Genomic DNA, 57671 nt, shown 5'->3' on the forward strand with positions numbered 1-57671 from the left:
GAGCTCTCGAGCAACGTGTACCACTCTTCGCGCGTCAGGTTCTCCGAGACGCGCACGGCATCCCGGCATGCGAGCACGCGCTCCACGGAGGAAGTGCCGATAACCGGCTGAATACGAGCCGGATGCTTCATCAACCAGCCGAGGACGATGGCCTCCGGCGTCGTTTCTTGCTCGGCGGCCAGCTTCTGCACGAGGGCCGCCGTCTTGACGATATTGTCCGGCGCATCGGGGATGGCGCGCCCGGAGAATTTGCCTTGAGCCAGAGGGCCCCAAGCTTGGATCTGAATGTCCGCCATCTGGCAGTGCTCCAGGATGCCGTCTGCAAAGTTAACGCCTACGCCTGCCTTTTGATTGACCAGGATGCCCTGTTCGATCCAATCGAGGCGGGCCAGACTCATCTCCAGCTGGTTCACGACGAGCGGCTCCGGCAAGGAATTCTGAATGAAGCGCATTTGAGCGGCGGTCATGTTGGATACGCCGAAGTGGCGCACTTTGCCGGCCGAACGCAAAATGTTGAAAGCTTCAGCAATTTCCTCCGGCTCCATAAGCGGGTCCGGGCGGTGAAGCAGCAGAACGTCCAGGTGCTCGACACCGAGACGGCTAAGGATACCGTCGACAGACGGGATGATATGGCTTTTGCTGAAATCGAAACGCTGCGGGTTCACATCGTCCTGGAAGCGGATGCCCACTTTGGATTGCAGGATGATCTGGTCGCGCAGATCCGGTCTTTTTTTGAGGATATCGCCAAAAACGGTCTCGGCCTTGCCTCTTTTATAAATGTCCGCATGGTCGAACATCGTGATGCCGATGGAAAGAGCTGCTTCGACGGCCTTCTCGGCGATGACAGCGTCTTCTTTGGTAATTGGCGCAGCGGTCCAATCTCCGCCTAGTCCCATGCATCCGAAAACGACGCGGCTGTTCGATATTCCACGTTTCTCCAGTGGCATAATTCTCATGTATGATTGCCTCCCAGCATTTGGTCTATGTCCAGTATACCCCTTGTTCGGACCAGGCAGAAGAGCTGAAAATAGGGTAACTTACTTACCTGGAAGTAAGCGAAGGCAAGCGAGCTCGCTTGACCGTAACCTCCGAATCGTGTACATTGAACGCAAAATGCTCAAGAGAAGCGGGGCTGGCAAACGACGATGATTATTGGTGTTGGAACGGACTTGGTGGAGATTGCGCGACTGCGCAAGATGCTCGAAGGGTCAACGAGCGAGCGGTTTCTGGAGCGGATCTTGACGCCCCGTGAGCGGGAGTTGGCGCAGCAGCGCCGGGGGAGGCTGGCGGAATTCGCAGCCGGGCGTTTTGCGGCGAAGGAAGCGATTGTCAAAGCGATCGGCTGCGGGATCGGCAAGCAGATCGGCTTTCAGGATGTGGAGGTGCTGCCGGACGCATGGGGCAAGCCGGTGTGCACGGTGCGCGAAGAAGCGCTGCAGCGGGCAGGCTTAACAGGCAGCCCCCGCATCCATATCTCTATCACGCATACGGAATCGATGGCTGCTGCTTATGCCATTGTAGAGCAGCTGTAGGCTGCTCATTTCTTGGAGCTGAGCCAGTTGCTCAACAGTCCGATGTCTTCTTCGGACAGCTTGGTTCCATACGCGGGCATGCCGCCTCCGCCGTCTCGGATCTGTTTGGCAATCTGCTCTTCGGTCATTTTGGCGCCGACCTTCTGCAAGTTCGTCTTGGAGCCAACTTTACCGGACAGATCTACACCGTGGCAGGAGATGCACTTGTTCGCTGTGAAAAGCTCCTGCGCCTTCACGTAAGCAGGCGCGGTCTCGGCAGCCGCAGTAGCAGCCGGAGGCTTCGAGGCGGTTCCGCCGCTGGATGCCCCGCCGCACGCCGCGAGTGCGAGCACCGCCGGCGCTGCGATGAGCGCGCAGATCGTTCTTCGCCATGCTGGACGCAGCATGGCTTGTGGTTGTGGCCTCATAACGTGTTTCCTCCTCCTCTAGAAAGTACATCCAACACTATGCACTTGCGTCGTGTTTTGTTTCATTGCCGATTATTCGGCCAATTCCCTATTCGAGCTATTGCGGGGCTGATTCTTGGAGAGCCCTCAGCCCTCTCGTCCCCAAACCCGCAGCATATACCCGCCGGCCATAAGGCTAAGCCCACCCATGCCTTCCAGCACGACGCCGGAGTACCCCAGGTACCATACGCTCATAATGGCAGTAAATACGAACAGCCAGAGCCCTAAGTACATCATAGGGCGGCCAAGCAGCAGCCCGACCTGCACGAAGCCGACCGCAAGGAGGAACGCTCGCAGCACAGGGATGAACAAAGGCCCGATGGCGCCGATAGCCTCGAGCGTGGCGACGGCGGCAATGAGCATCATGCCCGGCAGCAGCAGAAGCGCCGGATGCCCCCAGCCGCTGCGGTCCGCCAAGCCCCGGCCCGCGTTCTCATCCGCAGCGCTGAAACCCTTCCGCAGGCTCCAGAGCTGAATCAAGCTCGCCACGACGGCGGTGATAAGCGCGGCTTGTTTCAGCCATTCCAAATCGCGCCAATAGACGGCGACATCGACCAACGCGCTGAAGATCCACTCCGCGCCCCATATGAAGAGCAGGGGAAGGAGCGGGCGGGCCTGGTCGATCCACATTTTTCTTTTATGAGCGAGCTCCGTATTCTTGGAATTCAGCAATTCTCTATTATCCCTATTGCCTTTTTGCATACTTTCACCTCTAGTTTTATGTTCCATACTTCTCGTATAATGGAGGATGTCCATTCATTCATTATAACTGGAACCTGCCCCGTAGAGAAGGAGAGCTCATGTACAGCCAAGAACAAATGCTATATTTTTCCCGAAATTTGCTGGATTGGTATCATACGCATAAGAGAGACCTGCCCTGGCGCAGGAGCAAAAACCCTTATTATATATGGATTTCCGAAGTTATGCTGCAGCAAACCCGCGTGGATACGGTGATTCCGTATTTCCACCGGTTCATCGAGCAGTTCCCGACGGTCGAGGCGCTGGCGACGGCTCCGGAGGAGAACGTCCTGAAGGCATGGGAAGGACTCGGTTATTATTCGCGTGCGAGGAATCTCCAAAGCGCCGTAAGAGAAGTGCACGAGCGTTATGGCGGCATTGTTCCGCAGACGAAGGAAGAGATCTCGTCGTTGAAGGGTGTCGGACCTTATACGTCCGGAGCTGTGCTCAGCATCGCCTATAATAAGCCCGAACCGGCGGTAGACGGCAATGTTATGCGGGTGCTATCGCGTTATTTCCTCATCGAAGAGGATATTATGAAGCCCGCAACCCGGACTCGCATGGAGAAGCTCGCGCGCGAGCTCATTCTGGAAGGGACGGCGAGCGATTTCAATCAGGCGCTCATGGAGCTTGGCGCTATGGTGTGCACGCCACGGTCTCCGCACTGCTTGACGTGCCCGGTGATGGCACATTGCTCCGCACGGGAAGCCGGCATGGAGGAAGCGCTGCCCGTCAAGAAGAAAGCGAAGCCGCCTCGTCCCGAGCTGCGGGCCGTCGCTTTGATCGAGGGCACGGGCGAACAAGAGGGGAAATGGCTCATCCGGCAGCGTCCGCAGGAAGGCTTGCTCGCCCGGATGTGGGAGCTGCCGCATGTCGCGTATGAAGCAGCGGAGTGGCCCGCCGACGAGGACGGCAAGGCGCTCTTGCGCCGGGCGCTCGCCGAACAGGAGCAGATCGCGATCCGGCCCGGCGAGTGGTTCATGGATACGGAGCACGTTTTCAGCCATATCGTGTGGAAAATGAAGGTGTTTCGCGCCAAGCTGGGCGATATGAACCGTCCGGACGGCGGAGGCGAATGGGTTCCGTTTCATTATCGCTGGGTTGGGCCGGAGGAGCTTGGGCAGTATGCTTTCCCGAATGTGTTCATTCGGATTATGAACGAGTGGCAGGACCAGCTGCCGCAATAAAATAAGCTGCCGGCCTGTATGGGGGACATACATGGCCGGCAGCTTTTCGTGTTTTCACCGAATTTCGCCTTTAATAGCTTCTATGTTGCGTAGTGTAATCAGCTTTTTCTCAATTTGAATATATTCATCGTCGAGCAGCTCCTGCAGAACCTTGGTGACAGATTCGCGCACGGTGCCGACCATATTAGCGATTTGTTGATGGGTCAATTTGACGTTGATCAGCAGGCCGTCCTGCGTAGGAATACCGTGCTGCTCGGACAACCGGATGATCGTCTTGATGATCCGGGAGCGGACGCCCAGGAACGTCAGGTCATAGATTTGCTCGTTCGCCTGGCGGAGCCGATCCATCGTCGTTTCCAGCAGCTTGAGCAGCAGCTTCGGGCTCTTCTCCAAGTACTGGCTGAACACGGATCGCTTCAACACATACAGCGTACAGGGATCCAGCGTCTCTGCGGTTGCCGAACGGGTCTGACTGTTACCGATCAGAGACATTTCGCCGAAGAAATCGCCGTCGCGGAATAAGGCCAGGATGATTTCTTTGGACTCGTCCAATCTGTATATTTTGACCACACCGGATTTGATCAGGAAGAACTCGCCGCCTTCATCGCCTTCGAGGAACAATATGCTGCCTTTCTTCACTCGTTTCTCCGTAAATAAAGGGGCGATGCCCTGCAAATCTTCTTCGGTGAGCTGTTGAAATAAGGGGACATTGTGGAGTAAAGAAATGATGGTTTTCATCGTTGTTCATCTCGTTTCGGTCATAATTAAACGACCAGCTGTTCGCCGATTTCTTCGATCATCACGTTCAAAGTGCGCGACAGATCGACTTCGTAGGGGTCTTTGAGCTCGATGCCTGATGCGGTTCTAAGTATGCGGACAATGGGGCGCTGCATACTGTGGGTGTTTAAGCGGGAGACGATTCCGGATTCTCCTGTGCTGAGGGAAACGCCTAGACCTAGAGGATAAATGGCGACGTTATTGCGAAACAGCTTGACCATATCTATATCGTACAGTTTTCCAGCGTTGGCGTAAAGAACTTCTAACGCATGATGCGGTGGAATGGCTTTGCGGTAATTGCGGGTATGAACCATAGCGTCGTAGGAATCGAGAATGCCGATCAACCTGGCATAGGGATGAATTTGGTCGCCTTTCAAATTGAATGGATAACCACTGCCGTCGAGGCGTTCGTGGTGCTGCAGGGCGCACCTTGCGGACAGAAGAGGGATTCCGGCTTCATCCTTCAGCATCTGAAAGCCGTATAGCGCATGCTTCTGAATTTCCAAGAATTCGTTCGGCGTAAGCCGGGCTTGTTTCTGTAATAATTGCAGCGGAATTTGCACGCTTCCGACATCGTGAAGGAGGGCGCCAAGTCCGATCGTCATCAGATCATCGTAGGTGTAAGTGCCTTGCTGGATCGCCAGTTTCGTGGCGTAGATGCAGACATTCATCGCGTTCTGGCAGAAGTGCTGCTCCATGTTCGCCGCCGGCATCGTGTTCAGGGTCGTCAGCATGACGGCATCCTTCCTGCGGTACTGAAGATCATGGATGACCCGGGACATCGCCTCCAGAAACAGCTTGCTGAGCGGGAGGAGGTTATCGGTTCCGAGCTTAACGGTCGGACTGAATCTCTCGAACACTTTGCCGAGCGAGCTGCGCAGCAGCAGCCTTGTTTCTTCTTGAATCGGGTCTTCAATGTGAATGTCATCGGTCCTCGGATCTTCAATATATAAATGGTCGATGCCCAGCCCACTGAGCTTCTTCAGCATGGTTGAGGTAAGCTCCACCCGGTATCCGACCAGCACTTGCCCGTCATTGTTAAAAATGGCTTTGCCCAGTCTCATCCCGGGCTGACATTTCATTGTTGGAATCATTCGCATCGTATAACGACCTGCCTTTTTCTTTAACTTGCACATATAAAATGAGTCTAGAGACTCATGAAATCATGTCATTGGACGGATGATTTAGTGCTACGTCGATCATTATGGCATACTATGGTCGCTAATTTCTGTGAAAAAGGTAACAGTTGGAAGTAAAATTTCGGCAAAGATTTGATAAAAAGGAGATGAAGTTCGGGTCTGGGCCGGCAGTCCCGGAAATAAGAAAAAGACATCCAAACTGCATGGCAGTGTGGATGTCTTGCTATACAAGGAAGCTTATTTCGCAGCGTCGTAACGCTTTCCGACTTCCGCCCAGTTCACAACGTTCCAGAACGCTGCGATGTAGTCAGGGCGTTTGTTTTGGTAGTTCAGGTAGTAAGCATGCTCCCAAACGTCAAGACCAAGGATCGGCGTTTCGCCTTCCATGATCGGGCTGTCTTGGTTAGGCAAGCTGTATACTTTCAATTTGCCCGCTTTGTCAACAGCCAGGAAGGCCCAGCCGGAACCGAAGCGTGTTGTTGCTGCAGCGGAGAAGTCAGCTTTGAATTTCTCGAAGCCGCCAAGCTCGCTCTCGATAGCTGCTGCAAGAGCGCCTGTAGGTGCTCCGCCGCCGTTTGGCCCGATAACTTCCCAGAACAGGGAGTGGTTCGCGTGTCCGCCGCCGTTGTTGCGAACAGCTGTACGGATGTCTTCCGGAAGGCTGTTCAGGTCAGCGATCAGGTCGTTCAAGGATTTATCGTGCAGAGCTGGATGTTTGTCCAAAGCTGCGTTCAAGTTCGTCACATAAGCGTTGTGGTGACGGTCGTGGTGGATTTCCATTGTTTTTGCGTCGATGTGCGGCTCAAGCGCGTCGTTAGCGTACGGCAGAGCTGGTAGTTGATGTGCCATGGATAAATACCTCCTAAAATTATGTAGTTTCAACCTCTTCATTATGAAGGAATTGCCGTAATAAAGCAACATGTATGTTTACTAAGTCAGACGCCGCGCCGTTCGATTTCCTGAATGATCTGATTGTGAATGTGAGTGCCTTGCTCGTTCAGCCAAGGAGCTAAATCGCTCATTTGCCTGTGACTCGCCTGGAGCTCGATTTCCGTCCATTCACTGGGCTTCATGGTGCTCAGCACTTGGAAATCGCGAATTTGCCGCGGATAGTCTTTGTAGAGTTTCTCTTGATCGGACAATAGTTTCACCTCGCAGTTGGGATAAGCATTCCTCTATACAATCCGATAAATGGCTGGATTTTATACATGGATGACATTATTTGGGGTTCAAAACAAAAAAACGCCCTACCAAATGGTAGAGCGACCGGTAACTCCTGCATTTACCCCACAGTAGGCAGGTAAACATCTATCGTAGTCCCTTCATTTTCTTTGCTGAACACGCTTACGGCGCCATTGTGATTTTCAATAATTTTTTTGCTGACCATGAATCCGAGCCCGGTCCCTTTCTCCTTCGTGGTATAGAAAGGCTGTCCAAGCCTGCTCAGAATATGCTCAGGGATGCCGCAGCCATGGTCGATGAATCGCAGAAGCAGCTGCTGGCTATTGACGCACTTGGCTTGGATGACGAGTGTTCCCCCTTGCGGCATAGCCTCGATGGCGTTCTTGATGAAATTGATACACACTTGCTTCAATTGGTTCTCATCGCACACGATAGGGGAGAGGTCAGGCTCATACTCCGTAACAATCTCCACATTGTTCAAGATCGCTTGAGATTCCAGCAAAGGCATAACCTGAGCGAGCAAGTGGCGAATATCTTGGCGGTCGGTGTGGACCATCTGAGGCTTGGCCAGAATGAGCAGCTCGCTCAGAATCATTTCGATACGTTCGATCTCGGATGCCATGATATCGTAATACAGCTTTTTCTCGGAGGCGCCTGAGCGCATGAGCTGTGTGAAGCCTTTGATCGCTGTGATCGGATTGCGGATCTCGTGTGCGATGCCTGCAGCCAATTGACCGGCCACCGTTAATTTCTCCGAATTGATCAGCAATTGCTCGGCTTGCTTGTAGGCGGTGAGATCCCGCATTGTCAATGCCCAGCCTGAACGCTGCCCCGCCTCGTCCCGGAGCGTGAATAGCGAGAGGATGACCGGCATCTCCATGCCGCCCTTGTGCATGCCGATTGCTTCTACGGAATAGGGTTCCATTTTCTCCAGCGCCGTAATGCTGCTCAGTTTATCGCTGCCCGGGATGAGCGAAAGCTCGAACACGGGGGTTCCGACGATCTCCGCAGATTTCCAACCGAATGTTTCTTCGAACGCGTGGTTGATCCGAACGACCCGGTAATCGGTATCGATGATAAGGACGGGATCGATATGATGCACGATGAACGATTCCAGCTGTTCCTTGCTCGCCTTCAACTTCCGCTGAGCCTGCTTCTTCTCGGTGATGTCGTGGCACGTACCGGCGATGCCGATGATCTCCCCCGTTCTGTCACGGATAGGGGATAGCGTTGTGCTGACATCGACCAGGCTGCCGTCTTTGCGCTGCCTGACCGTTTCATAGCCCGTCACCGAATTGCCGGACAGCACTTGCCCGTGAAGGGCTCTCGTCTGGTAGGTGAGATGGAGTGGGGTGATCGGCAGCTCGCGCTGAATGATTTCCTCCGCTTGCCATTGGAACAGCTTCTCGAAGGATGGGTTGACTTCCAGGACGGTGCCCTCCCGGTCAATGACCCAAATCGCGTCACCGTTGTTCGTAACAAACGATTCCAACCGCTCTTTGGTCGTATACAGCTCGTCTTCCGCCAGCTTGCGCTTCGTAATGTCCCGGCCGACGGCGATGACTTTGGCGAGGGCTCCGTTCTCTTCGGGAATCATCTTAACCGTCGTCTCGAACCATACGTAGTGTCCCTGTTTATGGCGCACCCGGCAAGTGAAAATATGGTCGAGGGCATTCTGGAAAAGGCAGCTATCATTGAAAAGGGCTACATCATCCGGGTGCCATAGATCAATCATTTTATGACCGATAACTTCATCCATCTCATAACCGAGCAGCGTGCGGACAGCCGGCGAAATATGGAGCGTGACGCCATCCGGTGTAGCGACGGTGATGATTTCCAGAACATTATCCGAAACAATGCGGTACAGCTCTTGGGATTCCCGCAGCTTCTCTTCAATATGAACACGCTCTGTAATATCCCTAACTTGTGAAATAAAAAAGGAAGTCTGATTGTCTTCGCCACGGACAAGTGACACAGCCAAAGAAGCCCAGATGATATGCCCGTTCTTATGAAAATATTTTTTCTCCATTTGATAGGAATCGCGTTGATGTGTCAGCAGATCGGTCATCATCTGCAGGTCAAATGTCAGATCTTCCGGATGAGTGAGCTGCTGAATGCTTAACTCGGACAATTCCGTCTCTGAATATCCCAAAAAGGTGCAGAAGGCAGGATTCGCTTTGAGAATGTGTCCGTTCGGTGCGACGAGCACCATTCCAATAGGCGCATACTTGAAGGCTTGTGTAAATAAAGATTCATTTACCAATCTCTGATCGATGGACATGCTGCAGAATGACCTCCGGTGTGGGCTGGACCCAAGATTCCTTTGAGGATGCTTTTCTACCAGACGCTCCCGTATTCCTGCCTGCAATAACTTATTAGTTAGGTATAAAGGACTATTTGTAACAGTTGCTCAAAAAGATTGTGAGTTCTTTACATTGCCAGAGTGAAATTATACAATTGCAGCAAATCATAAATCGCACGGAGCTTCCATTATGCCAATGAATGCCAATAAAAAATTTCGTCTAAGCCCGCCTAAGGTCTTGTCGCTCGGCTTCGTCCTGATGATCCTGACGGGATCCTTCCTGCTGTCGCTGCCTGCCGCCTTAGCAGGGGAAGGCAAGTTGAGCTGGATCGATGCCTTGTTCATGGCGACCTCCGCCACTTGTGTGACCGGCCTGTCCGTCGTCAATACAGGCGCACATCTCTCCGCCTTCGGCGAAATCGTGCTCCTTGTGCTCGTCCAAATCGGCGGACTCGGTTTCATGACGATGTCCACGCTCATCGCGCTCGTCCTGCGCCGCCGGATCTCGTTCCAGGAACGTCTGATCCTGCAGGAGGCGATGAACCATGAATCGACGGAAGGGATCGTCCGGCTTGTCCGCAAAGTTCTGATCTACGCGCTTTGTATCGAGCTCGCCGGAGCGCTGCTGCTCGCGGTTCGCTGGTCCTTCGAGCTGCCGGTCGGACAAGCCGTCTATTTCGGCATTTTCCACAGCATCTCGATCTTCAACAATGCCGGGTTCGACCTGTTCGGCAGCTTGCCTGACCGGCCGGGCTCCCTGATGCATTATGTCGAGGATCCGTTCGTGAACCTGGTCTCGATGATCCTGATCGTTCTCGGCGGGATCGGGTTTATCGTGATTTCCGACTTGCTGACGTATCCCAAGAACAAGAAGCTTACCCTACACAGCAAAGTTGTGCTCAGCGCATCCGGCGCGTTGATTTTCGTCGGTGCCTTGGTTATTCTCGTGTTCGAGTTTACGAATGCGAATACGCTGCAGCCGCTGTCTCCCTTAGGGAAAACGCTCAGCGCGCTGCTTCAATCGGTGTCCGCCCGTTCGGCCGGGGTCAATACGATCGATATTCCGTCCATGCGGCAGGCTACGCAATTTTTTATCATTATTATGATGTTTATCGGAGCGGCGCCCGGTTCTTCCGGCGGCGGTATTAAAGTGACGACGTTCGTTATCCTCGTGGGCGCGGTAATAGCCATGATGCGGGGGAACGAAGAGATCGTGCTGTTCCGCCGACGCATTTCGAAGGACCGGATTTATAAGGCGATTACGTTTACGTTACTGTCCTTTATTTTGATCGTCATCTCCACCATCGTTCTCACTATTTCGGAGAGCTATCCTTTCCTCGGAGTACTGTTCGAAGTGACCTCGGCTTACGCCACGGCGGGGATGTCACTCGGATTAACGTCGCAGCTGACGGAGTTCGGTAAAGTGTTCCTCGTCGTTCTCATGTTCGTCGGACGGCTTGGTCCCGTTACGCTAGCCTACATTTTGATTCCTTCGCCGGAGAAAGAGCATTTCCGCTACCCCGAGGGTAAAATTACGATCGGCTAATAAGTGCATATGGAGTCTCCAATGGGGCATAGTAAGGTAAAATCTTCTTCCCCGCAGGAGGCTCTTTTGTGTTTTTATACAATGCTTGCGCATGCCTTGTATCCGTAGGGGCTCTATATTCCATCCGATGGATTCCCCCATGCTTCAGAAGCATCGAAAAGCTGGTGTATTATATGGCTATCGTCGTCGCCATTGAGCAGCTGCATTCAGCGGTTCTAGACAATTTAAAATTGCTTGAATTTACTCCGACACTTGGAGCGTTTGTATTTTTCAAAATAAACCAGATGATCCTTTACCCGATCGTTACGCTTTGGCTGCTCGTCTCGTTTTATAAACCGAATATAAAGTTTCCGCTCAAATTGCTATACATTTGCTTGTGGTTCTCAGCGCTTACCGGTTCGTATCACCTCTTTCAGGCCTTACATGTTCTGAAACTGACCGGTTGGAATATCGGCTATGCGATCGTCGTGTGGTACGCCGTTCTGTTGGAGTCTTACTGCTTCAGTCTTGTGTTTAGAAAATTGCTTGGAAAGCGTGATGCCCGTGATCCTCTATCCACCTGAGCGTTTTGATCTGAACGAGTGGTTCACGTTGATTTCACTGGCGGTTACTTTAATCATTGCGTTTCTGCTTCCGAAACGGTTCTCCCCGGCCGCTATAACGGTCTACTGCGTATTCACCGTGTTCCTGTCCCAATCCGTGGATTCGCTGATTGCCGTGAAACCGTTCGATCTCTATGATGTCAGCGACAGTTCGAAATATGAAATCATCGATGCCGTTATTTATTACGTCAACTATCCGCCCTATACGTATTTCTTTATGTATTTCTATGACAAATGGCAGCTCAAAGGCGTATGGCGCGTCTTGTATGTGGTTCTGTACTCGGGGCTTTCGGTGTTCTTCGAGTGGTTGGCTGTGTTATGCGGTGTTTTCAAGTTCAAGGGCTGGAAGCTGGGGTACTCCCCTTTTGTCTATGTTGTCGTATTTGTGATGTACATCTTGGTCTATCATTTGACCCGGAAATTGCTGCATGAGGAAACATTGGAAAGCCACTGAGAGGTGGCTTTTTGGCGTGCAGGCGATTTAAAATTTCTCGAATAGCCGCAAAGATGATAAAATAAGGTGATGGGAAGGCAACGGAGGGGAAGCACATGGAATTTTCATGGAAACGAAATCTTGTTACATTGTGGATCGGCGTATTTTTTTGCGGGATGGCGTATACCATTTCAATTCCTTTTCTACCAATCTTCCTGCACACGGAGCTTGGGATTGAGAAGGGGCTGGAAGCCTGGTCAGGCATCACATTCGGCATCACCTTTCTAGCTAGCGCTTTAATTGCACCCTATTGGGGATCGCTTGCCGACAAATACGGTCGCAAACCGATGCTCATTCGATCGGGGTTCAGTTTAAGCGTTCTTTATTTTGCGACCTTTTTCGTTCACGATCCTTATCTGTTCCTGGTCGTGCGTATTCTTCAGGGACTGCTGGCGGGATTCGTTCCCGCGTCGATTGCGCTGGTCGCCACGAACACGCCGGAGAAAGAGGTCGGGTATGCGCTGGGCGTCATGTCCACGGCCGGCGCTGCCGGCAGCGTCATCGGACCGCTGGTCGGCGGGTTCGTCTCCCACTGGGTGGGAAACAGGGAGTCGTTCCTCGTCTCCGGCTGTGTCGTTCTGGTGGCCGCTTTCATCGGGCTGTTCGGCGCCAAGGAGAAGAACTTCAACCGTTCGGCGGAACGGTCCAGCGTATGGGAAGACTTGAAGTCGGCCGGGCATAACCGGTCTTTCATGGTCATCCTCGGCATCACCATGCTGGTGGCGACTTCGGTTATGATCGTAGAGCCGCTGCTTACGATCTATGTGCTGCAGCTCGGCGGCAGCCAAAGCTCTGCGTCGCTGAGCTCAGGGATCATCTTCTCGGCTGTCGGCGTAGCGACGGTCATTGCTGCGCCGAGGTGGGGCAAGCTGGGGCAGAAGCTGACCTACTCCCGAACGCTGTTCATCGGACTGATCGGCGGCGGGATCGGCAACTTGCTGCAGCTTACCACGCATAGTCTAATTGCGTTCGGGATCTTGAGATTCAGCTACGGGCTGTTTTTTGCCGCTGTGTATCCGGCGTTGAACGCACTTATCGTGAAGTTCACGGATGCCGGCTTTCGAGGCAGGGCGTTCTCATTGAACCAATCCGCCACGCAGTTAGGCACGATGACCGGACCGATGATCGGCGGCTTCCTGGGCGGGTGGATCGGCATTCCATTGGTTTTCGCGTTGAATGGCCTGGCGCTGATCGGGCTGGCCTTCTACTATAAATATCGCGGGCCTAAGCAGGCTGTCGCGGATGTTATTACGGCAAAAGGGTAAGCGGATGCTTACTCTTTTTTTGCGTCTGCCTGCCGGCTTGTTAGGCAGGCTGTGTTAGCGAGGTCCGCGCTGCGGTAACGGACAGGGAGGCCCTTATTTGAGGCAAAGGGGCCTCTTTATGAATGCAACGGACACCGGAGCCGCTATTTTGCTCAAACGGGCTTGATTGAGCGGCGAATACGGCGAATAAGGACGCTGGTGTCCGTTAGAAGTGGAAGTCGCCGCTTATTGTGGGAATAGCGTCCGCTGTGTCCGTTAGAACCGGGCAGGGCGTCGGCTTCAACGTCAATATGGATCGGCTTGCTCCGCCCCGCATTTCTCTACCGGCTTGCCAGGCAGGCTTAGCGGTGTTAGCGAGGTCCGCGCTGCGCTAACGGACAGGGAGGCCCTTATTTGAGGCAAAGGGGCCTCTTTATGAATGCAACGGACACCGAAGCCGCTATTTTGCTCAAATGGGCTTGATTGAGCGGATAAATCGGCGAATAAGTACGCTGGTGTCCGTAAGAAGTGGAAGTCGCCGCTTATCGTGGAAATAGCGTCCGCTGTGTCCGTTAGAACCGGGCAGGGGCGTCGGCTTCAACGAGCGGATTCAACGCGTGAGCAGAGCGGGGGATGAATTCGGAGAGCGGAGCAAGTGTATGACCGGAGCAAGTGCGACCTTGTCGGTGGGGAAATGATCGCCGAAGAAAACGCTATTTCGCGCGCAATTTGTTGAAAACGCTTGCATTTAAGCGCTTTCAAGAGAATTTTAGAAAAAAACAAAGATTTTTGTGAATTTTAACACATTTTCAGCAGGATTCCGTACTTTTTTGTCGTATTTACTAATTTACCACAAAAAAAGTCCTAACAAATTCATAGAGGATTGGGAGAGAACCGTATGCATGTTCGTTCATTTCAGCTTAGTGATACGTCTTCGGTGACAGCACTCTTAGAAGATGTTTTGTCGGAAACTTGCTATGAAGAAACGATGGAAGCTTTTGCTCGCCAGCTTTCTTGGGATACGGAGCTTGTGCTTGTCGCACAAGAAGAATCAGAAATCGTGGGCATGATCATCGGCACCATCGATAACAACAACGGCTATTTCTATCGCATTGCAGTTGCCGCAGAATATCAGCGCAAGGGTATCGGCAAAGCATTGATCGAAGCAATGAAGCAAAGGTTCCTCCACCGGAACGTGAACAAAATTATGGTAACGGTCGACGTCCATAATGAAGTTGTACTCCCTGTATACGAGTCGGCAGGCTATAGCTCCAACGATTTTTCCCGTGCTGCGCACCGTCTGAGCATCGTGAAAAAGATCAGCGTATAAGCTTGTTCGAACGGAAGAAATTGCATAGAAGCAAGTTGAGGAAAGCATATCGGTGCCGCCATTGCATTTGGGGGTCAGATATGCTTTTCTATATAATAGGGGAACTTATCGGCAGCTATCAACAGAGGAGCTTTGAGACATGGATATTTTCACGCCTTATGTGATAAAAAGCTTCAAACATGACGGACATCTACACCGGATGTGGCTCACGAATTGGCGGGTACCGCCGAGCATCCTGCATGCCGAGCACCTCCAGCAAGGGATGATGGTATTCATCAATAGCCAGACCAAAATACAAGAAGCGGACGGCAAGGAATGGGTCAGCCGTATTCCGGGCGTATCTTTTTTCATCCCCAAGATGTGGTTCAACATTGTTGCACTCATTGAGGAAACAGGGGTGAGGTACTACTGCAATGTAGCCTCTCCCATGTACGTGACTCAGCAGGTGCTGACTTATATCGATTACGATTTGGATGTCATTCGAATGCCCGACGGTTCCGTTCACGTTGTGGATCAGGATGAATATGAGCGCCATAAACTGAATTATCACTATTCTGCGCTTGTAGAATCCAAAGTGAAGGAAGGGCTGGCTGCGATTCTGGCGCTGGCGGGCACGGACAAGCCGCCTTTTCAGGACGAGTGGGTCATGCATTACTACGAAGAGTGGGAAAAGCATAGGAACGGAGGAGCCTGAATGAGCTTCTTTGTAGGGCGCAATGAATCGAATAAAGCAGCTTCCAGTTCTGGAACCGGGAAGCAGACGGAAACCAGAAGCTTGACCCATGAGCTGTGGGATTGGACGAAATCCATTCTCGTAGCTCTTCTTGTCGTTATTCTCGTGCATCAGTACGGATTCAACCTGTCCACGGTTCACGGCCACTCGATGGACCCTACGCTGCAGGAGGGTGAATGGCTGTTCGTGAATCGGGCGGTTACGTACTTGAAAGCTCCTGGGCGCGGGGAGATTGTGATCCTCAAAGAGAACGAGGAGCATGCCTTCACACAGCATGCCTTCCTGGTCAAAAGGGTCGTCGCCGTCGGAGGCGACGAAGTGCAGGGCATCGACGGGGCGCTCTATGTGAACGGACGGAAGCTCGAAGAGCCGTACACGAACTCGCTTATCGAAGACGGTGATTTCGGTCCGGCGCGTGTCAGGGACGGCCATGTCTTCGTGATGGGCGATAACCGCCATGCGTCGGCTAGCGCTGACAGCCGCAGGTTCGGGGACGTTCCGGCCAGCATGATTCAAGGCCGTGCGGAGTACGTGCTATGGCCCTTCGCCATGGCCGCCAAGCTGGATTAAACCTATAGAAGAGAGGTGGGGGCGAATGGCTCTTTCCATGGAGACAGCAACGAAAGCAGATATCAGCAGACTACAGCAAGAGATCGTGGAAGCCGCGCCGTCCCTCGGTATTGATAAGATCGGCTTCACGTCGGCGGAGCCGTTCACGGAATTGAAAGACATCCTTCTCCGTCACCGTGAGAAGGGGTTTGAATCCGGCTTCGAAGAGCCGGATATAGAGAAGCGGGTGCGCCCCGAGCTGAGCATGGACGCGCCGCGGTCGATCATCTCCATCGCGGTGGCGTACCCGTCGAAGCTGGCGAACCCGCCGCGCTCGGAGCCCGGCGCGTACCGGGGGATCATCTCGCGCGCCTCATGGGGGCGAGATTACCACGATGTGCTTCGCGACCGGCTTGCGAAGCTGGAGGCTTTCATCGCGGAACGGATGCCTGACGCGAGGCTGCAGAGCATGGTCGACACAGGCGCGCTGGTCGACCGGGCCGTTGCCGAACGGGCCGGGATCGGCTGGTCCGGCAAGAACTGCGCCGTGATCACCCCCGAGTGGGGATCGTGGGTATATCTCGGCGAGATGATTACAGATATCCCGTTCGCAGCAGATACCCCGATGATGGACCAATGCGGCGATTGCACGATCTGTATCGATGCGTGTCCCACCGGGGCGATCGTCGGCCCAGGGCAGCTGAACTCATCCCGCTGCATCTCCTTCATCACGCAGACGAAGGGATATGTGGAGGACGAGTTCAAGCTGAAGATCGGCAACCGCCTCTATGGCTGCGATACGTGCCAGATCGTCTGCCCCAAGAACAAGGGGATGAACTGGACGCATCATCCGGAATTCGAGCCTGACCCGGAGAAGGTCAAGCCGCTCTTGATCCCCTTGCTGACAATGTCCAACAAGGACTTCAAAGAACAATACGGCCGCATCGCGGCGTCTTGGCGGGGCAAGAAGCCGATCCAGCGCAACGCCATCATCGCGCTTGGGAATTTCAAGGACCGTACGGCAGTGCCGGTCCTCAACGAGCTGCTGCAGGCCGATCCGCGGCCTGAGATCCGAGCGACGGCGGCATGGGCGCTCGGGCGGATCGGCGGCGAAGACGCGGCTGCGGCCTTGGAGAAGGCGCAGCAGGACGAGCGGGAGCCGGCCGTACGGGAAGATATTGAGAAAGCGATCGCAGCGGTTGCAGCAAGTTCAAGGGAGATGGAATCGACATGACATCACGACAGCAAGCGGATTCGAACGTCCTTTACTATACGGAGATTAATTCCCCGATAGGCACGCTCCTGCTGGTTGCAAGCTCCAAGGGGCTCTGCCGGATCGCTTTCGGATCATTCGCAGATAACCAATACGAGCTGCGGCAATGGGCGGACCGCTGGTACGGCGGCTATGAGCTGCAAGAGCAAGCGTCCCGGCTGTCGCCGGCAGTCCGGCAGCTGGAGCAATATTTCAGCGGGGAACGCCTACGTTTTGACGGGGAAATGGATTTGCGGGGGACGGATTTTCAGAAAAAAGTATGGGCGGCCTTGTGCGATATTCCTTACGGTACGACGGCTTCCTACAAAGATATTGCCGAAGCCATTCAATCTCCGAAAGCGGTCCGAGCGGTCGGCGGTGCGAACAATAAGAATCCGATTCCCGTCATGATTCCGTGTCACCGGATCATTGGCGCCGGCGGGGATCTGGTCGGTTACGGCGGCGGTCTGGACATCAAAGTGAAGCTGTTGGATCTGGAACGGCCTGTGGCCAGGACCGAAGCGGGCAGGGGGAGCCTATGAAATACGTACATCTGGATACCGTGGAGCCGGGGCAATATTTGGGGCGCACCATTTTCGCCGGCAATGGATCGATTCTGCTTTCCGAAGGTGTGCAGCTGACGGTCTTCATGATTAATACGATGAACCGGATCGGCATTACGATGGTGTATATCAAGGATCCCAATCTGGAAGATGTGGAGATTCCGGAGCTCCTTTCGGAGGAGACGAAACGCATCGTCATGCAGCAGATGGGGCAGACCTTCGCCGCGATCCGCTCGGGCAAGGAATTCAATTCCCGTGCCATGAGCATTTCGATCGACACGCTGCTGGATGAAGTGATGAAGAACCGTGACGTGCTCGTCCAGTTGACCGATATCCGGACGAAAGATAACGAGAAGTACGTTCATGCGACGAACGTCTGTATGATGTCCGTTCTCATAGGGATCAATATGGGCTTTAACGTGACGCAGCTGAAAGAACTGGCCATCGGCGCACTCCTGCACGACATCGGCAAGGTTGAATTAACCTATGACGACGAATCGCCGGATGAGCGGAAGCACCATACTTGGCGGGGGTTTGAGCTCCTGAAGAACAAACGCGAGTTCAGTCTGCTCATCGCCCATGTCGCATTCCAACATCATGAAGCGTTAGACGGCGGCGGCATACCGAGAGGGTTGACCAGCGATGAGATTCATCTTTATGCGAAAATAACGGCAGTTGCGAATATGTACGATAATCTGTTATCCGGAGATTCGGAAGGGCGGCGTTTGCTGCCGTATGAGGCTTGCGAGCATATGATGGCTTTGGCGGGCACGAAGCTGGACCGGGAGGTTCTCATTCAATTTCTGAAAACCGTGTCCATCTACCCGACGGGAGCTTCCGTACGGTTGTCGAACCGGGAGACCGGGGTCGTTGTCGGCCAGCATCGCGGGCTGCCGAGCCGTCCGATCGTACGCATTGTGAAGCAGGACCAGTCGGATAACCAGCTGGAAATCAAGGAGCTCGATCTGGCGAAGCATACGACGTTGTTCATTGAGCAAGTGCTGTAAAATGCAGCCAGGCCATTTGTAAACTATTCGGCAGAAATGATATGATAAAGCAAGCAATCTATACACCATTTACACTTGCAGGGGGCATACTTATGTGGAGTTACATCATTCCCATTCTCACGTTGATTGTGGGCTTAGTGGGCGGATTTTTCATCGGCGTCTTCTATTTGAAGAGACAGCTGGAAGCGATGCAAAGCAATCCGGAAATGCTGGCCAAGATGGCCAAGCAAATGGGCTATAACATGAATAAACAGCAAATCAACAAGGCGCAGCAAATGATGAAAAACCAAAAGTGGAAATAATACAAGAGCGATAACTACTCCAGAGGGCTTTGCTGACCAACCGTTCGACCGGCGGGCAGTACGAGCCCTTCCTATTATGGCCGGACAGCATGAAATTAGGACATACCAGTACGATTCAGAGGTGGCTAGTCGATGGCAAGCAACAAAGACCGCATCTTGGAGGCCGCGATGGAACTATTTCATGATCATGGCTTCCAGGGGACGGGACTAGAGGATATTTTGTCGAGCAGCGGAGTATGCAAAAGTAATTTTTATTATCATTTCAAAAGCAAAGAAGAACTGGGCATAAGGGTCATTGAGCGCAAGGTGCAAGAAATGAGACAGTCCGTTATGGAGCCGAGCCTGGGGAATAGCAAGCTTTCGCCGAAGCAGCGCGTGCTGGCCTTATTCGAACGTATGATCACCTTCTGCGAGCAGCATGAATGCCGCAAAGGCTGCTTCTTCGGCAACTTGGCGCTGGAGCTGAGCGACAGCTCGGAGGAGCTGCGTAAGCCGCTTAGCGGTTTCTTCAGCGAGCTGGCGGCAGAGGTGGAAGCTTGCCTGCAGGAAGGACGTAAGCAGGGGGAGCTGTCGCTGCAGGGATTGACCCCGGTGGAGCTGGCGACGCCGATCGTTTCCTTGCTGGAAGGCGGCATGCTGTTGGCCAAAACGCACAAGGACAGCAAGGCGATGCGGGACGGGATCAAGGTGTTAACGGTGTGCATGGGCTGAGGTTTATGAGAAGAGGATATGAGAAGAGGAGTGGAGAGAAGATGGCATCTATTGAATACAAAAATACGAGAGTTGCTGAGAATCGCGAACAGATTGAGCATCATGTGAGGGAGATTCTGCGGTTGATCGGCGAGGATGTGGACCGGGAGGGCTTGCTGGACACGCCTGCGCGCGTTACACGGATGTATGAGGAAATCTTCGCCGGCTATGAAGCGAATCCTCGCGACGTGCTTGGCGTTACGTTCGACGAGCAGCATGAAGAGCTGGTCATTATCAAAGATATCATTTATTACAGTCAGTGCGAGCACCATATGGCGCCCTTCTTCGGGAAAGTGCACGTTGGGTACCTGCCCAGCGGCAAAGTAGCGGGATTGAGCAAGTTCGCCCGTCTGGTCGACGTCGTGACCCGCAAGCTGCAGGTGCAGGAGAGAATTACTTCGGAGATCGCCGACATCCTGGATGAAGTGCTGAAGCCGCACGGCGTGATGGTTGTCGTCGAAGGAGAGCATATGTGCATGTGCTCCAGAGGAGTCAAGAAGTACGGCAGCGAGACGATCACCTCGGCTGTGCGCGGCTCGTTCCGGACAGACTCAACGCTTCGCTCCGAGTTCCTTTCTTTGATCAATCGATGAGTTCATTGTTAAGGGGATGTGCATGAAGACAAAGGTCTTGTGCATCATCCCTTTTTTGCATGGAAAGCGGCAAGGTGACTTGTTGAGGGATGGATAGTTATAGTATTCTTTTATAAATAAAAAATGCTGCTGGTAACTGGCGTACATGCTGTAGCATAAACTGATAATAACGGCTGAAGGAATGCAGCGGCTTATTAACCAGCTATATACGATACATAATCAAAGAAGCCAGCAAGAGCACGATGAGGGGGCAAGCGAATGAACAACATACGAAAATACCGGCCCGGCGAGGCCGCTTCCTCTAAAGTGAGCGAAGAACGGGATGAATTTGAACGGGATTACGCCAGGCTGATCCAATCTCCGACGTTTCGGCGTCTTCAAGGCAAGTCGCAAGTGTTTGGCGCCGGCTCCGGCGACTATTACCGGACACGGCTGACGCATTCGCTGGAGGTGGCCCAAATTGCCAGGGAAGTAGCGAAGCGACTGGAGCGGACGAACCCTTTTCTGCAAAAGAGAGAGCATCCGGGACTTATCATTGACCCTACCGTGGTGGAATGCGCGTCCATTGCCCACGACTTCGGACATCCGCCATTCGGGCACAAAGGGGAAGAAGTACTCAACCATATTCTGATGAAGGACCACGGATTGAAATATGAGGGCAACGCGCAGAACTTCCGCATCTTGATGTTCCTCGAGAAGCGGGCGGGCAGCGAAAGCGGGCTCGATCTCACGGCCGCCGTGCTGCTCGGCATTAACAAGTATCCGTTCCTGCTGGAAGAGGAAGGAAGGCTCAAGGGGGTCTATGCTTCCGAATGGGAGATCATCCGCGAGCTTCGGCACCAGTGGCAGATGCCTGAGGGCTGCTCTACGCTGGAAGCACAGCTGATGGATTTATGCGACGATATCGCATACTCGACGCATGACATCGAAGACGGGATCCGCGCGGGCAAAATCCAGATGAACGCTACATTCTTCGAGGATCAGAGGCTCATCCGGCATTTGGTGATGGAAATTCTGAACGACCCCAACAAGCACAAATTCGGTTGGGAACAGATCGATATCGAGAAGATGGTCCGGCAAGTGCTGACGGATTACCTCGAGCAATGGCAGCAAATTTTTGCTGAGTGCAACCGGGAGGAGTCCCGCACGCGCAGGGAGATGAAGGCGCGCTGGGTAAGCTCCTTCGCCAGCCGGCTGGACATTCTCGACGATGCCGAACGGGGCTGGAAGAAGGTCGCGCTCGTGAAAGACGGTGCGGAGGATATGAATCTGCTGCGGACGATGGAAATTTTGAAGAAGCTGGCGTGGGTTACGTTGATCAAGGATTTCCGAGTCCTGCGTCTGCAGAAACGCAGCGAGATCATCGTCGAACGCTTATGGGAAAGCTTCATCGATCAGGATCGCGGCATGTGGATCATTCCGCCGGATTGGATCGACAGCTACGAACGCCGTAAGGGCAGTTGGAGCTGGCCGCGCTTCGTCGCCGATTATATCTCCGGCATGACTGACGCCTATGCGGAGAAGGTGTATGCGGAGCTGTTCGCGAGCAAGTCGGGTTCGATTTATGAAATGGACTAAAGGGCGGAATCGGATGTCCGCAAAAAAAATATCGACCCCGCAAGGGGTCGATTTTATAGGGAGGAGGGAATACCGGATGAATGGACGGCAGCCGGGGCTGGCGTCGATAACCCGTTCAGGAAGCTGAGCGTCGTGCTTACATATTTCTTCGGTTCTGCGCGGTACAGCAGCTCATGCTGCGCTTTGGGAATGATCCACAGCTTCGACTGCGCATCATGCTGTACTTTGAAAATGTCCTCTACCATTTCGTAAGGAGCCTTGGAATCCTCGGTCCCATGAATGAAATAGATGGGCATGGAGTAATCGGTTGATGTCACCTTCTTATACGGAACTTCGCGCAAGCTCACGCCGTTCAATAGCGGAAAGAATAAGCGAACGAGCGGGAGAGACGGGAATTTCGGTACGTTCACGACTTGCTTCATATTGTGATAGAGCGTATCCGGATTCAGCATGAAGGTGCTGTCCAGAATCATCCCTGAAATATCGGATCCTTGTTGGAGAGCGGCTTGAAGCGCAGTTCCTGCTCCCATGGAGAAGCCCCAGATATAGATCGGTCCGTCGGATAAGTGTTTCACATATTGGATGGCGCCCAGCAGCTCTTGTGATTCCTGGATGCCGCCGGTCATGATCCGTTCGTTGCCCGGCTGGACATAGCCGTAATCGAACATGAGCACATTATAGCTCTGCATATGAAGCTCGCGGGCCAAATTGTAGAGCGGAACCCATAGCTCTTCGCGATTGCCTCCGTAACCGTGGGAGAAAATGACGGTCTTATTGGATTGGGCTGGAATGAACCAACCGTCCAAATGGGAAGTGCCGTTCAAGCTAGGGAACGTGATACTGCTGTACGGAAGCCCGACAGCTCGCATCGGATCGGAATGCAGCGGATCGATATGCGGCCGCGCCAGCGTCCACGCAATATAGGCATGAAAGGCAAGCAGCAGCGACATGCATAAGGTTAAGATTGAGATCAGGATGGTGAGAATCAGCCTTCTTTTGCGTACAATCGGACGGGTAACGACCTGATCTAATGTAGGTTGAATTGAGCCAGGGGATAGTGATGTTGATGGCATCGCAGCACCCTCCCTCCATAGAATTAGTGTGGTTAAATCAGCTGCTCTGGGGTGATATCGGGAGAATGTTAAAATTATCTAAAAATTCAGATAAGTAATGTATTATCTTTATCTTATTCTGAATGCGCTTTCAAGTCAATGAGGGTGCGGGAAATGTAAAGCCCTTGTAATCGTTCTGTAACAATGGAAGAAACAGATGTTTGACCTTTACGCCCGTATGTAGTTTGGTTATACTAGATATAACTGGGTTTCATATAGTGAAACATCATATGGGTTTACATGGCTGGAAACATACAGTGAAAGTGGTGGTAGTCATGGAAGATAGCAAGCTGACCGTACGTGCAGTTGAGCGTGCTTTAGATATTATGCTCTGTTTTACCGGGGCGACCGAGCTGACATTGACGGAGATTGCAAGCCGTGTGGAGTTACATAAAAGTACGGTGCACCGCCTCTTGGCTTCGCTGGAAGGCAAGGGCTTCGTGATGCGCGACGCCGCCACGGATAAGTACCGGCTCGGTTATCGTCTATGGGAGCTGTCCGCCAACCTCTCCAAGGAGGGCGACCCCGGCATCATCCTGCTGCCGGAAATGGAACGGCTGCGCGATCTCCTCGGAGAGACGATCTCGTTGTATGTGCAGGACGGCCTGGAGCGGATTCGCATCCAAGCCGTGCAGAGCACGCACGCCATTCGCCGCGTCGCCCCTGTCGGGGCGCGAATGCCGCTCTACGTCGGCGCCTCGAGCAAGGTGCTCGTCGCCTTCGCGGAACCCTCGCTGCAGCAGCAGCTGCTGGCCTCGGCCGATTGGCCGGCCGGGCTTGACCAGCAGGCGTTCCTGCTGCAGCTCAGCGAAACGAAACGCGCCGGCTTCGCTACGAGCGTGGAAGAGCGCGAGCCCGGTGCGGCGGCGGTGGCCGCACCGATCTTGGACCACGGCGGCCGGCTTGTCGCCGCTCTCGCGGTTTCCGGTCCAGCGAACCGGCTGACGCTGGAGGAAATGCAAGCGCAGGCGCCTCTTATTATGGAGGCGGCGCGGCGCATGGGCACGATGCTGCGTTAGGGCAGCATCGTTGCAGAATCACCCCTATCCGGGTCATGGATAGGGGATTTTTTGCTTCCCGGAGGCTCATACTAGAAGACGGAAGGGAGTGGCGCGTATGAAGAAGACCGCCTCGATGCTGGCGATCTGGATCAGTCTCGCCAGCAATATTGTGCTTACAGCGATCAAGATTGCGGTAGGCCTTTTGTTCAACAGCCAGGTGCTTGTCGCTGACGGCATTCACAATGCCGGAGACGTCATCGCGACGGCGACGGCGTACAGCTCCATGCGCGTATCGAATAAGCCGGCGGATGTCGAGCATCCCTACGGCCACGGGAAAGCCGAGGTGCTCGGCGCCTTCATCGTGGCGATCATTTTGGCCGGGGCTGCGATTTATATGGGGTATCATTCGATTCATGCGCTTTTCGAGCCTGCGGGCGAGGCGCATTTGATTGCATTTATCGCGGCTCTCATATCGCTCATCTCCAAGCAAATCCTTTATGTGTACACCATGCGCGTCGGCCGCCGCCTTAACAGCAAAGGATTAATCGCCACGGCTTACGATCATTTGGCCGATGTGTATGCCTCCATCGCTGCTTCGGTCGGGATTGGCTTAGCGCTGATCGGCGACCGCTGGGGGTATGGGTTCCTGGCTTACGGGGATCCTGTCGCCGGGATTATCGTGTCCTTCCTGGTGCTGAAGCTGGCGTACGAAATGGGCCGAGAATCGTTCGATATTCTAATGGAGCGCAGCGTGAATATGGAGCAAATCCGGCAGTATGAGACGCAGATTCGGTCCGTCCCGGAGATTAAGCGCATCGACCGTTTGCGGGCACGCGAGCACGGTCACTATATCCTGGTCGATGCCAGACTCGGCGTCCCCGGCAGGCTGACGATTCAGGAAGGGCATGATATTTCCCGTCTGATCAAGCACAAAATTATGAGCGCTCATTCCGAGGTGGATGAGGTGCTCGTGCATTTCAATCCTTGGTATGCGGATGGTGATCCGCAAGCAGGCTCCGGTCCCGGCCTCAGCCCAAGCCTCGGCCCAAGCCTCGGCCCAAGCTCCAGCCCCGGCCCCAATCCAAGGTCCAGCCCAAGCTCCAACCCCGACTCTGCGGCTTCCTCCTCAGCCATGGAGGGCTCTGACGAAGAAAAGAGGCTGCACTGATCCGAAGATCAGGCTGCCTCTTTGTTTGGGGTTTGGGGGGATTGCTGATGTGATGGCTTATTTCGCGAAAATATGATTCCCGATCTGCACGGTCTGCGGACGCGACCAGATCCACGAGCTTGTCGCTGTTTGCGGGTTGAAGTAGTACAGAGCGCCTTTGGTCGGATCCCAGCCTCTCACAGCGTCCTGGGCTGCCAGGTAAGCGGTTCTGTCCGGCGTTAGCCAATACTGGCCATCGTCGACCGCGGTAAAGGCACCAGGTTGAAAAGCGATTTCCGTAATCGTATTCGGAAACTGTGAAGATTGAAGCCGGTTCATAATAACGGCGCCGACGGCAACTTGCCCTTCATAAGATTCCCCGCGTGCTTCGCTATAGATGAGTTTCGCGAGAATATCAAGCTCTGCCCGGTTCGCCGAGAAGTCGTACAGGGCGTTCCATGTATCTAAACCGGTAATGCCATCCGGCGTTAATCCGTAGTTGCTTTGGAAATTTCGAACAGCTTGCGTCGTGCTTTCCCCATATATGCCATCCATCGGCTTGGAATAGTAGCCGAGCATTTTCAGACGGAATTGAAGATCCCATACATCCCCATTTTGGCTTCCTCGTTTTAAAACCGCTGTTGCCGCGTAGGTGGTTTGCGTATAACTGCCAAGTGCAGAAGTAACACCAATTGCCGCGAACAGCATGACGAGGATGAACCTTTGTAATGATTTCATCATCATCTCTCCTTTCGCTTTCCTAATTATAGGCACGGGATTGTAGGGGGCTCAACCCACATTTATTGGAAATGTGTCCCAAACATGCGGTACGACTGGGTTTATCGGACTTTTTGAAAGCGGATTCATTCTCGCGCGTTAACACTTCTTTTGGGAATGGATGGAAGTCTGGGGGGCCGAAAGCAATCTGTCCGTATGGATGGGGGAGTGGAAATACGCCCCTGAGGTTCCATTTGACGCTTGGCGTTTTTGCAGGATTCCACCGCCGCGGTACTGAAACGGGGCAAACCTCCTCTCGAGCAAGCCGTAACAGGAATTCCTCCAGTTAATTCAGCGAGATAGGGCCCCTGTGGGCATGATAACGGGAAATACTCCAGTTAATTCTGAGAAAAGTGGCGTGCTAGCCGTTTCAACAGTTATTTTAACTGGAGTTATTCCCGCTATTAGCCTCAGGAGCCGAAGAATCGATGGAATAGCTGGAGTATTTCCATTTACGGCAGCCTAGCCGAAGAGAGCTCGGCAATTCTCGCGAAAGCGGATGAGAGTTCGAGTTCGGATTGGTGTTGTACCGAAACTGACATGCAGCAGTTGAGCTTGCTGAACCGCACCGAGGCAGAGAGCCGCTGCTACACTTGTTATGTATGCAGGCCGCGGCCGCCCGCCCAAACGCAAAAAAACCGACAGAGCGAATCGCCCTGTCGGTTATCCTTATGCTATTAGTTCTTCTCAGCCAAAATTTGGCGAAGAACAGTTTGCAGAATACCGCCGTTACGGTAGTAGTCCACATCAACCAAGCTGTCCAGACGAACAAGCACGTTGAAGTCGAAAGTTGTTCCGTCTTCGCGAGTTGCCGTTACTTTTACAGTCGAACCTGGTTGAACGTCGTTGCTCAGACCTGTGATATCGAACGTTTCGCGGCCTGTGATACCGAGTGTTTTCCAGCTAGTTCCGTCAAGGAACTGCAGCGGAAGAACGCCCATACCGACAAGGTTACTGCGGTGAATACGCTCGAAGCTTTCAGCGATAACGGCTTTCACGCCGAGCAGGAACGTACCTTTTGCCGCCCAGTCACGGGAGCTTCCGGTTCCGTACTCTTTACCAGCGATAACGACGAGGTTCTGGCCGTTCTCTTGATATTTCATGGATGCATCGTAGATGGACTCCACTTCGCCAGTTGGCAGGTAAGTCGTTACGCCGCCTTCTGTTCCTGGTGCCACTTGGTTACGAATACGGATGTTCGCGAACGTTCCGCGCATCATCACTTCGTGGTTACCGCGGCGGGAACCGTAGGAGTTGAAGTCTTCTCTTTTTACACCATGATCGATCAAGTATTTGCCAGCCGGGCTGTCAACTTTGATGTTACCTGCAGGGGAGATGTGGTCCGTTGTAACGGAATCGCCCATGAGTGCCAAAGTTTTCGCGCCGCGGATATCAGCGATATCATCCAGAACCGTACCCAGATCCGTGAAGAAAGGAGGCTCTTGAATGTAAGTGGAGTTCGTGTCGAACTCGTACAGGTCGCCTTCCGGAATAGCGATTTGGTTGAAACGCTCATTCGCACGGAATACGTTGCTGTATTTGTCGCGGAACATGTCTGCGCTCATCGCTACGCCAAGAGCTTCTTGAATCTCTTGGTTCGTTGGCCAGATGTCTTTGAGGTAAACTGGTTGATTGCTTTGGTCGTAGCCGATCGGATCGTTAGCCAAATCAATGTTCACTGTACCTGCAAGAGCATAGGCAACAACGAGTGGAGGGGATCCCAGGTAGTTCGCTTTCACTTGAGCATGAACGCGGCCTTCGAAGTTACGGTTACCGGAAATAACAGCAGCTACCGTCATATCGTTGTCAGCGATCGCTTTGCTAACTTCATCCGGAAGCGGACCGGAGTTACCGATACAAGTTGCGCAGCCGTAACCTGCAACGTGGAAGCCCAGAGCTTCCAGCGGCTCAAGCAAGCCTGCTTTCACCAGGTACTCGGTAACAACCAAGGAACCAGGTGTCAGGGAGCTTTTCACGAATGCCGGTTTTCTCAAACCGCGAGCTACGGCTTTCTTCGCCACAAGACCTGCACCCAGCATAACGCTTGGGTTGGATGTGTTCGTACAGGAAGTGATCGCTGCGATAACAACGGAACCTGTCGTCATTTTCACAGTATCGCCGTTCGGATAGACCACATCGACTTGCTCGTTGATTTTCTCTTCAGACAGACCGTATCCGCCTTTGTCGATTGGCGTACGGATGATGGAGTTGAAGGACTCCTTCATGTTCGTAAGCTCAACGCGGTCTTGCGGACGCTTAGGACCAGCCAAGCTTGGTACGACGGAACCGAGATCAAGCTCAAGGACATCCGTGAACACAGGATCTGGCGTAGCGTCCGTACGGAACATGCCTTGCGCTTTGTAATAAGCTTCTACGAGGGCGATTTGCTCTTCGTCGCGGCCAGTGCCTCTGAGGTAGTTCAGCGTTTCTTGGTCAACTGGGAAGAAGCCGATGGTTGCGCCGTACTCAGGAGCCATGTTCGCTACAGTTGCACGGTCAGCCAGGGAGATGTTGCTCAGACCAGGACCGAAGAACTCGACGAATTTGCCGACTACGCCTTTTTTACGCAAAATTTGCGTTACAGTCAGAGCCAAGTCCGTTGCCGTAGCGCCTTCTGCCAAGTGGCCAGTCAATTTGAAACCTACAACGTCCGGTGCAACGAAGTACAACGGTTGGCCAAGCATACCGGCTTCAGCTTCGATACCGCCGACGCCCCAACCTACAACGCCAAGACCGTTGATCATCGTTGTATGGGAGTCCGTACCAACCAAGGAATCCGGATATACGACAGTTTCGCCGTCGATTGTTTTGGTAGCTGCAACAGATGCCAAGTACTCCAAGTTTACTTGGTGAACAATACCTGTTGACGGAGGAACCGCACGGAAATTATCGAACGCAGTTTGCGCCCAACGAAGGAAACGGTAACGCTCTTCGTTTCTTTCGAATTCTAAGTTAATGTTCGTGTCGAGCGCATCCGGGGATCCGAAAGCGTCAACCATGACAGAGTGGTCGATAACAAGGTCTACAGGAACAAGCGGGTTGATCCGTTTAGGGTCTCCGCCTTCACGAGCCATTGTCGCACGCATTGCCGCAAGGTCAACGACGACAGGAACGCCTGTGAAGTCCTGAAGAACGATACGAGCTGGAATGAAAGGAATTTCTTTGTTGTCATCGCGGCCTTCAGCCCAGCCAGCGATTTGTTTGACGTGGTCGCTTGTAATCGCGCGGCCGTCGAATTGACGGATCGCAGCTTCGAGCAATACGCGAATGGAAACAGGAAGATTGCTGATCGTTCCGTGACCTTGGCTTTCGAAGTCAGGAAGACTGTAGTACTGGAATGATTTCGTTCCAACAGTTAACTGCTTACGCACAGAAAAAGTGTCCTTATTGGACATGGGTTATTCCTCCTTTAAATATCTTCATCCATTGCGTTTCATCTAGTGAAACCCAATTTCATTAATCCCCTATCTCAAGTATAGCGTTTCGCTGTGATTGAGTAAAGATTTATTTCAATCATTTTTACCGTTTAAATGTCATATATTGAATCAATTCAAAGCAAATCGGGCTCGTCCTACGATAACAGTTATTTTGCCGCATAGCGTAATTTCCATAAATGAATGATTCCTATCCAGCAAGCGACTGCGCAGCCATTTTGTCATGCAAAAAAACTTTTTGGGAGGGTTACCCCGATGTCCTGGAAAACAGCGCTCTATCATTATGTTCATGCCAAAAATCAAGCGGAGCTCGAAGGCTCCGCAGCGCCGCTAGAAGCCTATATCTCAGATAGCGCTTCTGTAAGAAAGCAGGATATCAGGGCCCGCAGGCTCCTGGAAAGCTTTCGGGAACGCGATGCCAAGCTGCTGCGAGGAGAGACCAAGCTGCGTCTCACCGGTGTCCGGGAAACCGCGTATGGGATCATAGCGGACATCCAGCTTCACCGGCAGCTGCACTACCGGATCGGATCGGCTGCGCATCTCGAAGAGCGGATGGAGTCGGAACGCGTCGTCATCGACAGTACGGCGAATCGTTGGCTCGTTAGAACGACGGAGTCCCTGCAAGGGGAACGATCGTTCCCGGGCAAGCGGGGCGTCTTTTTGCCTGAGCAGGAACAATTATCGGAGGGGGTCCGGAGGGCGCCGTCCCTCCCGTATATCAACCATAGTATACTCAATAGCGGAGCTCAGGAATTCGTTTCCCGCAAAATCATTTATAACCGTCCCAAAGCCGTCCAATATGCGGAAACGTGGTGGCAAACGCCCAATCCGAAGTATGAGGAATTTGAAGTCGATTGCACGAATTTTGTCTCGCAATGCCTCTTTGCAGGCGGGGCTCCAATGGACTATACTGGGAAAAGGGATTTGGGCTGGTGGTATGCGGGCCGAAGAGGCAATCAAGAGCTCTGGAGCTTCTCCTGGGCGGTCGCCAACAGCTTGCAAAGCTTTCTCGCGCACAGCCGCAAAGGGCTGCAGGGCCATGCTGTCGAAGACCCCCGCGAGCTTGAGCCGGGCGACACGATCTCTTATGACTGGGACGGCGATGGCCGGTACCAGCACAATGTAATTGTGACGGGCAAGGATGCCAACGGCATGCCGCTCGTCAACGCGCACACCTATAACAGCCGCAATCGTTATTGGGCTTATAAAGATTCGCCTGCCTGGACGGAGCGCACCAAGTACGTTTTCGTTCGGGTTGCTGATGAAATGTGATCTGTTTTTAATGAAGAATGAAGGAATAGAACGACTAGACGGAGGTACGCAATGAGCGGCAAAATTAAGGTTGGACTCATCTATGGGGGGAAATCAGGAGAGCATGACGTGTCCTTGCAGACAGCTATGGCCGTTATGAAAGCCGTGGACTTCACGAAATATGAAGTGATCCCGTTTTATATCTCCAAAAGTGGCGAATGGAGAAGCGGCGCTCCACTACTCGCTCCCATAACATCGAAAGAGGTGCTGACCTTCAGCAGCGGAGATGCTGCCAACGCACCTGTTTCTAATGCTTTGGCACCTATTTTCGGCGCTGTCCAGCAAAAAGGCGATGTCGCAATCGCTGCAGCGGCGCAGGCTGGAACGAAAGATGCAGGGTTGGATGTGATTTTCCCGCTGCTGCACGGTACGTTCGGCGAAGACGGGACGATCCAAGGATTATTGGAAATGGCGAACGTTCCTTACGTAGGAGCAGGGGTGCTTGCTTCCGCCGTGGGCATGGATAAAGTCATGATGAAGAAGATCTTTGCGCAAGAAGGGCTTCCGCAATGTATTTTCCGTCATTTCACACGGGCGGAGTGGGAGAGAAATCGTGCCTATCACCTCGTTGAACTCGAGACGGCGATCGGCTACCCTTGCTTCGTAAAGCCGGCGAACCTGGGCTCCAGCGTTGGAATTTCCAAAGCTAGAAATCAAGAGGAGCTTATTCGGGCGGTTAATTTCGCCTTCCAATACGACCGCAAGGTGATTATTGAAGAAAATATCGATGCCCGGGAGATCGAAGTCGCTGTTCTTGGCAATGACGAGCCGCAAGCTTCCGTTGCCGGTGAAATCGTGTCCTCGAACGAATTCTACGATTACAAAGCGAAATATGTAGACGGCAAATCGGCGATGGTCATTCCGGCGGAGATTCCGACGGAGATATCAGAGCGCATCAGAGAGCTGGCGATTAAAGCTTTCCAGGCGATCGACGGCAGCGGCTTATCCCGTGTTGACTTCTTCCTGGGCAAAGCCGATCAGAAGGTTTATATCAACGAAATCAATACGATGCCTGGCTTTACGCCTTTCAGTATGTACCCGCTGTTATGGCAGGAATCGGGCAAACCCTACGCAGAGCTGCTGGACGATCTGATTCGTCTGGCTATTGACCGGCATACGGCGAAGCAAAATATCCAATATACTTTTGATGTGGAGTAGATGCTCATGGGATTTCAAACGGAATTCAATTCGGTCTGTAAATTCAAGTCCGCGCAGGAGTTGTTCGAGCTGTTGGAATACGGCCGCGGCAAAATGGTCAAAAGCGGTTTCCGCGTCTTCCCGACAGGGCAGAAGGTGATTGCGTATACCCCTGACAATCAGGCGATCGCAATTGTCAAAATTCTGGCCTCCATCGCGGAAATCAACTTCCAAGGCGAAGAAGTGACGCAGGTGGAGATGGAGCTGGTTCGCCGGCTGACGGAAGAAGAGGCAACCGTCCAAACGAAGCTCGCCCACGAAATGTTTTTCGGAGAGCAAGCTTAATAGAAGAAGACATCGTCCGGATGGACGGTGTCTTTTTTATACCGTGGTACTGCAAGCGGTACTACAAGAAGTTAGTACTTATTCTCCCGGTCCGGCAGAGCTACAATAGTCTGTAGATGCATTTAGCAACACGGAAGGAATGAGTGTATTGAGAAAATTTCGCGCCTACTGGCTTTTTAATATCCTTTTCGGTATCCCGACGCCCTATGTCGTCATCTTTCTGATATTTGGCTTTTACGGCTTCATGTCGCCATCTTCGACGCAGGATAAGTATGTCGCCGCGGCAGCCTTAATCCTATATATTCTTGTATGGTTGATCGGGAATATAATCATCCTGCGCAAAGAGGACCGCGGAACCATGCTGGGGATGCTGGCGCTAAGCCCTTTGCCGATCGGCGTCGCGGCTTTTTGCAGCTTCAAGATCATCATGGCGCTAACCGCGTGAAGGAAGCGAACCTTCAAGGTATGGCGCTTCTGAACCCTGGGTAACCTAAGACAGTATTTTTTACCATGACTTCTTGGAGGTTCACAGGCATGATGATTCGCCTCGGGTATGTGGCGATGTCGACGGTCGTCAAGAACGCCTCGCCGTCCAAAACAATGACAGCCACCAACTTCAGCAAGCTGGCGGACCGTGAGGCCGCGATACGGAAGCTGGAGCGCATAGGCGCGGAAAACCTTCATAATACGCTCCGGCTGCTGCGGCATAACCGGGCGCATGACATCATGGTTTTCCGCTTCTCCTCCAGGTTCATTCCCCTTATCGGGCATGAGATGCTCGGAGACTGGGATCCGATACCCGTGCTCTCCGCCGAATTCGAAGAGCTTGGCGCCTACGCCAGACAGTGGGGCATGCGCGTGAGCTTTCACCCGGACCACTTCACCGTGCTTAGTACGCCGAAGGCCGATGTACTGCAGAAGTCCGTCGCCGATCTGGAGCGGCATAATGCGATGCTGGACGCGATGGGGTTCGGCCCTGAAGCCATGTACAACATTCATGTCGGGGGTTCGTACGGGGATAAGCAGAAGGCCGCGAAACGGTTTATTCAGAATTTCGCAGCGCTCCGTCCCGAGATCCGGCACAGAATTACGCTCGAGAATGATGATAAGACGTTCACCGCCGGAGAGACGCTGGAGATTGCGGAAACCGTCGGAGTGCCCATGGTTCTGGACGTGCATCACCACGCCGTCAATAACGAGGGAGAGGACGCCGCCGAGATGTGGCCGCGCATTCAGCGCACGTGGTTAAGACCGGAGATCAGCCTGTCTTCGCCTGAAGAGGCGCTTCCGCCCAAAATACACATTTCCAGTCCCAAGAGCGAATCCGACCCGAGAAGCCATGCCGATTATGTTGAGATCGGTCCCCTGATGACATTCCTCCGCGCCATAGCGCCGACAACACCGAGATTGGACATCATGATCGAAGCCAAAATGAAGGACGAAGCGCTATTTCGCCTCATGGAGGACTTCAAGCTCCAGGAAGGAGTCACGGTCAGGGACCAAGCATCCGTCGAGCTGTAGCGATTCCGTATTTATTTCTTGAATTGTTTGGCAAAATGGGGTACTTTGGAGAATGGGTAATAGTACGCATAATCCAATGTTGAGAGGGGTTTTCCGCGACCATGAGTCAACTGTTAGCAGGAAAAAATATACTTGTCATGGGTGTTGCCAACGACCGCAGCATCGCATGGGCGATTGCGCAATCCTTAGCGGCACAAGGCGCTAATCTGGTGTTTACGTATGAGAACGAGCGCGTTGAGGAACGCGTGCGCAAGCTGGCCGACACGATCCCTGGTGCTACGCTGATGCCTTGCAACGTTACGGTGGATGCCGAGATCGACACGCTGGCTGAGACGCTGAAGGACAAGCTCGGCGTTGTTCATGGACTTGTACATAGCATTGCTTTTGCCAGAACGGAAGAGCTGGACGGCTTGTTCGTCGACACCTCCCGCGATGGTTTCGCCTTGGCGCACGACATCTCCGCGTACTCGCTCGTCGCGGTGTCCAAGCGCATTTATCCGCTGATGACGGAAGGCGGCAGCATCATGACGATGACCTACCTCGGCGCAGAACGCGCGATGAAGAACTACAACGTCATGGGCGTGGCCAAAGCGGCATTGGAAGCTTCCGTACGCTACCTGGCGGCTGATCTCGGCCAATTCGGCATTCGCGTGAACGGCATTTCCGCAGGGCCGATCCGTACGCTGGCTGCCAAAGGCATCAAAGATTTCAACTCCATCCTGCGTCAAGTGGAAGAGAAAGCCCCGCTGCGCAAAACGACCGAAACAGCCGAAGTAGGCGACACGGCGATGTTCTTAATGAGCAACCTGTCCCGCGGCATCACGGGCGAAGTGATTTATGTGGACGGCGGATACCATATCGTCGGCGTTTAATAAGATTCGTTGATATAAGAAACGGTCCGTATTGCCCTAAGCCGGCAGTGCGGATTTTTATTTTTGCGATATGTATGATTGTACGAATATTTTGGGATGAAACGTACTAGTATTACAAACGTATAATTTACTATACTTAATTTACTTATAAATTCAATTAATAAGAAAGAGTTGATATAAATGTCAAATAGTGGCGCGGAACCTTATGTAATCGGGAGTAAAAGCTTCACGGCAGTGGCTATTAACACGGCGGCCAAAGCAGGTGAATGGATTAAGAGCAAGATGGGAGATATCAATCGCATCGACACGAAATACTCACCGCAGGACCTGGTGACGGAAGTGGATAAGGGCTCTGAGAAGCTTATCCGCAATTTGATTATGACGCATTTCCCTAATCATTCGATTCTGGGGGAAGAGGGCGTAGAACCGGGACCGGAAGCTTCGGCAAGGGCGCTGCAAGCGATGATCGAAGAGGAATACCTCTGGATCGTGGATCCGATTGACGGCACGACCAACTTCGTTCACGGCTTTCCGTTCTTCTCCGTCTCGATCGCACTGGCTCACAAAGGCGAGATCATTGTAGGCGTCGTGTATGACCCTTCCCGTGACGAACTGTTCGTTGCCGAGAAAGGCAAAGGGGCTTACATGCACGGCAAAAGGGCGCTCGTATCCGAGGAAGACCGATTGTCGAGCTCTCTGGTGGCAACAGGGTTCCCGGCTGACCGCAACGGGGCTCTGCCGATTAACCTGAAGGGCGTGCAGGCGCTGGCGCCCAAAGTGCGCAACCTGCGCGTAGCCGGTTCGGCAGCCTTGCATCTGGCTTATGTCGCGACAGGCAGACTGAGCGGCTTCTGGGAAGTTGGCCTGAACGCTTGGGATATCGCGGCGGGAGCCTTATTGATTCAGGAGTCCGGCGGCCAAGTGACGGATACGGAAGGAAGGCCATACAATTTGGCCGTGCGCAATGTGCTGGCAACGAATGGACATATCCATGATGAGCTGCGGCAGGAGCTGGCGCAAGCGCAAGCGACCGGGTTTTAGATAGTGACAGGAGGAGCCGCGATGGCGGCTCTTTTTTGTTGGCAATAGGGCGTTAATGCACTATAATATGAGGTATAATCATAGTTTAAACGTTTCAATTAACATTCAGAGAATGGATGGAGACTATTCATGACAATGAACACACAAGCTCAATCGCTAGCGTCACCTGACATTATCACTTTCGGAGAAACAATGGCGCTGCTCATGCCATCTAACGGGAAGGGGCTCGAGTATTCATCCGAGCTTCACAGTTTATTCGGCGGCGCGGAAAGCAACGTGGCGATCGGTATCTCCCGTCTGGGCGGCAGCGCGGGCTGGTTCGGACGTCTAGGCAAAGATCCGATGGGCCGTCTGATTTACAAAAAAATCCGCGGCGAAGGCGTCGACGTCTCCCGCGCTGAATTGACGGCGGAAGCTCCCACAGGCCTGATGATGCGCGAAGTCATCATGGGCAAAACGTCCGTCTACTATTACCGCAAAAATTCGGCCGCCAGCCGTATGAGCGTGCAGCACCTGGACGAGACCTATATCGCCGGAGCGAAGATGCTGCACCTGACAGGCATCACGCCGGCGTTAAGCGAATCTTGCAAAGAGGCCGCTTTCGAAGCCGTCCGCATCGCCCGCAAGCATGGCGTCAAAGTCAGCTTTGACCCTAATCTGCGGCTGAAGCTATGGAGCATCGACGAAGCGCGACCTGTGCTGCTGGAGTTGGCCGGCCTGTGCGATATTTTCCTGCCGGGGCTGGATGAGCTGAAGCTTCTGTACCAGACGGAAGACTGGGATGTGATCGTAAGCAAGCTGCGTGAGCTGTCGGCAATCTCCATAGTCAAAGGCGGAGAGACCGAAACGTATGTCGTCACGAAGGACGCCGTCACGGCCGTCCCTTATTTCAAGGCGGAGCAAGTGGTCGATACGGTTGGCGCAGGAGATGGCTTTTGTGCAGGGTTTCTGGTAGGCTTGTCCAAAGGATACGAGTACACCGAAGCGGTGCGTATCGGCAATCTGGTAGGCTCTCTGATCGTGCAAACCGAGGGCGACTGGGAAGGCGCTCCTACTTGGGAGCAAGTGGATGCCATTCTTAACGATGTTAAACATATAGAACGCTAAATGCATGCTTGCAAAAGAAGGAGAAGATTCCGTTGAAGAAATTGAAACTTGTTCAGCAAATATCAAATGAAGGCGTCGTAGCCGTCCTCCGTGGCGAAACGCCGGAAGAAGTCGTAGAAATGGCGAATCAAGCCATTGCAGGGGGCATCAAAGTCATCGAGGTCACAATGACGGTGCCATTCGCGCTGCGCGCCATCGAGGAGCTTGCGAAGCGCTACTCGAGCACTACGCAGGACGCATCCAAATACGCGATCATCGGCGTGGGCACGGCCCTCGACCCGGAAACAGCGCGTGCTGCGATTCTGAGCGGTGCCGAGTTCGTCGTCGGCCCGTCGCTGAACCCCGGCACGGTTGCACTGTGCAACCGTTACCGCGTGCCCGTCATGCCAGGGTGCATGACGATCCAGGAAATTCAAACGGCGCTGGAGCTTGGCGTCGATATCGTGAAGCTGTTCCCGGGTAACCTCTATTCCCCGGCGATGATTAAAGCCATTAAAGGTCCGCTGCCGCAGGCGAACATTATGCCAACCGGCGGGGTCTCGCTGAGCAACCTCGGCGAATGGATCCAAGCCGGCGCCGTAGCCGTCGGCATCGGCTCCGATTTGACCAGCGAAGCGGTCAAAACCGGCAATTACAGCCTTGTCGCTAAGAAGGCTGCCCAATATATCGAGGCCTACCAAGCGGCCAAGAAGTAGGATTTGGATGCGCTCCGTCGAATGGATGACGGAGCGCTTTTTTTTGTGGGAGGGATCGCATTGGGTCATGAAGGGGCGAGACTGCTTTTGCAAGTGGACGACCTGCAAGCGTCGATAGCTTATTATACAGCCCGGCTTGGCTGGACACTGTTGGAAACCGGGGCGGCCGGCCATGCGGCGCTGATGCATATCCTTAACGATTATCGAGCGGTATTAATCGAACGCGGTCAACCGGCCGGGAGCTGGCTGCTGCCTAAATATACCGCTCCGAAGCCCGGCGACTTGATCTACCTGGGCGTTCCTTCTGTTAACGAAGTGGAGCGAGACCTGCTAGACAAGGACTTCGGGGAGCTAAAAAAAGAAGAAGATCCCGGCCATATTCGCAAACTAATCGTACCGGATCTCAACGGGTATACATGGGTGTATTGGGAAGAACTTGCCGCAACGGATGAGGAAATAGCAGCTATGTATGCAGACGGACCGGGAGAGCTGGAACGTGTGGTAGCCGGCTTGACGGCCGGGCAGTTGGGCTTATCCATCGAACCGGGTAAGTGGACGATACGCGAGCATGTGCTGCATGTGGTGGACTTGGAGCAAGTCGCCATGCATAAAGTGAAATATGCCCTGGCTGAGCCAGGCCGTTCGTTCCAAGGCAACAGCTTCTCCCAGGACGACTGGTGCGCAGGGCTTGATTACCGCAACAGGCCGATCCGTGCAGAGCTCCTGCTGTTCCGAGCTATGCGGGAGCATATCCTGGGCTTGTGCGAGCATTTGCCGGACGCCTTACAGCGCTCGGTGATCACTCAAGATCGCGAGGAAACAGTGGCGAAACTGTTGAAGATGATGGCAGGCCACGCGCTGCATCATATCCGAACGGTGCAGAGGATTCGCGAGCTGCATAATTGTTAAGAAGGTAACATAATTACTGGGCAAACAGGATAAGCATACAGAAAACCCTAGGTCAGAAAAGTGACCTAGGGTTTATTGATTATGGGCGATTAATCTGCTAAGATATAGAGTGATACAATATTTAGGATAAATAACATTATTATCCTAATATAATTATAGCATGAAGACAAGATCAATGTCAAACCGCAATTCATTTGGCGAGAAAAGAGGCGTTGTTATGAGTCTGACAGATCAGGATTGGGCGGCAGAAAAGCGAAGAGTGGAAGAAGTAACAGCACAAATGAGTGTCAAAATAACAGAACTTACGGAGCAGGTCGGTCTCGTTCAATCCGATGTCGTAGAAATTCGCAAGCATTATTGGGACGAAGTGACGATGGATATGAGTACGACGGAAGATGCGATGGAATCCATTGCTAGCATGAGGCAGCAATCGGAGGTGCTGGCTGAACGGGAACGTACGCACCGTCAAGCATCTAAGACATTGGGTAATTTGAAGCGGCTGGTGAGTTCGCCTTATTTTGGCCGTATTGATTTTATCGAGCGGGGAGATCAGACGGCGGAGGCGGTCTACTTGGGCATTGCTTCTTTTCTGGATGAGGAGGAGGGACTGTATCTCGTGTATGATTGGCGAGCACCTATCTCGAGCTTGTATTACGACTATGCGCCGGGAGAGGTTGCGTTTACGACACCGGGGGGCACCGTTGAGGGCCGCATGGAGCTGAAGCGGCAGTACGTCATCCGCGACGGGCAAATACGTCTCATGTTCGATACCGGCGTGACCATTGGAGATGAGCTGCTGAAGCAGGTGCTCTCCAAAAGCTCCGATGCGCACATGAAAACCATTGTCGCTACGATCCAAAGCGAGCAGAACCGGATTATCCGCAACGATCAAGCCCGTATGCTGATCGTGCAAGGCGCTGCCGGCAGCGGCAAAACATCGGCGGCACTGCAAAGAGTGGCCTACCTGCTCTACAAACATCGGGAAACGCTCAGTGCCGATCAGATGGTTTTGTTTTCACCCAATCCGCTGTTCAACCATTACGTATCTAACGTACTCCCGGAGTTAGGGGAGGAGAACATGCAGCAAACGACCTATCAAGCCTATCTGGAGCACCGGCTGGGCGCTATGTTCGACGTGGAAGACGCGTACATGCAGCTGGAATACGTATTGACGCAGGGGCAAGAGCGGGCTGACTACGAAGGGGCTCCGGAGTTGCTGGAGGAGGCATACGCAGCCAGGATAAGCGGAATACAATATAAGTCTTCCACATCGTTTCTGGAGGTTATTGAAGCCTATAAAAAGCGTTTGGAGCATGCCGGCATGCGGTTTCACCCTATTCGGTTTCGGGAGAAGGAAGTGCTGGGCGCAGATCGCCTGACAGCACGTTTCTATAGCTACGATCCGTCGATTAGACTGCCGAACCGTTTGGAATTGATGAAAGGATGGATTGTGGAGCAGTTGGAAAGCTTTGCCGAGCAGGAGATGGAAGAACCCTGGATCGATGAGGAGATCGAGCTTCTCAGCAACGAAGAATATCACAAAGCATACATGAAGCTCCGCAAAATGGAAGGCGGCCTCAACGCCTCATTCGATGATTATGAGCAGGAAAGACATCTGCTGGCCCAAGTCGTCATGAAGGAGCACTTAAAACCCGTACGAAGCGCAGTCAAGCGGCTTGAGTTCGTGGATCTGGTCGGGCTGTACGGGCAGCTTTTCGGGCTTCGGGCGGAGGATGGAGTGGAAGCAGAGGCAGTAGAAGGGGGAGCAGTAGGAACAGGACTAGGAGTAGGAGCAGGAGCAAGAGTAGGAGTAGATGGAGGAACAGAAGCAGGAGCGGAAGCAGATGCAGCAGCAGAAGCGAGAGTGGAAGTGGAAGCAACAACGGAGATGGCGGATATGCCGGCCTTCTGGCCGCAAATCTGCAAGCGGACGTTGGAGGAGTTGGCGCATGCCAGACTGCCGTACGAGGACACGACGCCGTTTCTTTACATGATGGAAGCCGTTCTCGGCTTCCGGACGAACGCCTCCGTGCGTCACGTCATCATCGACGAAGCGCAGGACTACTCTCCATTTCAGTTGGCCTATCTGAAACGGCTCTTTCCACGCAGCCGCATGACAGCGCTGGGCGACCTCAACCAGGCGATCTTCTCGCACGCTTCCGCGTACAGCGAAATCGATCCGATCGCCGCCCTGTACGGGCCGGAACAAACGGAAGTGATCCGTTTGTTCCGCAGTTATCGCTCCACGCGCGAGATCGTGGAGTTCACCCGCGGCATCGTGCCGGGCGGCGATGCCATAAAGCCATTCACCCGCGACGGCGCCTTGCCGCGGGTGGTGGTCGCCAGCGATCGCGGATCGCTGCATAGCGGACTCGCAGCCGAGGTGAACCGGCTGCTCGGGGAGGGCTATGCCTCAATCGCGATCATAACCAAAACCGCGAGCGAGAGTGCGCTCGCGCATCAAGCCCTTACGCCCCTGCTGCAGGCAGCGCCGGGGCTTATCACCAAAGACAGCCCGACCTTTGAGCCGGGCGTCCTCGTCATCCCTTCGTATCTTGCGAAGGGGGTCGAATTCGATGCCGTACTCATCTATGATGGTTCCCATCATCAGTACGGCCGTGTGAATGAGCGCAAGCTGTTTTACACGGCTTGCACACGGGCGATGCATGAATTGTGCATCTTCACTTTAGGTGAACCAAGCCAGTTTATAACGAGTCAACCACGCGATACTTATGTCAATGTGGAAGGATAACGTGCTAGGGCTCGCTACTTGAAGGAGACTGACATATTGGGGTGGAGAACTCAGTGCGGGCCGCTTTATGCCTACTATCCCATTGGCTCAGGGTGTGAGATGTGAGCAATGTCCGCCTATGACCACTATCCCATTGGCTCAGGGTGTGAGATGTGAGCAATGTCCGCCTATGACCACTATCTCATAGGCTCAGGGTGTGAGATGCGAGGAATGCCCGCCTATGACCACTATCCCATTGGCTCAGGGTGTGAGATGCAGGGGAATGCTCGCCTTATGGCCACTATCCCATAGGCTCAGGGGTGTGAGATGCGGGGAAAGCTTGCCTATGACCACTATCCCATAGGCTCAGGGGTGTGAGGTGCGAGGAATGCTCGCCTATGAGTATTATCCCCATGAGTCTGGATAACTGAGGAGAAGGGATAGTGCTGCAAGAGGTAGGTCCGAGGAGGAACTGAGCGAAAGGGATAGTGCCGCAAGCGGCAGGGCCAAGGAAGAACTGAGCGAAAGGGATAGTGCCGCAAGAGGCAGGTCCGAGGAGAAACTGAGCGAAGGGGATAGTACCGCAAGAGGCAGGGCTGAGGAAGAACTGAGCGAAAGGGATAGTGCCGCAAGCGGCAGGGCCAAGGAAGAACTGAGCGAAAGGGATAGTGCCGCAAGAGGCAGGTCCGAGGAGAAACTGAGCGAAGGGGATAGTGCCGCAAGAGGCAGATCCGAGGAAGAACTGAGCGAAAGGGATAGTGCCGCAAGCGGCAGGGCCAAGGAAGAACTGAGCGAAAGGGATAGTGCCGCAAGAGGTAGGTCCGAGGAGAAACTGAGCGAAGGGGATAGTGCCGCAAGAGGCAGATCCGAGGAAGAACTGAGCGAAAGGGATAGTGCCGCAAGAGGCATGGCCGAGGAAGAACTGAGCGAAAGGGATAGTGCCGCAAGAGGCAGGGCTGAGGAAGAACTGAGTGAAGGGGATAGTGCCGCAGCAAGAGGCAAAGTCCTAAAGGAAGAACTGAGCGAAAGGGATAGTGCCGCAAGAGGCAGTGCCGAGGAAGAAGAACTGAGCGAAGGGGATAGTGCTGCAAGATGCGGTGACCAGGTATATGGGGGCAGGTACGGTACGAACGTTTATGGTACGTTAAATCAAAGAACCCGCCAATCCCATGTTCGGGGGAGACGGGATCGACGGGTTGCTTTGAGTTGGTCCCTCGACTGATGTAGGAGAGGGGTGGTGCGTTATTGGTTGTGTTCCGCGTCGTACTCACTGGCGAATTCGGCCAGAGACTTCACCTTACCATGTGGATGTCTAGCTTGTTTGCGGCTTTTCCATGCTGCTTCATCGCGGCGCTTCGAGTGGCTCATAGCAGAAAACCTCCTATGGTATGCGGATTGGTGTTGCCTTAATAAATTGTGATTTGCGTGGCTGTTTTATGCAAGGCGACAAAAAAGCTCCACAAGACTCGGCAGAGTCCTGTGGAGCTTTCGTTATACTATTCCGTTGCAACGGATTGGTCAGCTTGCATGTTGACCGGGGAGATACGGATGAAGTTAGTTTCCAGATTGCTGAGCAGACCGTCGATTTTGGCTGCTGCTTCCGGCTGGCCGGAGTTCGCAAGCTCTGTACGGTAAGCTGTGAGCAATTCGTTCAGATCTTTTTTGCTTTGAACGCCGACAGACTCGATTTTTACTTTCGCGCCTTTGGCGATACGACGTTCGATTGCTGCTTGATCGAGACCCATTTCAGGTACAAGGCGTTGGTAGATCACGCCGCCTGTCATACCTGCGCAGATCCATGGACCTGGATCTCCCATAACAACGGCGCGGCCGTTCGTCATGTACTCGAACGCGAAGCCTTTGAGGTTCGCACGAGCCGCAAGTCCGCCAAGCTCATCTTGCAATGGCGTTGTAATTTCGCCGCCGAATACGACGTCTGCACCGGAGAATCGGATACATGCACGAGTATCTGCGCTGCCTTGGATCAAGAACAAGCCTTTTTGAGCACCGTAACCGAAGGATTTACCCACGCTGCCGTTGATGAAGGTGTTGTTTTTGCCAAGCGCTTTGACGATGGCGACTTTACCGCCGAACGCCATTTTACCAAGACCGTCCTCGGCACCACCTTGAACGGTGATGTCGACGCCGCGGGCATTGAAGGCTGCCAGACCGTTACCTGGAACGGAACCGTCAACAAGGTTCAAAGCAACCGCAGGAAGCTCATCGTAGCTGCCGTCGAAACGGTCTCTTACGCGGTGACTGGAGTAACGAGTTCCGAGAATACGGGACTCTGCATCCACTTTGGACCAGTTGCGAACGACAGGAGCGTCGAATGCCACGGACTCAGGGAAGAATTCCAGACCTTCTGCGCCAGCCGCAATACGGATGTCGGAGGATACGGCCGCTTCTTCCATCGCTCTCTCTGCATCGGATACGAACTGAAGCGGAGCCGGACGAAGGATATCGGACAGATCAATGCGATCCAAGTGGCTGACTTGCTCAAGCAGGTCGGAACGACCTACAAGGTCTTGCAGGCTCGAGAATCCTAGAGAAGCGACAACTTCACGCACTTCTTCGCCAATACCGCCGAACAAACGAACCAAGCTGTCTACAGCAACGTCGTACTGACGAGGCACGAAGCGGCGAAGACCTTTCTCTTCGGCTTCTTCCATGGAATCGATTTGGGTTGCGATACCTACATGGCAAGTGTCCAAGTGACAGCCGCGGCAAGTTGTACAACCGATCGATTGCATGGCGATACTTCCGAAGCCTGCACGGTTGGCACCGAGCATAACCATTTTAACAACGTCGGCGCCTGATTTCAGACCACCATCGGACCATAGCTCAACGCGGTGACGAAGACCAGCTTCAATCAGAGCGACGTGAGCAAGTTTCGTACCGATCTCGGTAGGAAGACCTACGTGTGTCAAGGAGTGGATACGAGCCGCACCTGTACCGCCGTCAAAACCGGAAAGGGTAATAACGTCAGCGCCAGCTTTGGCTACACCAACCGCAATTGTACCGATACCTGGAACAACCGGGATTTTAACAATAATTTTCGCTTTGCGTCCGCTAGCTTCTTTCAACTCGGAAATGATTTGCGCCAAATCCTCGATCGAGTAGATATCGTGGTTGTTGGATGGCGAGATCAGGTCGGAGCCGATCGTTGCATTACGAGCAGCTGCGATTTTCGCTGTTACTTTGGAGCCTGGCAAGTGACCGCCTTCGCCCGGTTTAGCCCCTTGACCGATTTTGATCTCAAGGAAAGCTACTGCGTTAGCAAGCTCTACGTTAACACCGAAGCGTCCGGAGGCTACTTGCGCGCCGCGCGTCTTTTTGTAACGGCCAAGCATATCTTTAATCTCTCCGCCCTCGCCGTTCATGGTTACCATGTTCAGGCGTTCGCCGGCTTCAGCGTAGGCACGGAAAGCTGTTTCGTTCTGAGAACCGAAGGACATGGAGGAAATCAGCATCGGCAAGGAATGACCGCCAATGGAGATATCAACCTTCGACGGGTCAAGCGGTTTGCGGCCTTCGGCCAGCGCTTTCTCCACGTTGAATCCAGCGATATGACGAATGGAAATCGGGTTCTTCTTCTCTTCTTCACGCAGTTTGTCGCGGTAGTCGGCATAAGATGCAGCACCGGATGCGGCATCGCCCAATGCCTTCCACATGCGTTGGAAGAAGCGGAAGTTTTTCGCTGCTTTCGCTTTCGGGTTGGTGAAGTCGTTGTAACGAGCCTCTGCTTCAGCTTCGAGCTGAGCAAAGCCTGTTCCACCTTTCTCACTACCCAGGTAGTTCACGATATCAAGCACCTCTGCCACTTCCGGATGGAAGCCGATGGAGGAGAAGAAGCGTGTATAGCCGCGAAGCTCATGCGTACCGATCGTGGAGATGACTTTCTCCAGACCTTTGGTCAGGGCTGCGTATACTTTACGAGCTGCCGCCGCGCTGCCGTCTTTGTCGGAAGCTGTGGAGAACAACAGGTAAGGCGAGATCACGTCAGCGCCCAATCCGCAGGCAACTGCGATGTCATGCAGGTTGCGAATGGCAGCGGAACGCAGAATTAATGTAACATGACGGCGCAGGTTGTCACCGAATGTAAGCTTTTCTGCACGAAGCGCGATATCGATTTTGGATACGGCCAGGTGCGGCTCCAGCCACAAGCGATCGTTCTGGTGAGCTTCCGCATCGTCAAGGACGATCAGGGAAGCACCAGCGCGAGCAGCGGCAATAGCGTCAGCAGCCAAAGCGTCCAAACCGGCGCTCAAGGAAGTTCCTCTTGCGAATGTCGCGGAGAGCACGGCTACTTTGTTGTCACCTTGGGCACGGAACAAGGCAATTAATTGCTCAAGGGATGGCTGGGACAAATGCTCTTCACTGTCTACGCCGTTCGTACCTTCCAGTACAAGCGGAGCCAGAAGCTCAATCCGCAGTTTGTCATCAACCTGTGCATACACCGGAGTACGGGAGCCTGCAATGACACGCGTAGAGAAATGTTCCATTTCACGGTCACGGTCGATCGCCGGGTTCGTAACAACCGCTACGCTCTCTTTAATGAAGTCAGGCACATTTTGACGTTCCCATGCGATAGCGGCATGAGGGGAATCGTGACCCAAGGAACGGATCGGCTCTGCGCCTGTTTCGGACATTGTCTCGATATGGGAGATACCGTCGCGGTCCCAACCGAATGCGCTGTATAGTTGGTCTGTCGCCACAATGTTCTCGTTAAGCTCAGCCTGCGTATCTGTTTTCACAGGATTCAGATATTTGCGAAGACCGCTAATATTCAGACGCTTGCTTGCGCGCTCGTAGACGAGAGATTGTACTTCATGATAAGGAATAACTTGGACGTGTTCGCCTGGAGTCAGCACGACGCCGACTTTCTCGCCTGGAGCGATCGGCTTCGGATCAGCGACCATTTCGCCTACTGTGATAACACCTTGCTCGGAAGAGAAGTATAGGGATGAGTCGCTCTCAACCATCCATACCGGACGGAGACCAAGCGCATCCACGCTGAAAATACATTCGTTGCCGTAACGGGAAACGATACCTGCAGGACCTTGTGCGAAGTGACCCCATACTTGACGGTAGTACACATACAGATCTTGCAGCTCCGGACGGAACTGTTTCATTTCATTAATAATAGGAGGGAATACCATTTCCATGGCTTCGAAAAGGGATAAGCCAAAACGGTGAATGAACGTTTCGATCGTTCTATTCATGTCTTGGGAGTCAGAACCGCCGCTAACGAGCGGAACGCCAACCATGTCAGCTTCGATGCGAAGCTTCTTAACCGTGTTGATTTCGCCGTTGTGACCCAGCAGGGAGAACGGTTGAACACGAAAGAAGCTGGACAACGTGTTCGTGGAATAACGGTTGTGACCGATTGTCACTTGGGAAGCGAAGAGCGGATCCCGTGTGTCGTTAAAATATTTTGGCAGAATGCTTGCCGCACCCAATACCTTGTAAGCGGAAGTTACATTGCTTAGGGTCGCTACGTGAACGTTATAACGGTCTTCGATCGCGATATGCAGCTCAAAAAGGTGATCGGCCACTTGGCCTTCCGTTTTGTTGCTGATCCCGGCGATTTGCCAGAACGTCGGCTCATCGTTCAATCCGTTAGGACCAAGAACGGAACTATCAACTTGATTCTCTTGCTCGAGAATGATGGATACGTCGTGGGCTGCAAAAAGCTCACGGATGCCATTCTGAATCTCGGTAACGGTCAGGTCCAGTTTGCGTGGAACAAAAATATGTCCAACAGAAAAACGGTTGTCATAGGCAAGCTTGCCGTCAAGACCAGCGTCCGTTAATTTCTGTTCCCAAAGAGCACGTGGAATGTCAGTTAAAATACCGCAACCGTCGCCTTCACCGTTAATAAAACCTGAACGATGTTCCATTTTTACAAGGGCATCAATCGTTTTTTGGATGTTATCACGGGTAGGATGACCGTTCTTTTCAATAATACAAATAATACCGCAGCTGTCGTGTTCGGTGCCTAGTAGATCTTGAAAACGGCCTTCATTACGCATAATTTCATTCATTGCTCAGGTCAGTCGCCTGACCGTCACCTCCCATACATATTTAAACTCCTCTTCCTACTTACGCTCTTGCATTTCGGCACTAATGATCCCGTTACCTACAGTATTTTCGATGTATGACCGTAAAGCGGCCAAAAACGAAATATGCAGGCTTCTGAATAAAAATGCAATTTAACTGAATAGCATGCCAATTTCGAGGACATGGCTCCCTTGAAATCAGTCAAAAATCGACCCGTCATAAAGTAAGGCATCAAACACAAAAAACGAACGCAAATTTGTAAATCATGCCCTAACTTTCTAGGAAAATACTACGAAAACAAGACTTTTCGTGAAAAGGGTAAAAGTAATCTTAGAATAGCATGAAAAAGTTCATCCGACAATAGTTGCGGAGCGAAAACAAAAATGTAAGCGTTACCTTTCGTGTATAATGGTGAATAAAGGTAATTCTTTTGGTGGGTGGGGGGCTCATAAAATACGAACGAACTAAGATCATCATAGGATCATAGTTCGTTTCTAGGACAAGTCTATTAGAAGAACTGGAAGAATAAAGCGATTGAAAAAAGGCGGTATGGCTGCTTTTTTTGGCGAAATTGCCTGTATTTTTTGGAAAATTCGCCAACCTTGAACAAGACGCGTCCGTTGCGAGGTTTGATAAAATTTAAGAAATGCAATTCATGAGCTGCCAAGCCGTCAATGATGTTAGCTTTGTGCACATAAAATCGTGGCAAATCCATGCAGCTTGGCAGCTTTAATGACTTTTAACGGGTTTTCATCGTTCGAAAGGCATTGTCGGCCGCATCCAGTGTTCGTGCAACATCGTCTTCCGTATGCGCGATGGTCATGAACCACGCCTCATATTTGGATGGCGCAAGATTAATTCCTTGCTCCAGCATAAGCCGGAAGAAGTCTGCGAAGCGTTCGCCGTCCGTATCCTGCGCTTCGTCATAGTTCGTGACGGGATGATCGCAGAAGTGAGTGGAGAAAGCACCGCCGATGCGGTTCAGCGTCAAGGCGATGCCGTGCCTTGCGGCGGACTCGGCAATGCCGTCCGCAAGCGCCGCGCCAAGCTGCTCGAGCTTGGCATAAACGCCTGCCTGCTGGAGCACCTCCAGGCAGGCGATGCCGGCCGAGATGGAGGCGGGGTTCCCCGCCATCGTGCCGGCCTGATACGCAGGTCCGAGCGGAGCGACCTGCTCCATCACGGCTTTGCGGCCCCCATAGGCCCCGATCGGCAGACCGCCGCCGATCACCTTGCCCAGGGCCGTCAGGTCCGGTTCGACGGCGGCGAAGCGCGCCGCCGCTTCCGCGGCCTCCGCTAGCGGGAGGCCGGGGTACGTCTGTGCCGCTCCATAATGGAAGCGGAACGCCGTGATGACCTCGTCGTAGATGACGAGGGCCCCGTACCTGCGAGCAGCCGCGCAGAGCTGCTCGAGGTAGCCGGCATGGGGCATGACCATGCCGAAGTTGCCGACGATGGGCTCGACCATCACCGCGGCGATGTCTTCACCCCAACGCGCAAGCGCGTCCTCGAGTGCCGGAATGTCGTTGAACGGCACGGTGATGACCTCTTGCGCGATGCTGGACGGCACGCCGGCGCTGTCCGGCGTGCCCAGCGTGGACGGCCCGGAGCCGGCCGCCACGAGCACGAGATCGGAGTGGCCATGATAGCATCCGGCAAACTTAATGATTTTGGTGCGCCCGGTGTAGGCGCGCGCCACGCGGATCGTCGTCATCACGGCCTCGGTGCCGGAGTTGACGAAGCGCACTTTGTCCAGCGACGGAATCGCGGATTTCAGCATTCTGGCGAACTCGATCTCGAGTTCGGTCGGGGTGCCGTACAGCGTGCCGTTCTGTGCGGCGCGGCAAATCGCTTCGGTCACGTGCGGATGCGCGTGACCGGTAATGATCGGGCCGTAGGCGGCGAGGTAGTCGATATAGCGGTTGTCGTCCACGTCCCAGAAGTGCGCGCCTTGCGCGCGCTTCATGAAGACGGGGGCGCCGCCGCCGACGGCCTTGAAGGAACGGGAGGGGGAGTTGACCCCGCCGACGATGTGCTGCAGCGCTTCTTGATAGAGCTGTTCGGAATTTTTACGTTCCATAGATAGAATCAGTCCTTTGTGCTGAATTTGGTATGTACAGGTCTTGGTCTTACAAAAAGCCTCTGCTTGCAGGGCAGACCCTTCAAGCAGAGGCGTGTTATGTTACTTCGCGGTTGTTTTCACCGAAGACTTGGGTGTCGGAGAAGGCGACGGCTTCGTCGGCCCTGTGTCCGCTTCCGCGGTACCGGCAAATAAATCTTTCACATATTTCTGCAGCTTCGTCTTGTCGGCGGTGATGACCGCGGCTCCGCGCACATTGCGTTCGACCAGCAGATCGGTCGGCGGCAGTTGGGAGGAGACGATGCCGTCGGCTTTGGCCTCGAAGCCCAAGGAAGCGAGCTTCAGCATATCCGTTACGCTTAGATTCGTATCGATGTAAGGATCCATCGCATTCAAAATTTTGGGCAGCTTGATCAGGGAAGATGTGGTTTGCATCTTCTGAGCGACGGCCGTCAGGAATTTCCGCTGACGTTCTGTGCGCGAGAAGTCGGACAGGGCATCATGCCGGAAGCGCACATACTGCAGAGCGGTTTTGCCGTCGAGATGCTGGAGCCCTTTCTTCAAGTTAATATCGTAGACATGGTCATCTTCGGAATCGGTATATTTCATGTCTTTCTCAACATCAATCTCAATTCCGCCAATCGCATCAATAAGGGCTATGAAGCCTTTGAAATCCGTATAAACGTAGTACTGCACGGGGATGCCGAGCAGGTCGCTGACCGTTTTCATTGCCAGATTCGGACCTCCCGTCGTGATGGCCGTGTTGATGCGGTCTTCGCCTTCGCCGGGAATTTTGACGTACGTGTCGCGAAGGATGGAGAACAGGTGAGCTTTCTTCGTCACCGGATCAATGGAAGCGAGCATAATGCTGTCCGACCGCGGAAGCTCGTTCTTCGCCATGCCGCGGGAATCCCCGCCTAAGAGCAAAATGTTGACCCGCTGCTTGCCCTCCCATTTGGGCGGCGTATATTTATCACCCTTGTCCTTCACAGTCTGGGCGATAAGAGATGTGCTGCCATTATTCAGAGCCGTGTCCGATTTATTGGAAATATTACTCGCGAAATGGTAAAAGGAATAGGAATAATAACCAGCTACCACCATCAGAAGCAAGCCGATCAGGAGCAAGGTACGTTTAATAATTCTCAAGGTTCAGCGCTCCTTTCTTTGTTTAAGATAATCTGTACTTTTTTTTCTTACAGAATTCATGTATCATAGTTTGGTGCAAAAGTTTTACATTACTGCTTTATGATCCATATTATAGATGCTACGAAACTTCGATAGCAAGTTACGGCGAATTTTGCCGTTATATGTAGCCGAGTCTATAAGGACAGGAGGGAAGTTCATGTTAGCCATTGATGTAGAGAATCTTCGCAAGGAATTTCAAGTTCAGCAGAGCCGCGGAGGCTTAAAAGGTGCCTTCCATGATTTATTTCATAGAGAGTACAAGCAAATTACAGCCGTGAAAGACATCAGCTTTCAGATTCCAAAGGGCGAAATTTGCGGATATATCGGTGAAAATGGCGCCGGTAAATCGACGACGATCAAGATGCTGACGGGCATTCTCGTGCCGACATCCGGCCATATCAAGGTCAATGGGTTCGTTCCGTTCAAGGAACGGGAGAAATTCGTCGCCGGGATCGGCGTCGTGTTCGGCCAGCGCAGCCAGCTCTGGTGGGATATCGGTGTCGTCGAATCTTTTCAATTATTGAAGAAGGTATACCGTGTATCCGAAGCGGACTACAAGAAACGCCTTGACGAGCTTGTCGATCGCCTGCAGCTGTCTGATTTGTTATCGCGACCTGTCCGTAAGTTAAGCTTGGGGCAGCGGATGCGCTGCGAGCTTGCGGCATCGCTCATTCACAATCCGGCGATCCTGTTCCTTGACGAACCGACCATCGGTCTGGATATTGTCGTGAAAACCGAGATTCGTGAATTTCTCAAATCGCTCAATCAGCGGTACGAGACGACGATTCTGCTAACGACGCATGACCTGCAGGACATTGAGGCGCTATGTTCGCGTGTTATTATGCTCGATGACGGCCGGATTATTTATGACGGCGGCTTGGAAGAGCTGAAAGCCAAGTGGGGCAAGGGCAAGGAAGTGGTGCTTCAGTTCGAGCATCCGATCACGCTGCCGCGTCTGCAGCAGCTCACGCAGGGGCTTGATGTAGCTTGGCAGCTGGAGAACGAGCTGTGCGCCAAGGTATTCATCCCTTACGAGCGTGCGAATGTGTCGGAAGTGCTGAGCCGCGTCGTCGGTGTGGAGCAGATTCAGGACATCAAAATTAATGAGACAAATACGGATGACATCGTACGTGAAATTTATAAAGCAGGTTCGGCCGAAGTGAAACATCCGGAAGAGGCGAAGCAGCCGGAGGGAGTCGCCACCCATGCTTAGTGCTTATATGGAAGTCATTCGCATGCGGTTCCTCATGATGCTCGCTTACCGGGTGAATTACTACAGCGGCATTCTGATCTATGCGCTCAATATCGGTTCTTACTACTTCGTCTATAAAGCGATTTATGGCGGCCAAGCGATGATCAGCGGCATGACCTTGGGACAAATGACGACGTATGTGGCGGTTTCCTGGATGGGCCGCGCCTTCTATTTTAATAACTTGGACAGGGAGATCGCCAACGAAATTCGCGACGGCAGTGTAGCGATTCAGTTCATTCGCCCGTATAATTACGTTTTTGTGAAAATGATGCAAGGTCTCGGCGAAGGAGTCTTCCGTTTGCTGCTGTTCACAACGCCGGGCATGATTCTCATCTGGCTCCTGCTGCCGATTGAATTTCCAAGCGATCCGGGCCTATGGCTGATCTACTTCGTGATGTTGTTTTTCGCATTTTTAATAAATACGCAGTTGAATATCATTACGGGACTGTTCGCGTTCTTCCTGGAAAATAACGAAGGCTTGATGCGCATGAAGCGTGTTGCCGTCGATCTGTTCTCCGGCCTGATCATTCCGATTTCCTTCTTCCCCGGATGGGCCGAAGGTATTCTGCAATGGCTGCCGTTCCAAGCGATCACGTATCTGCCCAGCGCCGTATTTACCGGGAAAATTACGGGATCCGCGATTTACCAAACTCTTGGCGTCCAAGTGCTGTGGTTCGGGGTTCTGCTGCTGCCGATGGTTGTCCTTTGGGTTAAATCCAGAACGCGTTTATTCGTACAGGGGGGTTAACACACAATGTTCTATGTCTCCCTAGTTGTCGACTATTTGAAAAACTACATGAAAACCCGCCTCACCTACCGTTCCGACTTCTGGATTGAAGTGCTGTCCGATTTGATGTTCAATGGGCTCAACTTATTCTTCATTCTCGTCGTATTTTTGCAAACGCAATCGCTCGGCGGCTGGAATCAAGAACAAATCTTGTTCATTTACGGTTATTTTATGATTCCGTACGGCATATTCATCACTTTTTTTAACCTGTGGGGATTCAGTGAAAGGTATATTATCAAAGGGGAAATGGATCGTATCCTGACCCGTCCGGCTTACAACTTATGGCAGCTGATGATCGAGAATCTCAGTCCGTCTTCGCTCTTTAGCGCGCTGGCGGGAATGATCGTCATGGTGTACTCGTGGGTGAAGCTGGAGCTTCCGTTTCACTGGCACGATCCGCTCATCTTCATCTTGATGGTCGTAGGCTCCATCCTGATCTATGCGGGCGTGTACATTTCGTTGACGGCGCTGTCCTTCTTCTCCGATGCTCCGACGGGGATTCTGCCGCTGATCTGGAACATTCAGAACTATGGGCGTTATCCGGCGACGATTTATAACAAGCTGCTGCGCAGCATTTTGACGTGGATCTTACCGTTCGCGTTCGTCGGGTTCTACCCTGCAGCGTATTTCATCGATCCGGAGAATTGGAAGTGGTTCGCGCTGCTGACGCCGGTGATGGGCATTGTTTTCAGCTTTATCGGCATTACGATCTGGAATATCGGCGTGAAGCGGTATCGCGGCGCCGGATCATAAGGGTTCGGTGTATGCAAACGAACGTCAGGAAGATTTTCCTGACGTTTTTTGGTGCGTTGTTGTCACAGAACGCGAACCTCATTCGCCATATGCAGTGAAATGAGATAACGGAGGGCGATGACGGATGGAGAGAACCAAATGGGATGCAGCGATCATTGGCGGAGGCTTGGCGGGACTTATCGCGGCCATTGAATTGGCAAGGGGGGCCCGGTCGGTGGTCCTCTTGGAGAAGTCGAGCCGCATGGGCGGCCGGGCCATAACGAATAACAAGAACGGCGCGCTGCTCAACTTGGGCGGGCATGCGCTCTATCGTGCGGGAGCGGCGTACGCGATTCTGAAGGAGCTCGGGCTCCGGCTGGAGGGAGGCGCTCCATCCCCCAAATTTGGCGCGCTGTGGAACAACCAGGTCGTGCCTATGCCGGCTACGCTCGGCACGATGATGTCTTCAAAGCTGCTGTCATGGTCCGGTAAAATGCAGCTGATGAAGGTTATGATGAAGCTGGCGAAGATGGACGCCAGCCGCATCCCGGACATGAGCCTCCGTGCATGGGCGGAGGCGGAGCTGTCGGATCCGATGGTGCGGCACATGCTATATTCCCTGTGCCGTACGGCGTCCTATGCGAAGGATCCGGATTACCAGCTGGCCGGGGACGTTCTGGCGCAGGTGCAGCGTTCTCTGAAGGGCGTGCTCTATCTGCACGGCGGCTGGCAGAGCATCGTCGACCAGCTCCAGGATCAAGCGGTACGAGCGGGCGTGCACATCGTGAGCGGCCGGGACGTGAAGGAAATCGTGCAAGAGGAGGGCCGCGTGCGAGGGCTAAAGCTGTCGGACGACGGCTATATCGAGACAGCGCACGTTATCAGCACGGCTTCCCCTGCCGAGACCTACAAGCTCGTGGATGGGGCGGAGCGGACGATCCTGAAGCGGTGGAAGGACGAAGCCCGGCCTGCCATGGCGGCTTGTCTGGATCTGGGCCTTCGGAAGCTGCCGGTCAAAGGGCGGGACATCGCTCTCGGACTGGATCAGCCGATCTTCTTCTCACACCATACGGTCAATGCGCGATTAAGCGATAATGGGACGCTGGTTGTGCATCTGATCAAATACAACGGACCCGGCGGGGGGGACCCTCAGGCCGACGAGCGCTTGCTGACCGAAGCGATGAGCACCCTGCATCCGGGATGGGAGCAGGAAGTGGTTGCCCGCCAGTTCCTGCCCAATATAACGGTTGTTCATGACACTTTGAACATTGCCAGATCAAGCCGTGTCACAGGCCCAACCGTCGAAGGGGTTCGCGGTCTCTATGTGGCCGGGGACTGGGTCACCCACGGAGAAATGCTCGCAGACGCTTCCGCGGCGAGCGCCAAACGGGCGGCAGACGCTATTTTCAAGTCGGACCGTCTGGCGTAAAATGGCAATGAGTAGGAGGTGCGGACCATGGACATAGCCGGAGATGCCGGACAGGTGTATACCGCGTATAAAACGCTGTTGTTTTCTTTAGCTTATCGAATGCTGGGAAGCGTGATGGATGCGGAAGATATCGTGCAGGAAGCGTTCCTGTACATGAGTGAGAAGAACCCGCAGGGGATTATGCATCCTAAAGCATATTTATGCAAAATGGTAACGAACCGCTGCATCGACAAGCTGCGATCCGCGAGCAAAACGCGCGAAGTGTATGTCGGTCCGTGGCTGCCGGAACCGCTGATGGAACCGGGGGAGGGCCAAAAGGACGCGCCGGAATACTCCTATTCCCATAAGGAGTCGCTGTCTACGGCCTATCTGCTGCTGCTGCAGCAGCTATCCTGGGTGGAGCGCGCGGTGTTCCTGCTCCGTGAGGTGCTCCAATATGAATATGAGGAAATCGCCGATATCGTGGGCAAAAACAGCGTGAACTGCCGGCAAATCTTCCATAGAGCGAAGAGCGCAATCAGCGCTAGCTCCGGCGGCAGAGAAGAAAGCGCAGGGGATTTGCCGCAGAGGCCGCAAGTCAGTGAGCAGACCGGCGCTCTCGTCGAGCAATTCGTGCAGGCGCTCGCTTCGGGCAATATGACGAAGCTGCTCAGCATCGTCAAAGCGGATGCCGTGCTGTACTCGGACGGCGGAGGCAAGGTGAGAGCGGCCGTACGGCCAATAGAAGGTGCGGAGCGTATCGCGATGTTCCTGTTCGGGGTGATGGCCAAAGCGCCGGCCGGCTTCAGCTACACGCTGTCGACGGTCAACGGACAATTGGGCATCGTGTCCTATCAGGATGGACATCCGAACACGGTGACGACCTTTCATATTGCAGATGGACGCATTGCGGCCGTGTATTTGGTTGTAAATCCGGATAAGCTGCGGCATATCGCCGATATAGAACAATAAGAAGAGCTGTCCCCGCGGGACAGCTCTTCTTCGCAATCATCCAAGCGATCTGCGGACGACCTTCTTGTAATGCTGGACGGATAGGAAGCCGAAGACCGAGTACAAGACGGTATAGAGCGCCATGACCAGCATCATCGGCGTCCACAGCTCCGCCCCGAACAAGAACCAGCCGGATTGAACGGCGAAGTAGCTGTGCAGCAGCCCGACGACAAGCGGAATGCCGAAGCTGAAGAGCTGCTTGCGCCGGATGCCTTTCATCAAATCGTCCTGCGAATAGCCGAGCTTGCGCAGAATCGTATAAGTCGGCTTCTCATCGGCGCTCTCGTCCATCTGTTTGAAATACAGAATGCAGCCCGACGTAATCAGGAACGCAAGTCCGAGGAAGCCGACGATGAACATGATGAGACCCATTCTGTTTTTTTGGGTATACGATCTTTCCAGCCTAGAGTCATATTGATCTTTACGGTCAAAGCCCAATTCTTTGAAAATGAGATTGGCTGCTTGCAGCTCCTCTTGCTTTACAATATCGATTCCCCGATAAGTGGAGGCTTGCCTGCGAAGGGCAGGATCCAGATCCAGCTTCATCCGTTCAAAGACAGAGTCGTCCACAATCGCCACCGGCGCAGTTCCAACAGCGAAATAGGAGGAAACGAAGGATTGCTTCTTCGAACCTATATAAGTTTGCTCGATGGTGTTCTGTTTACCGATGAACGCGACGCGGCCTGAATCTTTGAATTTCATAAATTTGATTAGCAGATCATTGGTGCCTGCAAACAAGGTTTGCTCGGGCGTTAAATCGTATGCCGGCGTATTTTTATCGCTGATTACAGCAATTGTCATCTTGGACGGGTCGACCAGCAGCCCGTTCAGATCGGAGGCAAGGATTCCCTTGATATTGACAACCATTTGCAGCACTTCAATCGTCGTGTCTTGATGTGCGATGTGCCGGGCATCCAGTGCCGCCTTGAATTGATCGGCATCCGCCGCTTGCGTGATGGAGAAATGGGCCGGAACGTCGTTTTCCGCCATTTTCTCTGCCGAGTAATACGAAATGTAGCAAAGCGACAGCAGGCCGATGGCTAGCGCGGATACGGTCGTAATAACCGTCAACAGCAGCGCATTGGATTTCATGCGAAACATGATGGACGAAAGCGAGAGTACTTCGCGTACATGCAGATAGCCGTTCTTTCTCTTGCGGATGACGTTAAGGATCAATCGGACGGACCCTTTATAAAAGAGATAAGAGCCGATGATGACGGATGCCAGAATAAAGATCATGGCGGAGAACAGCTCGACCATCGTTGTGAAATCGCCGCTGAACAGCTTCGAGGACACATAGTAGCCCATCAGGATCAGGGCGATGCCGATGAAGCCGATAGCGGCTTCGGCGAGCGACATGCGCTTGACCTTGATCTCCGTCGAAGAAGAAACGCGGAATAGCGAGAGAATCGTTTGCCTGCGGATGAACACATAATTGACGAGCATGATGAACACATAGATGGCGCCGAAAACGATGAACGTTTGGATCATTGCCGGCATGGAGAAGTGCAGCGTTGCAATAGCGCCAACCCCCGTAATGCGGAACAAAACCATCTGGATCAGCTTGGAGACCGAGAAGCCGATGAAGCTTCCCGCCAGCAGGGAGCCGAAGTACAGCATGAAGTTCTCCGCGCTTAGAATGCGGAATATTTCTGTTTTCGTCATCCCGATCAATTGCAACAGGCCGATTTCTTTACTGCGCCTTTTGACGAAAATATTGTTTGCGTACAGGTTGAAAATGGCGACGATCGCCACCAGCAGCACCGAAGCGGATCTGAGGGCGGCTGCGCCTTTGATCGAGCCTTTCGTCGGGTCCAGCGCCGGATCGTACTGCAAGGTAACGAAGGCGAAATACAGCGCCACACTGAACATTAAGGCGAACACGTAGAGATAGTAATGCTTGAGATTCGCCTTCAAATTTTGAAGGATCAGCTGGTTAACGCTCATTCTGCACACCGCCTAGAACCGCCTGAGTTTTCATGATGTCCTGGAAGAACGTATGTCTGGACTCCTGGCCTTTGTAGAGCTGCGTATAGATTTGCCCGTCCTTGATGAAAATGACCCGGCTGCCGTAGCTGGCTGCGACGGAATCGTGGGTGACCATGACGATGGTCGCCTTCCGCTGCTGATTCATCTCGCTCAGCTTATGCAGCAGATCGGAGGCGGAC

51 protein-coding genes (2 of these 51 cut by a window edge) are annotated in these 57671 nt (G+C 53.2%); 34 read left to right on the plus strand and 17 right to left on the minus strand.

What is annotated here, in order from left to right:
- On the minus strand, positions 1-956 hold the 5' portion of the coding sequence (locus tag PUT07_RS28715; RefSeq protein WP_274472219.1) for an aldo/keto reductase. It extends 22 nt beyond the left edge of the window; the window shows 956 of its 978 coding nt (coding positions 1-956); its start codon is at positions 954-956; the stop codon falls past the left edge of the window.
- A gap of 189 nt (positions 957-1145) precedes the next feature.
- On the opposite strand from PUT07_RS28715, the gene acpS reads away from it, so the two are divergent.
- Positions 1146-1532 carry a holo-ACP synthase gene (gene acpS / locus PUT07_RS28720; RefSeq protein WP_274472220.1) on the plus strand — a complete coding sequence of 129 codons (387 nt, stop codon included), beginning with the start codon at positions 1146-1148 and terminating at the stop codon, positions 1530-1532.
- A 5-nt stretch (positions 1533-1537) separates the two neighbouring features.
- On the opposite strand, the gene PUT07_RS28725 is transcribed toward acpS, so the two are convergent.
- Together PUT07_RS28725 and PUT07_RS28730 are read right to left on the minus strand one after the other, a co-directional pair.
- Positions 1538-1939: a c-type cytochrome gene (locus PUT07_RS28725; RefSeq protein ID WP_274472221.1), complete on the minus strand. Its 402-nt coding sequence runs from the start codon at positions 1937-1939 to the stop codon at positions 1538-1540.
- Positions 1940-2065: 126 nt separating this feature from the next.
- Positions 2066-2680: a hypothetical protein gene (locus PUT07_RS28730; protein WP_274472222.1), complete on the minus strand. Its 615-nt coding sequence runs from the start codon at positions 2678-2680 to the stop codon at positions 2066-2068.
- A gap of 98 nt (positions 2681-2778) precedes the next feature.
- Between PUT07_RS28730 and mutY the strand changes: the two genes are divergently transcribed.
- A complete protein-coding gene (gene mutY, locus PUT07_RS28735; protein ID WP_274472223.1) occupies positions 2779-3903 on the plus strand; it encodes an A/G-specific adenine glycosylase in 1125 nt (374 codons plus the stop codon).
- Positions 3904-3957: 54 nt separating this feature from the next.
- Here mutY and PUT07_RS28740 read toward each other — a convergent pair whose 3' ends face one another.
- The 5 genes from PUT07_RS28740 to PUT07_RS28760 all read right to left on the minus strand — a co-directional run bounded on the left by PUT07_RS28740 (position 3958) and on the right by PUT07_RS28760 (position 9282).
- Entirely contained in the window at positions 3958-4641 is a 684-nt protein-coding gene (locus PUT07_RS28740; RefSeq protein WP_274472224.1) for a Crp/Fnr family transcriptional regulator, read from the minus strand.
- A 26-nt stretch (positions 4642-4667) separates the two neighbouring features.
- Complete coding sequence (locus PUT07_RS28745; RefSeq protein ID WP_274472225.1) at positions 4668-5780, minus strand: HD-GYP domain-containing protein; 1113 nt, start codon at positions 5778-5780, stop codon at positions 4668-4670.
- 276 nt (positions 5781-6056) lie between these two features.
- Positions 6057-6668, minus strand: coding sequence for a superoxide dismutase (locus PUT07_RS28750; protein ID WP_274472226.1), 612 nt, complete (start codon positions 6666-6668; stop codon positions 6057-6059).
- A gap of 86 nt (positions 6669-6754) precedes the next feature.
- Positions 6755-6961 carry a hypothetical protein gene (locus PUT07_RS28755; protein ID WP_274472227.1) on the minus strand — a complete coding sequence of 69 codons (207 nt, stop codon included), beginning with the start codon at positions 6959-6961 and terminating at the stop codon, positions 6755-6757.
- A 140-nt stretch (positions 6962-7101) separates the two neighbouring features.
- Positions 7102-9282, minus strand: a complete 2181-nt coding sequence (locus tag PUT07_RS28760; RefSeq protein ID WP_274472228.1) for a PAS domain S-box protein — start codon at positions 9280-9282, stop codon at positions 7102-7104.
- Between the two features lie 217 nt (positions 9283-9499).
- On the opposite strand from PUT07_RS28760, the gene PUT07_RS28765 reads away from it, so the two are divergent.
- The 14 genes from PUT07_RS28765 (at position 9500) to PUT07_RS28830 (ending at position 21845) form a co-directional block, all read left to right on the plus strand.
- Positions 9500-10849, plus strand: a complete 1350-nt coding sequence (locus PUT07_RS28765; RefSeq protein WP_274472229.1) for a TrkH family potassium uptake protein — start codon at positions 9500-9502, stop codon at positions 10847-10849.
- A 68-nt stretch (positions 10850-10917) separates the two neighbouring features.
- Positions 10918-11412: a hypothetical protein gene (locus PUT07_RS28770; protein WP_274472230.1), complete on the plus strand. Its 495-nt coding sequence runs from the start codon at positions 10918-10920 to the stop codon at positions 11410-11412.
- On the plus strand, positions 11393-11905 hold the full coding sequence (locus tag PUT07_RS28775) for a hypothetical protein (protein WP_274472231.1): 513 nt from the start codon (positions 11393-11395) through the stop codon (positions 11903-11905). Before PUT07_RS28770 ends, PUT07_RS28775 begins: the two co-directional genes overlap by 20 nt.
- Before the next feature lie 95 nt (positions 11906-12000).
- The gene (locus PUT07_RS28780) at positions 12001-13209 is read left to right on the plus strand and encodes an MFS transporter (protein ID WP_274472232.1); all 1209 of its coding nucleotides are present in this window, start codon (positions 12001-12003) and stop codon (positions 13207-13209) included.
- Positions 13210-14086: 877 nt separating this feature from the next.
- Complete coding sequence (locus tag PUT07_RS28785) at positions 14087-14518, plus strand: GNAT family N-acetyltransferase (protein ID WP_274472233.1); 432 nt, start codon at positions 14087-14089, stop codon at positions 14516-14518.
- 139 nt (positions 14519-14657) lie between these two features.
- Complete coding sequence (locus PUT07_RS28790; RefSeq protein WP_274472234.1) at positions 14658-15212, plus strand: DUF402 domain-containing protein; 555 nt, start codon at positions 14658-14660, stop codon at positions 15210-15212.
- Entirely contained in the window at positions 15213-15821 is a 609-nt protein-coding gene (gene lepB / locus PUT07_RS28795) for a signal peptidase I (RefSeq protein ID WP_274472235.1), read from the plus strand.
- A gap of 25 nt (positions 15822-15846) precedes the next feature.
- Positions 15847-17034: a tRNA epoxyqueuosine(34) reductase QueG gene (gene queG / locus PUT07_RS28800; RefSeq protein WP_274472236.1), complete on the plus strand. Its 1188-nt coding sequence runs from the start codon at positions 15847-15849 to the stop codon at positions 17032-17034.
- Positions 17031-17594, plus strand: a complete 564-nt coding sequence (locus PUT07_RS28805) for a methylated-DNA--[protein]-cysteine S-methyltransferase (protein ID WP_274472237.1) — start codon at positions 17031-17033, stop codon at positions 17592-17594. Before queG ends, PUT07_RS28805 begins: the two co-directional genes overlap by 4 nt.
- The gene (locus tag PUT07_RS28810; RefSeq protein ID WP_274472238.1) at positions 17591-18622 is read left to right on the plus strand and encodes an HD-GYP domain-containing protein; all 1032 of its coding nucleotides are present in this window, start codon (positions 17591-17593) and stop codon (positions 18620-18622) included. The genes PUT07_RS28805 and PUT07_RS28810 overlap by 4 nt, the downstream gene beginning before the upstream one ends.
- 92 nt (positions 18623-18714) lie before the next feature.
- On the plus strand, positions 18715-18924 hold the full coding sequence (locus PUT07_RS28815) for a YneF family protein (RefSeq protein ID WP_274472239.1): 210 nt from the start codon (positions 18715-18717) through the stop codon (positions 18922-18924).
- Positions 18925-19056: 132 nt separating this feature from the next.
- Complete coding sequence (locus PUT07_RS28820) at positions 19057-19635, plus strand: TetR/AcrR family transcriptional regulator (protein WP_274472240.1); 579 nt, start codon at positions 19057-19059, stop codon at positions 19633-19635.
- 41 nt (positions 19636-19676) lie between these two features.
- The gene (gene folE / locus PUT07_RS28825) at positions 19677-20267 is read left to right on the plus strand and encodes a GTP cyclohydrolase I FolE (RefSeq protein ID WP_274472241.1); all 591 of its coding nucleotides are present in this window, start codon (positions 19677-19679) and stop codon (positions 20265-20267) included.
- 258 nt (positions 20268-20525) lie between these two features.
- Positions 20526-21845, plus strand: coding sequence for a deoxyguanosinetriphosphate triphosphohydrolase family protein (locus PUT07_RS28830; protein ID WP_274472242.1), 1320 nt, complete (start codon positions 20526-20528; stop codon positions 21843-21845).
- A gap of 53 nt (positions 21846-21898) precedes the next feature.
- Here PUT07_RS28830 and PUT07_RS28835 read toward each other — a convergent pair whose 3' ends face one another.
- Positions 21899-22918 (minus strand): alpha/beta hydrolase, encoded by a 1020-nt coding sequence (locus PUT07_RS28835; RefSeq protein ID WP_274472243.1) that lies wholly within the window; start codon positions 22916-22918, stop codon positions 21899-21901.
- A gap of 314 nt (positions 22919-23232) precedes the next feature.
- On the opposite strand from PUT07_RS28835, the gene PUT07_RS28840 reads away from it, so the two are divergent.
- Together PUT07_RS28840 and PUT07_RS28845 are read left to right on the plus strand one after the other, a co-directional pair.
- The gene (locus tag PUT07_RS28840; protein ID WP_274472285.1) at positions 23233-23976 is read left to right on the plus strand and encodes an IclR family transcriptional regulator; all 744 of its coding nucleotides are present in this window, start codon (positions 23233-23235) and stop codon (positions 23974-23976) included.
- A gap of 97 nt (positions 23977-24073) precedes the next feature.
- On the plus strand, positions 24074-25126 hold the full coding sequence (locus tag PUT07_RS28845; RefSeq protein ID WP_274472244.1) for a cation diffusion facilitator family transporter: 1053 nt from the start codon (positions 24074-24076) through the stop codon (positions 25124-25126).
- 57 nt (positions 25127-25183) lie between these two features.
- Here PUT07_RS28845 and sleB read toward each other — a convergent pair whose 3' ends face one another.
- Positions 25184-25843 carry a spore cortex-lytic enzyme gene (sleB, locus tag PUT07_RS28850; RefSeq protein ID WP_274472245.1) on the minus strand — a complete coding sequence of 220 codons (660 nt, stop codon included), beginning with the start codon at positions 25841-25843 and terminating at the stop codon, positions 25184-25186.
- Positions 25844-26559: 716 nt separating this feature from the next.
- Positions 26560-29277, minus strand: a complete 2718-nt coding sequence (gene acnA / locus PUT07_RS28855; protein WP_274472246.1) for an aconitate hydratase AcnA — start codon at positions 29275-29277, stop codon at positions 26560-26562.
- Positions 29278-29571: 294 nt separating this feature from the next.
- Between acnA and PUT07_RS28860 the strand changes: the two genes are divergently transcribed.
- The 11 genes from PUT07_RS28860 to helD all read left to right on the plus strand — a co-directional run bounded on the left by PUT07_RS28860 (position 29572) and on the right by helD (position 41006).
- Positions 29572-30588, plus strand: a complete 1017-nt coding sequence (locus PUT07_RS28860) for an amidase domain-containing protein (protein ID WP_274472247.1) — start codon at positions 29572-29574, stop codon at positions 30586-30588.
- A 51-nt stretch (positions 30589-30639) separates the two neighbouring features.
- The gene (locus tag PUT07_RS28865) at positions 30640-31785 is read left to right on the plus strand and encodes a D-alanine--D-alanine ligase (protein ID WP_274472248.1); all 1146 of its coding nucleotides are present in this window, start codon (positions 30640-30642) and stop codon (positions 31783-31785) included.
- Positions 31786-31791: 6 nt separating this feature from the next.
- Positions 31792-32109 carry a hypothetical protein gene (locus PUT07_RS28870; protein WP_274472249.1) on the plus strand — a complete coding sequence of 106 codons (318 nt, stop codon included), beginning with the start codon at positions 31792-31794 and terminating at the stop codon, positions 32107-32109.
- A 148-nt stretch (positions 32110-32257) separates the two neighbouring features.
- Entirely contained in the window at positions 32258-32554 is a 297-nt protein-coding gene (locus PUT07_RS28875) for a hypothetical protein (RefSeq protein ID WP_274472250.1), read from the plus strand.
- Between the two features lie 89 nt (positions 32555-32643).
- Entirely contained in the window at positions 32644-33630 is a 987-nt protein-coding gene (gene uvsE / locus PUT07_RS28880; protein ID WP_274472251.1) for a UV DNA damage repair endonuclease UvsE, read from the plus strand.
- 101 nt (positions 33631-33731) lie between these two features.
- Positions 33732-34502: an enoyl-ACP reductase FabI gene (gene fabI / locus PUT07_RS28885; protein ID WP_274472252.1), complete on the plus strand. Its 771-nt coding sequence runs from the start codon at positions 33732-33734 to the stop codon at positions 34500-34502.
- Positions 34503-34682: 180 nt separating this feature from the next.
- Positions 34683-35543: an inositol monophosphatase family protein gene (locus tag PUT07_RS28890; protein ID WP_274472253.1), complete on the plus strand. Its 861-nt coding sequence runs from the start codon at positions 34683-34685 to the stop codon at positions 35541-35543.
- A 129-nt stretch (positions 35544-35672) separates the two neighbouring features.
- Positions 35673-36650, plus strand: coding sequence for a sugar kinase (locus tag PUT07_RS28895; RefSeq protein ID WP_274472254.1), 978 nt, complete (start codon positions 35673-35675; stop codon positions 36648-36650).
- A gap of 32 nt (positions 36651-36682) precedes the next feature.
- On the plus strand, positions 36683-37345 hold the full coding sequence (locus PUT07_RS28900) for a bifunctional 2-keto-4-hydroxyglutarate aldolase/2-keto-3-deoxy-6-phosphogluconate aldolase (protein ID WP_274472255.1): 663 nt from the start codon (positions 36683-36685) through the stop codon (positions 37343-37345).
- A gap of 60 nt (positions 37346-37405) precedes the next feature.
- Positions 37406-38254: a DinB family protein gene (locus PUT07_RS28905; protein WP_274472256.1), complete on the plus strand. Its 849-nt coding sequence runs from the start codon at positions 37406-37408 to the stop codon at positions 38252-38254.
- Between the two features lie 217 nt (positions 38255-38471).
- Complete coding sequence (helD, locus tag PUT07_RS28910) at positions 38472-41006, plus strand: RNA polymerase recycling motor HelD (protein WP_274472257.1); 2535 nt, start codon at positions 38472-38474, stop codon at positions 41004-41006.
- A gap of 1221 nt (positions 41007-42227) precedes the next feature.
- On the opposite strand, the gene PUT07_RS28915 is transcribed toward helD, so the two are convergent.
- From PUT07_RS28915 to PUT07_RS28930, 4 genes are all read right to left on the minus strand, one after another.
- Positions 42228-42353, minus strand: coding sequence for a DUF6254 family protein (locus tag PUT07_RS28915; RefSeq protein WP_274472258.1), 126 nt, complete (start codon positions 42351-42353; stop codon positions 42228-42230).
- 128 nt (positions 42354-42481) lie between these two features.
- The gene (locus PUT07_RS28920) at positions 42482-47032 is read right to left on the minus strand and encodes a glutamate synthase-related protein (RefSeq protein ID WP_274472259.1); all 4551 of its coding nucleotides are present in this window, start codon (positions 47030-47032) and stop codon (positions 42482-42484) included.
- Positions 47033-47787: 755 nt separating this feature from the next.
- On the minus strand, positions 47788-49128 hold the full coding sequence (locus PUT07_RS28925; protein WP_274472260.1) for a glutamate-1-semialdehyde 2,1-aminomutase: 1341 nt from the start codon (positions 49126-49128) through the stop codon (positions 47788-47790).
- A 102-nt stretch (positions 49129-49230) separates the two neighbouring features.
- The gene (locus tag PUT07_RS28930) at positions 49231-50229 is read right to left on the minus strand and encodes an LCP family protein (RefSeq protein WP_274472286.1); all 999 of its coding nucleotides are present in this window, start codon (positions 50227-50229) and stop codon (positions 49231-49233) included.
- A 241-nt stretch (positions 50230-50470) separates the two neighbouring features.
- Here PUT07_RS28930 and PUT07_RS28935 point away from each other — a divergent pair, with 241 nt between their 5' ends.
- From PUT07_RS28935 to PUT07_RS28955, 5 genes are all read left to right on the plus strand, one after another.
- Positions 50471-51526, plus strand: coding sequence for an ABC transporter ATP-binding protein (locus PUT07_RS28935; RefSeq protein ID WP_274472261.1), 1056 nt, complete (start codon positions 50471-50473; stop codon positions 51524-51526).
- Entirely contained in the window at positions 51519-52313 is a 795-nt protein-coding gene (locus PUT07_RS28940) for an ABC transporter permease (protein WP_274472262.1), read from the plus strand. Before PUT07_RS28935 ends, PUT07_RS28940 begins: the two co-directional genes overlap by 8 nt.
- 6 nt (positions 52314-52319) lie before the next feature.
- Positions 52320-53105, plus strand: coding sequence for an ABC transporter permease (locus PUT07_RS28945; RefSeq protein WP_274472263.1), 786 nt, complete (start codon positions 52320-52322; stop codon positions 53103-53105).
- Positions 53106-53229: 124 nt separating this feature from the next.
- Positions 53230-54513, plus strand: a complete 1284-nt coding sequence (locus PUT07_RS28950) for a phytoene desaturase family protein (RefSeq protein ID WP_274472264.1) — start codon at positions 53230-53232, stop codon at positions 54511-54513.
- A 27-nt stretch (positions 54514-54540) separates the two neighbouring features.
- Positions 54541-55464 carry an RNA polymerase sigma-70 factor gene (locus PUT07_RS28955; protein WP_274472265.1) on the plus strand — a complete coding sequence of 308 codons (924 nt, stop codon included), beginning with the start codon at positions 54541-54543 and terminating at the stop codon, positions 55462-55464.
- 36 nt (positions 55465-55500) lie between these two features.
- Here the strand turns inward: PUT07_RS28955 and PUT07_RS28960 are convergent, their stop codons facing one another.
- A complete protein-coding gene (locus PUT07_RS28960) occupies positions 55501-57450 on the minus strand; it encodes an FtsX-like permease family protein (RefSeq protein ID WP_274472266.1) in 1950 nt (649 codons plus the stop codon).
- Positions 57440-57671: the 3' end of an ABC transporter ATP-binding protein gene (locus PUT07_RS28965; RefSeq protein WP_274472267.1), read on the minus strand. It continues 530 nt past the right edge of the window; only the last 232 of its 762 coding nucleotides appear in the window; its start codon lies off the right edge, out of view; the stop codon is at positions 57440-57442. Before PUT07_RS28965 ends, PUT07_RS28960 begins: the two co-directional genes overlap by 11 nt.

Source organism: Paenibacillus sp. MAHUQ-63 (assembly GCF_028765165.1).
Lineage (GTDB): Bacteria > Bacillota > Bacilli > Paenibacillales > NBRC-103111 > Paenibacillus_E.

Coding starts and splice junctions, on each gene's coding strand:
- acpS (WP_274472220.1), top strand. CDS start 1,146: ATGATTATTGGTGTTGGAACGGACTTGGTGGAGATTGCGCGACTGCGC.
- PUT07_RS28725 (WP_274472221.1), bottom strand. CDS start 1,939: ATGAGGCCACAACCACAAGCCATGCTGCGTCCAGCATGGCGAAGAACG.
- PUT07_RS28730 (WP_274472222.1), bottom strand. CDS start 2,680: ATGCAAAAAGGCAATAGGGATAATAGAGAATTGCTGAATTCCAAGAAT.
- mutY (WP_274472223.1), top strand. CDS start 2,779: ATGTACAGCCAAGAACAAATGCTATATTTTTCCCGAAATTTGCTGGAT.
- PUT07_RS28740 (WP_274472224.1), bottom strand. CDS start 4,641: ATGAAAACCATCATTTCTTTACTCCACAATGTCCCCTTATTTCAACAG.
- PUT07_RS28745 (WP_274472225.1), bottom strand. CDS start 5,780: ATGCGAATGATTCCAACAATGAAATGTCAGCCCGGGATGAGACTGGGC.
- PUT07_RS28750 (WP_274472226.1), bottom strand. CDS start 6,668: ATGGCACATCAACTACCAGCTCTGCCGTACGCTAACGACGCGCTTGAG.
- PUT07_RS28760 (WP_274472228.1), bottom strand. CDS start 9,282: ATGTCCATCGATCAGAGATTGGTAAATGAATCTTTATTTACACAAGCC.
- PUT07_RS28765 (WP_274472229.1), top strand. CDS start 9,500: ATGAATGCCAATAAAAAATTTCGTCTAAGCCCGCCTAAGGTCTTGTCG.
- PUT07_RS28780 (WP_274472232.1), top strand. CDS start 12,001: ATGGAATTTTCATGGAAACGAAATCTTGTTACATTGTGGATCGGCGTA.
- PUT07_RS28785 (WP_274472233.1), top strand. CDS start 14,087: ATGCATGTTCGTTCATTTCAGCTTAGTGATACGTCTTCGGTGACAGCA.
- PUT07_RS28790 (WP_274472234.1), top strand. CDS start 14,658: ATGGATATTTTCACGCCTTATGTGATAAAAAGCTTCAAACATGACGGA.
- lepB (WP_274472235.1), top strand. CDS start 15,213: ATGAGCTTCTTTGTAGGGCGCAATGAATCGAATAAAGCAGCTTCCAGT.
- queG (WP_274472236.1), top strand. CDS start 15,847: ATGGCTCTTTCCATGGAGACAGCAACGAAAGCAGATATCAGCAGACTA.
- PUT07_RS28805 (WP_274472237.1), top strand. CDS start 17,031: ATGACATCACGACAGCAAGCGGATTCGAACGTCCTTTACTATACGGAG.
- PUT07_RS28810 (WP_274472238.1), top strand. CDS start 17,591: ATGAAATACGTACATCTGGATACCGTGGAGCCGGGGCAATATTTGGGG.
- PUT07_RS28815 (WP_274472239.1), top strand. CDS start 18,715: ATGTGGAGTTACATCATTCCCATTCTCACGTTGATTGTGGGCTTAGTG.
- PUT07_RS28820 (WP_274472240.1), top strand. CDS start 19,057: ATGGCAAGCAACAAAGACCGCATCTTGGAGGCCGCGATGGAACTATTT.
- folE (WP_274472241.1), top strand. CDS start 19,677: ATGGCATCTATTGAATACAAAAATACGAGAGTTGCTGAGAATCGCGAA.
- PUT07_RS28830 (WP_274472242.1), top strand. CDS start 20,526: ATGAACAACATACGAAAATACCGGCCCGGCGAGGCCGCTTCCTCTAAA.
- PUT07_RS28835 (WP_274472243.1), bottom strand. CDS start 22,918: ATGCCATCAACATCACTATCCCCTGGCTCAATTCAACCTACATTAGAT.
- PUT07_RS28840 (WP_274472285.1), top strand. CDS start 23,233: ATGGAAGATAGCAAGCTGACCGTACGTGCAGTTGAGCGTGCTTTAGAT.
- PUT07_RS28845 (WP_274472244.1), top strand. CDS start 24,074: ATGAAGAAGACCGCCTCGATGCTGGCGATCTGGATCAGTCTCGCCAGC.
- sleB (WP_274472245.1), bottom strand. CDS start 25,843: ATGAAATCATTACAAAGGTTCATCCTCGTCATGCTGTTCGCGGCAATT.
- acnA (WP_274472246.1), bottom strand. CDS start 29,277: ATGTCCAATAAGGACACTTTTTCTGTGCGTAAGCAGTTAACTGTTGGA.
- PUT07_RS28860 (WP_274472247.1), top strand. CDS start 29,572: ATGTCCTGGAAAACAGCGCTCTATCATTATGTTCATGCCAAAAATCAA.
- PUT07_RS28865 (WP_274472248.1), top strand. CDS start 30,640: ATGAGCGGCAAAATTAAGGTTGGACTCATCTATGGGGGGAAATCAGGA.
- PUT07_RS28870 (WP_274472249.1), top strand. CDS start 31,792: ATGGGATTTCAAACGGAATTCAATTCGGTCTGTAAATTCAAGTCCGCG.
- uvsE (WP_274472251.1), top strand. CDS start 32,644: ATGATGATTCGCCTCGGGTATGTGGCGATGTCGACGGTCGTCAAGAAC.
- fabI (WP_274472252.1), top strand. CDS start 33,732: ATGAGTCAACTGTTAGCAGGAAAAAATATACTTGTCATGGGTGTTGCC.
- PUT07_RS28890 (WP_274472253.1), top strand. CDS start 34,683: ATGTCAAATAGTGGCGCGGAACCTTATGTAATCGGGAGTAAAAGCTTC.
- PUT07_RS28895 (WP_274472254.1), top strand. CDS start 35,673: ATGACAATGAACACACAAGCTCAATCGCTAGCGTCACCTGACATTATC.
- helD (WP_274472257.1), top strand. CDS start 38,472: ATGAGTCTGACAGATCAGGATTGGGCGGCAGAAAAGCGAAGAGTGGAA.
- PUT07_RS28915 (WP_274472258.1), bottom strand. CDS start 42,353: ATGAGCCACTCGAAGCGCCGCGATGAAGCAGCATGGAAAAGCCGCAAA.
- PUT07_RS28920 (WP_274472259.1), bottom strand. CDS start 47,032: ATGAATGAAATTATGCGTAATGAAGGCCGTTTTCAAGATCTACTAGGC.
- PUT07_RS28925 (WP_274472260.1), bottom strand. CDS start 49,128: ATGGAACGTAAAAATTCCGAACAGCTCTATCAAGAAGCGCTGCAGCAC.
- PUT07_RS28930 (WP_274472286.1), bottom strand. CDS start 50,229: ATGGTGGTAGCTGGTTATTATTCCTATTCCTTTTACCATTTCGCGAGT.
- PUT07_RS28935 (WP_274472261.1), top strand. CDS start 50,471: ATGTTAGCCATTGATGTAGAGAATCTTCGCAAGGAATTTCAAGTTCAG.
- PUT07_RS28940 (WP_274472262.1), top strand. CDS start 51,519: ATGCTTAGTGCTTATATGGAAGTCATTCGCATGCGGTTCCTCATGATG.
- PUT07_RS28945 (WP_274472263.1), top strand. CDS start 52,320: ATGTTCTATGTCTCCCTAGTTGTCGACTATTTGAAAAACTACATGAAA.
- PUT07_RS28950 (WP_274472264.1), top strand. CDS start 53,230: ATGGAGAGAACCAAATGGGATGCAGCGATCATTGGCGGAGGCTTGGCG.
- PUT07_RS28955 (WP_274472265.1), top strand. CDS start 54,541: ATGGACATAGCCGGAGATGCCGGACAGGTGTATACCGCGTATAAAACG.
- PUT07_RS28960 (WP_274472266.1), bottom strand. CDS start 57,450: ATGAGCGTTAACCAGCTGATCCTTCAAAATTTGAAGGCGAATCTCAAG.